This is a genomic window from Paenibacillus mendelii (genome assembly GCF_024498075.1).
In the GTDB taxonomy this organism is placed as follows: domain Bacteria; phylum Bacillota; class Bacilli; order Paenibacillales; family Paenibacillaceae; genus Paenibacillus_Z; species Paenibacillus_Z mendelii.
This window is the reverse complement of sequence record NZ_JANHOF010000004.1, coordinates 57,672-115,342: the sequence shown is the minus strand read 5'-3', so window position 1 is coordinate 115,342 and position 57,671 is coordinate 57,672. Positions and strand designations below refer to the sequence as shown.

Annotated in this window: 54 protein-coding genes and 4 pseudogenes (1 of these 58 only partly in view); 42 read left to right on the top strand and 16 right to left on the bottom strand. The window is 45.7% G+C overall.

Annotation, left to right across the window (positions count from 1 at the left end):
• From NNL21_RS14865 to NNL21_RS14855, 3 genes are all read left to right on the top strand, one after another.
• Positions 1–519, top strand: partial view of an ABC transporter ATP-binding protein gene (locus NNL21_RS14865; protein WP_256555260.1) — the 3' portion only. It extends 357 nt beyond the left edge of the window; 519 of the gene's 876 nt are visible here — the last part of the coding sequence; the start codon falls outside the window, past its left edge; its stop codon occupies positions 517–519.
• The gene (locus NNL21_RS14860; protein ID WP_204818062.1) at positions 516–1,232 is read left to right on the top strand and encodes a hypothetical protein; all 717 of its coding nucleotides are present in this window, start codon (positions 516–518) and stop codon (positions 1,230–1,232) included. Before NNL21_RS14865 ends, NNL21_RS14860 begins: the two co-directional genes overlap by 4 nt.
• 511 nt (positions 1,233–1,743) lie before the next feature.
• Positions 1,744–2,451: an FAD-dependent oxidoreductase gene (locus NNL21_RS14855; protein ID WP_204818061.1), complete on the top strand. Its 708-nt coding sequence runs from the start codon at positions 1,744–1,746 to the stop codon at positions 2,449–2,451.
• Between the two features lie 312 nt (positions 2,452–2,763).
• On the opposite strand, the gene NNL21_RS14850 is transcribed toward NNL21_RS14855, so the two are convergent.
• Positions 2,764–3,105 (bottom strand): hypothetical protein, encoded by a 342-nt coding sequence (locus tag NNL21_RS14850; protein ID WP_204818060.1) that lies wholly within the window; start codon positions 3,103–3,105, stop codon positions 2,764–2,766.
• A 281-nt stretch (positions 3,106–3,386) separates the two neighbouring features.
• On the opposite strand from NNL21_RS14850, the gene NNL21_RS14845 reads away from it, so the two are divergent.
• From NNL21_RS14845 to NNL21_RS14835, 3 genes are all read left to right on the top strand, one after another.
• Positions 3,387–3,974, top strand: a complete 588-nt coding sequence (locus NNL21_RS14845) for a VOC family protein (RefSeq protein ID WP_204818059.1) — start codon at positions 3,387–3,389, stop codon at positions 3,972–3,974.
• Between the two features lie 427 nt (positions 3,975–4,401).
• The gene (locus NNL21_RS14840; RefSeq protein WP_204818058.1) at positions 4,402–4,713 is read left to right on the top strand and encodes an ArsR/SmtB family transcription factor; all 312 of its coding nucleotides are present in this window, start codon (positions 4,402–4,404) and stop codon (positions 4,711–4,713) included.
• A 95-nt stretch (positions 4,714–4,808) separates the two neighbouring features.
• Positions 4,809–5,936 carry an NADH:flavin oxidoreductase gene (locus tag NNL21_RS14835; RefSeq protein WP_204818057.1) on the top strand — a complete coding sequence of 376 codons (1,128 nt, stop codon included), beginning with the start codon at positions 4,809–4,811 and terminating at the stop codon, positions 5,934–5,936.
• A 299-nt stretch (positions 5,937–6,235) separates the two neighbouring features.
• Here NNL21_RS14835 and NNL21_RS14830 read toward each other — a convergent pair whose 3' ends face one another.
• Positions 6,236–6,697 carry a VOC family protein gene (locus tag NNL21_RS14830; RefSeq protein ID WP_204818056.1) on the bottom strand — a complete coding sequence of 154 codons (462 nt, stop codon included), beginning with the start codon at positions 6,695–6,697 and terminating at the stop codon, positions 6,236–6,238.
• Between the two features lie 230 nt (positions 6,698–6,927).
• On the opposite strand from NNL21_RS14830, the pseudogene NNL21_RS14825 reads away from it, so the two are divergent.
• Positions 6,928–7,838, top strand: a pseudogene (locus tag NNL21_RS14825) (helix-turn-helix transcriptional regulator).
• Positions 7,839–8,142: 304 nt separating this feature from the next.
• Positions 8,143–8,718: a DoxX family membrane protein gene (locus NNL21_RS14820; protein ID WP_204818055.1), complete on the top strand. Its 576-nt coding sequence runs from the start codon at positions 8,143–8,145 to the stop codon at positions 8,716–8,718.
• 95 nt (positions 8,719–8,813) lie between these two features.
• On the opposite strand, the gene NNL21_RS14815 is transcribed toward NNL21_RS14820, so the two are convergent.
• The 3 genes from NNL21_RS14815 to NNL21_RS14805 all read right to left on the bottom strand — a co-directional run bounded on the left by NNL21_RS14815 (position 8,814) and on the right by NNL21_RS14805 (position 10,162).
• A complete protein-coding gene (locus NNL21_RS14815; protein ID WP_204818558.1) occupies positions 8,814–8,993 on the bottom strand; it encodes a hypothetical protein in 180 nt (59 codons plus the stop codon).
• 262 nt (positions 8,994–9,255) lie between these two features.
• Positions 9,256–9,774 carry a DUF3231 family protein gene (locus tag NNL21_RS14810; protein WP_204818054.1) on the bottom strand — a complete coding sequence of 173 codons (519 nt, stop codon included), beginning with the start codon at positions 9,772–9,774 and terminating at the stop codon, positions 9,256–9,258.
• Positions 9,775–9,943: 169 nt separating this feature from the next.
• Complete coding sequence (locus NNL21_RS14805) at positions 9,944–10,162, bottom strand: WGxxGxxG family protein (protein ID WP_204818053.1); 219 nt, start codon at positions 10,160–10,162, stop codon at positions 9,944–9,946.
• Between the two features lie 308 nt (positions 10,163–10,470).
• Here NNL21_RS14805 and NNL21_RS14800 point away from each other — a divergent pair, with 308 nt between their 5' ends.
• The 4 genes from NNL21_RS14800 (at position 10,471) to NNL21_RS14785 (ending at position 13,787) form a co-directional block, all read left to right on the top strand.
• On the top strand, positions 10,471–11,268 hold the full coding sequence (locus NNL21_RS14800) for a DUF2935 domain-containing protein (RefSeq protein WP_204818052.1): 798 nt from the start codon (positions 10,471–10,473) through the stop codon (positions 11,266–11,268).
• A 199-nt stretch (positions 11,269–11,467) separates the two neighbouring features.
• Positions 11,468–11,647, top strand: a complete 180-nt coding sequence (locus tag NNL21_RS14795; protein ID WP_204818051.1) for a hypothetical protein — start codon at positions 11,468–11,470, stop codon at positions 11,645–11,647.
• Positions 11,648–11,930: 283 nt separating this feature from the next.
• Positions 11,931–12,245 (top strand): DUF1801 domain-containing protein, encoded by a 315-nt coding sequence (locus tag NNL21_RS14790; protein WP_309145328.1) that lies wholly within the window; start codon positions 11,931–11,933, stop codon positions 12,243–12,245.
• Between the two features lie 117 nt (positions 12,246–12,362).
• Entirely contained in the window at positions 12,363–13,787 is a 1,425-nt protein-coding gene (locus NNL21_RS14785) for a PQQ-dependent sugar dehydrogenase (protein WP_204818050.1), read from the top strand.
• Positions 13,788–13,992: 205 nt separating this feature from the next.
• On the opposite strand, the gene NNL21_RS14780 is transcribed toward NNL21_RS14785, so the two are convergent.
• Together NNL21_RS14780 and NNL21_RS14775 are read right to left on the bottom strand one after the other, a co-directional pair.
• Positions 13,993–14,382 carry a YmaF family protein gene (locus NNL21_RS14780; protein ID WP_204818049.1) on the bottom strand — a complete coding sequence of 130 codons (390 nt, stop codon included), beginning with the start codon at positions 14,380–14,382 and terminating at the stop codon, positions 13,993–13,995.
• Between the two features lie 488 nt (positions 14,383–14,870).
• Positions 14,871–15,275 carry a CBS domain-containing protein gene (locus NNL21_RS14775; protein ID WP_204818048.1) on the bottom strand — a complete coding sequence of 135 codons (405 nt, stop codon included), beginning with the start codon at positions 15,273–15,275 and terminating at the stop codon, positions 14,871–14,873.
• Positions 15,276–15,983: 708 nt separating this feature from the next.
• On the opposite strand from NNL21_RS14775, the gene NNL21_RS14770 reads away from it, so the two are divergent.
• The 5 genes and pseudogenes from NNL21_RS14770 to NNL21_RS14750 all read left to right on the top strand — a co-directional run bounded on the left by NNL21_RS14770 (position 15,984) and on the right by NNL21_RS14750 (position 20,493).
• Positions 15,984–17,105 carry a phosphotransferase enzyme family protein gene (locus NNL21_RS14770; RefSeq protein WP_256555259.1) on the top strand — a complete coding sequence of 374 codons (1,122 nt, stop codon included), beginning with the start codon at positions 15,984–15,986 and terminating at the stop codon, positions 17,103–17,105.
• Positions 17,106–17,624: 519 nt separating this feature from the next.
• Entirely contained in the window at positions 17,625–18,176 is a 552-nt protein-coding gene (locus NNL21_RS14765; protein ID WP_204818047.1) for a cyclase family protein, read from the top strand.
• Positions 18,177–18,309: 133 nt separating this feature from the next.
• Positions 18,310–18,788 (top strand): annotated as a pseudogene (locus NNL21_RS14760) (NUDIX hydrolase).
• Between the two features lie 69 nt (positions 18,789–18,857).
• Positions 18,858–19,706: an imm11 family protein gene (locus NNL21_RS14755; protein ID WP_204818046.1), complete on the top strand. Its 849-nt coding sequence runs from the start codon at positions 18,858–18,860 to the stop codon at positions 19,704–19,706.
• Between the two features lie 214 nt (positions 19,707–19,920).
• A complete protein-coding gene (locus NNL21_RS14750) occupies positions 19,921–20,493 on the top strand; it encodes a hypothetical protein (RefSeq protein ID WP_204818045.1) in 573 nt (190 codons plus the stop codon).
• A gap of 427 nt (positions 20,494–20,920) precedes the next feature.
• Here NNL21_RS14750 and NNL21_RS14745 read toward each other — a convergent pair whose 3' ends face one another.
• Positions 20,921–21,091 (bottom strand): hypothetical protein, encoded by a 171-nt coding sequence (locus tag NNL21_RS14745; RefSeq protein ID WP_256555258.1) that lies wholly within the window; start codon positions 21,089–21,091, stop codon positions 20,921–20,923.
• Between the two features lie 219 nt (positions 21,092–21,310).
• Between NNL21_RS14745 and NNL21_RS14740 the strand changes: the two genes are divergently transcribed.
• Both NNL21_RS14740 and NNL21_RS14735 read left to right on the top strand, forming a co-directional pair.
• Positions 21,311–21,976: an MBL fold metallo-hydrolase gene (locus NNL21_RS14740; RefSeq protein WP_204818044.1), complete on the top strand. Its 666-nt coding sequence runs from the start codon at positions 21,311–21,313 to the stop codon at positions 21,974–21,976.
• Between the two features lie 489 nt (positions 21,977–22,465).
• Positions 22,466–24,541 carry an alkaline phosphatase family protein gene (locus tag NNL21_RS14735; protein ID WP_204818043.1) on the top strand — a complete coding sequence of 692 codons (2,076 nt, stop codon included), beginning with the start codon at positions 22,466–22,468 and terminating at the stop codon, positions 24,539–24,541.
• Positions 24,542–25,011: 470 nt separating this feature from the next.
• Here the strand turns inward: NNL21_RS14735 and NNL21_RS14730 are convergent, their stop codons facing one another.
• Positions 25,012–28,917 carry a DUF4855 domain-containing protein gene (locus NNL21_RS14730; RefSeq protein WP_204818042.1) on the bottom strand — a complete coding sequence of 1,302 codons (3,906 nt, stop codon included), beginning with the start codon at positions 28,915–28,917 and terminating at the stop codon, positions 25,012–25,014.
• A gap of 493 nt (positions 28,918–29,410) precedes the next feature.
• Here NNL21_RS14730 and NNL21_RS14725 point away from each other — a divergent pair, with 493 nt between their 5' ends.
• From NNL21_RS14725 to NNL21_RS14700, 6 genes are all read left to right on the top strand, one after another.
• Entirely contained in the window at positions 29,411–29,821 is a 411-nt protein-coding gene (locus tag NNL21_RS14725) for a DUF6157 family protein (protein WP_204818041.1), read from the top strand.
• Positions 29,822–30,146: 325 nt separating this feature from the next.
• Complete coding sequence (locus tag NNL21_RS14720; protein ID WP_204818040.1) at positions 30,147–31,040, top strand: Vgb family protein; 894 nt, start codon at positions 30,147–30,149, stop codon at positions 31,038–31,040.
• A 455-nt stretch (positions 31,041–31,495) separates the two neighbouring features.
• The gene (locus NNL21_RS14715) at positions 31,496–32,146 is read left to right on the top strand and encodes a GntR family transcriptional regulator (RefSeq protein ID WP_256555257.1); all 651 of its coding nucleotides are present in this window, start codon (positions 31,496–31,498) and stop codon (positions 32,144–32,146) included.
• Positions 32,147–32,264: 118 nt separating this feature from the next.
• Entirely contained in the window at positions 32,265–33,188 is a 924-nt protein-coding gene (locus NNL21_RS14710; RefSeq protein ID WP_256555256.1) for an ABC transporter permease, read from the top strand.
• A gap of 22 nt (positions 33,189–33,210) precedes the next feature.
• Positions 33,211–34,113: a carbohydrate ABC transporter permease gene (locus NNL21_RS14705; protein WP_204818039.1), complete on the top strand. Its 903-nt coding sequence runs from the start codon at positions 33,211–33,213 to the stop codon at positions 34,111–34,113.
• Between the two features lie 56 nt (positions 34,114–34,169).
• Entirely contained in the window at positions 34,170–35,831 is a 1,662-nt protein-coding gene (locus tag NNL21_RS14700; protein WP_204818038.1) for a type 2 periplasmic-binding domain-containing protein, read from the top strand.
• A 663-nt stretch (positions 35,832–36,494) separates the two neighbouring features.
• Here NNL21_RS14700 and NNL21_RS14695 read toward each other — a convergent pair.
• Positions 36,495–37,235: an EcsC family protein gene (locus NNL21_RS14695; RefSeq protein WP_204818037.1), complete on the bottom strand. Its 741-nt coding sequence runs from the start codon at positions 37,233–37,235 to the stop codon at positions 36,495–36,497.
• Between the two features lie 180 nt (positions 37,236–37,415).
• Here NNL21_RS14695 and NNL21_RS36800 point away from each other — a divergent pair, with 180 nt between their 5' ends.
• Entirely contained in the window at positions 37,416–37,652 is a 237-nt protein-coding gene (locus tag NNL21_RS36800; RefSeq protein WP_204818036.1) for an Imm7 family immunity protein, read from the top strand.
• A gap of 671 nt (positions 37,653–38,323) precedes the next feature.
• Positions 38,324–38,473 (top strand): ATP-binding cassette domain-containing protein, encoded by a 150-nt coding sequence (locus NNL21_RS14690; protein WP_204818035.1) that lies wholly within the window; start codon positions 38,324–38,326, stop codon positions 38,471–38,473.
• A 542-nt stretch (positions 38,474–39,015) separates the two neighbouring features.
• On the opposite strand, the gene NNL21_RS14685 is transcribed toward NNL21_RS14690, so the two are convergent.
• Positions 39,016–39,207 (bottom strand): hypothetical protein, encoded by a 192-nt coding sequence (locus NNL21_RS14685; RefSeq protein WP_204818034.1) that lies wholly within the window; start codon positions 39,205–39,207, stop codon positions 39,016–39,018.
• Positions 39,208–40,147: 940 nt separating this feature from the next.
• Here NNL21_RS14685 and NNL21_RS14680 point away from each other — a divergent pair.
• The 4 genes and pseudogenes from NNL21_RS14680 to NNL21_RS14670 all read left to right on the top strand — a co-directional run bounded on the left by NNL21_RS14680 (position 40,148) and on the right by NNL21_RS14670 (position 42,296).
• Positions 40,148–40,327: a hypothetical protein gene (locus NNL21_RS14680; protein WP_204818033.1), complete on the top strand. Its 180-nt coding sequence runs from the start codon at positions 40,148–40,150 to the stop codon at positions 40,325–40,327.
• Between the two features lie 200 nt (positions 40,328–40,527).
• Positions 40,528–40,758, top strand: a pseudogene (locus NNL21_RS36795) (FMN-binding negative transcriptional regulator); the annotation flags it as partial.
• 187 nt (positions 40,759–40,945) lie between these two features.
• Positions 40,946–41,710 (top strand): alpha/beta fold hydrolase, encoded by a 765-nt coding sequence (locus tag NNL21_RS14675; RefSeq protein ID WP_204818032.1) that lies wholly within the window; start codon positions 40,946–40,948, stop codon positions 41,708–41,710.
• Positions 41,711–41,717: 7 nt separating this feature from the next.
• A complete protein-coding gene (locus NNL21_RS14670) occupies positions 41,718–42,296 on the top strand; it encodes a TetR/AcrR family transcriptional regulator (protein WP_204818031.1) in 579 nt (192 codons plus the stop codon).
• A gap of 588 nt (positions 42,297–42,884) precedes the next feature.
• On the opposite strand, the gene NNL21_RS14665 is transcribed toward NNL21_RS14670, so the two are convergent.
• Complete coding sequence (locus NNL21_RS14665; protein ID WP_204818030.1) at positions 42,885–43,301, bottom strand: MerR family transcriptional regulator; 417 nt, start codon at positions 43,299–43,301, stop codon at positions 42,885–42,887.
• Positions 43,302–43,598: 297 nt separating this feature from the next.
• Here NNL21_RS14665 and NNL21_RS14660 point away from each other — a divergent pair, with 297 nt between their 5' ends.
• Positions 43,599–44,639 carry an NAD(P)-dependent alcohol dehydrogenase gene (locus NNL21_RS14660; protein WP_204818029.1) on the top strand — a complete coding sequence of 347 codons (1,041 nt, stop codon included), beginning with the start codon at positions 43,599–43,601 and terminating at the stop codon, positions 44,637–44,639.
• 474 nt (positions 44,640–45,113) lie between these two features.
• On the opposite strand, the gene NNL21_RS14655 is transcribed toward NNL21_RS14660, so the two are convergent.
• The 3 genes and pseudogenes from NNL21_RS14655 to NNL21_RS14645 form a co-directional block, all read right to left on the bottom strand.
• Entirely contained in the window at positions 45,114–45,674 is a 561-nt protein-coding gene (locus NNL21_RS14655; protein ID WP_204818028.1) for a dihydrofolate reductase family protein, read from the bottom strand.
• Between the two features lie 21 nt (positions 45,675–45,695).
• Complete coding sequence (locus NNL21_RS14650) at positions 45,696–45,899, bottom strand: dihydrofolate reductase family protein (protein ID WP_256555255.1); 204 nt, start codon at positions 45,897–45,899, stop codon at positions 45,696–45,698.
• Positions 45,900–46,036: 137 nt separating this feature from the next.
• A pseudogene (locus NNL21_RS14645) lies at positions 46,037–46,474 on the bottom strand (IS1595 family transposase); the annotation flags it as partial.
• A gap of 583 nt (positions 46,475–47,057) precedes the next feature.
• Between NNL21_RS14645 and NNL21_RS14640 the strand changes: the two are divergent.
• The 4 genes from NNL21_RS14640 (at position 47,058) to NNL21_RS14625 (ending at position 50,064) form a co-directional block, all read left to right on the top strand.
• On the top strand, positions 47,058–47,492 hold the full coding sequence (locus NNL21_RS14640; protein ID WP_204818027.1) for a hypothetical protein: 435 nt from the start codon (positions 47,058–47,060) through the stop codon (positions 47,490–47,492).
• 170 nt (positions 47,493–47,662) lie between these two features.
• On the top strand, positions 47,663–48,139 hold the full coding sequence (locus NNL21_RS14635; protein WP_204818026.1) for a DinB family protein: 477 nt from the start codon (positions 47,663–47,665) through the stop codon (positions 48,137–48,139).
• Positions 48,140–48,556: 417 nt separating this feature from the next.
• Positions 48,557–49,360, top strand: coding sequence for an extracellular solute-binding protein (locus NNL21_RS14630; RefSeq protein ID WP_204818025.1), 804 nt, complete (start codon positions 48,557–48,559; stop codon positions 49,358–49,360).
• A 332-nt stretch (positions 49,361–49,692) separates the two neighbouring features.
• Positions 49,693–50,064 carry a hypothetical protein gene (locus NNL21_RS14625; protein ID WP_204818024.1) on the top strand — a complete coding sequence of 124 codons (372 nt, stop codon included), beginning with the start codon at positions 49,693–49,695 and terminating at the stop codon, positions 50,062–50,064.
• Positions 50,065–50,205: 141 nt separating this feature from the next.
• On the opposite strand, the gene NNL21_RS14620 is transcribed toward NNL21_RS14625, so the two are convergent.
• Entirely contained in the window at positions 50,206–50,652 is a 447-nt protein-coding gene (locus tag NNL21_RS14620; RefSeq protein WP_204818023.1) for a histidine racemase CntK family protein, read from the bottom strand.
• A gap of 199 nt (positions 50,653–50,851) precedes the next feature.
• Here NNL21_RS14620 and cntA point away from each other — a divergent pair, with 199 nt between their 5' ends.
• The 6 genes from cntA to cntE are packed head-to-tail and all read left to right on the top strand — an operon-like array spanning position 50,852 to position 57,157.
• On the top strand, positions 50,852–52,465 hold the full coding sequence (cntA, locus tag NNL21_RS14615; protein WP_204818022.1) for a staphylopine-dependent metal ABC transporter substrate-binding lipoprotein: 1,614 nt from the start codon (positions 50,852–50,854) through the stop codon (positions 52,463–52,465).
• Positions 52,466–52,521: 56 nt separating this feature from the next.
• A complete protein-coding gene (gene opp1B / locus NNL21_RS14610) occupies positions 52,522–53,454 on the top strand; it encodes a nickel/cobalt ABC transporter permease (RefSeq protein ID WP_204818021.1) in 933 nt (310 codons plus the stop codon).
• Entirely contained in the window at positions 53,455–54,348 is an 894-nt protein-coding gene (cntC, locus tag NNL21_RS14605) for a staphylopine uptake ABC transporter permease subunit CntC (protein ID WP_204818020.1), read from the top strand.
• A gap of 5 nt (positions 54,349–54,353) precedes the next feature.
• On the top strand, positions 54,354–55,175 hold the full coding sequence (gene cntD, locus NNL21_RS14600) for a staphylopine uptake ABC transporter ATP-binding protein CntD (protein WP_204818019.1): 822 nt from the start codon (positions 54,354–54,356) through the stop codon (positions 55,173–55,175).
• Entirely contained in the window at positions 55,162–55,899 is a 738-nt protein-coding gene (locus NNL21_RS14595; protein WP_204818018.1) for an ABC transporter ATP-binding protein, read from the top strand. Before cntD ends, NNL21_RS14595 begins: the two co-directional genes overlap by 14 nt.
• A gap of 49 nt (positions 55,900–55,948) precedes the next feature.
• Positions 55,949–57,157, top strand: a complete 1,209-nt coding sequence (cntE, locus tag NNL21_RS14590) for a staphylopine family metallophore export MFS transporter CntE (protein WP_204818017.1) — start codon at positions 55,949–55,951, stop codon at positions 57,155–57,157.
• The last annotated feature ends 514 nt before the right edge of the window (positions 57,158–57,671 follow it).

The window sequence follows — 57,671 nt, the reverse complement described above, 5'->3', positions numbered from 1 at the left end:
GACCGCAAGAAGAAAGTATCCAAACTGTCCAAAGGGATGAAGTCTGCGCTTCAGTTTATTATCGGGTTATCTAGCCACGCCGACTTAACGATACTCGATGAGCCGACGAACGGCCTGGATGCCGGGATTCGGAGAAAGCTGTATGAGGCATTAAGGGAAAGCCATGAGGAATCGCCTCGTCTTATTCTGATTTCGACGCATCATATTGAAGAAGTCCAAACGCTCTGCGAATCGTTGATCGTTATGCACAAGGGCAAGCTGCTGTATCATCAACCGATCGACGAGTTCCGCGAGCAAGGCATATGGTTGGCTGGCGAACGGAGCGCGGTGACAAGCGTTATTGACGGTTATCATGTGCTGGAGCAAAGCGCGTTGGGATCGAAAATCAGGGTGATGCTCGACGCCCCATATTCGAAGCAATGGAAAGATCAAGCGCAAGCCTATGGACTTTCCATTGAGAAAGCAGACTTGCAAAATTATTTACTGAATATAACGGAAGATGCGGAGGTTAACGTATGAACGCACGGAGCGCGGTATTCCGATTGATATTCGAGGATGTGAGCTGGTATTTTGCCAAACTTATGCTGCTGTTCATTACCATTCCGTTGACAATCGTATGGATCATCGCCGGCTTGGTCTTTGACCTCGATCGGGAAACGCTTGCCGCGATATCCGGGCCTGCGTACTTCTTTTGCGCCGGTTTCGGGCTCTTCGGATTCAAGTCCCTCTTTTCGATATCGATCGGAATGGGAAGCACGCGCGAGCAATTCCTTAAAGCTTTCTACGGCTTGGGCATAGGGGGCGTTATTTTCAGCGTCTTGTGTCTGAACATCTGCCAATACGCGTTAGTCACGATCTATCAATGGAATTCGGTGCAAGCCGGCATTCTGCATGCTGCAAGGTTGTTTCTGGGAGAGTACCATTTCTTCGACTATTTGTGGATCGATCTGATGGTGGGCATGGCATGCTTCGGCCTTTCTTTTTTCGGCTATGCCATCGTGTATCGGGTAGGATTTATCCGCAGCGTCATCATGTTCATGATCATAACGGTCGCAGGCATATTTCTTTATTATGGAGGCACTATTTCCGCCTTGTTCGACTGGATGTCGAATTTCAAGATGAGTGGGATGGCGATCGCTTCATGCGTCGGGGCGGTGAGTCTGGCTGTGTTATTCGCCACGTATCCGATGCTGCGCCATGCGCCATTGCATCCGATGCCGAGAAAAGGATAACGAATAAATGGATGGACCGCTATCAATAACACATAGCGTCCGGATCGGGTGTGCGAGCGGCATTCGAGAAGCGCAAACGGCAGAGATGCCGTTTTTTGCTGTTTAGGCGGTCACAACACAGTTTTATTTTTAAATGAATACATCAAGATGTAAACGGCATGGTGTCGGATCGGGCTAGTTTATATGCCTGCCTGATCTTTATTTTTCTGGACTTACGCTTCCGTTGACAGTTTTCATGTGAAGTTAAAAATGTTGTTGACATGACACCAAATGGTGACCTAAAATTAAACCGTCACTAAATGGTGTCTAATTAAGAGCTAGTCATTTTGGAAAGTTTGGAACCTGGAGAAGTTTCACTTAAAGGATGAAAATGCGGTTGCTCATGACAAGAATGGGGACTCGCAAGTTATTACCGTTAACTTTAGCTTTTTACAGGGAGAAATCCACGTTCTTCAGAAGAATTCGTAATAGCAAAATACGGCTTGCAAATTTAAAAAAGGGAGATGGGGAAATGAGTTTTTTTCAAGATATATTCTCAATATTCAAAAAGAGAGAGCTATTATTTTTAGAAAGCCACAAAGAATCAGAAGATGTATATTCTTTTCTATTTGAAAAAGAGAAAGATTTAACCTGGAAAGCAGGGCAATATGGTTTGTTTAGTATTACTCATAAGACCATAAAAAACCCTACAAAACCATTCAGTGTGGCATCTGCTCCTACAGAGAATATTGTTAAAATAACAACGCGTATCAGTGATGACCCTAGTGATTATAAGAAAGCGATATTAGAATTAAAACAGGGAATGAAAGTTAAGATGAGTGGGCCTCTAGGGTCTTTTTATCTACAAGATAACAGTCCTTCGCTTCTGATTGCAGGTGGAATTGGAATTACACCATTTCGGTCGATCCTAAAACAAATAGAGGCAGAAGGGAATGGAGACGAGAAACAAAGAAAACTACTCTATTTGGATGGCAAAAAGTCATATATCTACAAAGATGAACTTGATGAAATTGCGAACAATGCTTCAATAAGTGTAACTTATCTTGATTCAAGGGATGACTTACATCAGGAAATTGATAAGTTTAACGCCTTATATAAAAACAGTGGTAAGTACTTTATTGCAGGACCGAAGTCAATGGTAGATTCTATTTCTAGCTATTTACAAAATAATAATATTTCAAAACGGAATATCAAAAAGGATGCCTTTTTTGGGTATTAGTTAAGAATGAATACGAATGGATTATTAAAGAAATGATTATTTACCTACGGCAAGTCCCTTGGTAATATTGACGTCACAGTTTCCAATGGGCCGTACAAAGTCGGCAGGAGTAACGTTCACGCCAGAGAAAAGCAGCTTAAGTTAAGAACTAGAGATCTAGAGGGTGAACCTCCAGGGATTTGTGGAGTATGCGTGCAGTAAAGACTCGAGACGTTAGTTGAACGAAACAAGGAGCAGTTTGCCGCGGCAACTGTTCCTTGTTCTTGTTAAGCTAAAGGGCAGAAATGTGGAATAAAACATTGGGTCGAAGTATCAATTCGATTCAGTCTTTATCAAGAAGCCAGAGCTTTTTTCGTCTGGTTGCCTGTAAAACGTTATTGTTGCATTCTTGTCTTCTATAGTCAGCATGAATGAGAAAGGTTCATCATCTGTCATCACATTAAATGTCCAACCTTCCTCTTTGGCTTTTTCCTCGTACCAAGCTATTGTTTCATTGTGTGATTTGGGAACCGAGTAACATTTTCCGCCCAAATGAAGTATTACTTCTGGACAAGCAGACTTGGATTCTTTTGCTTCGGGAGGAAGAGGAATCTCTGAGCCCGAACATGCAACTAAAGCAAGCATAAATGCAACTAACATGATGTGTTTCTTCACAATACCACCTCCGTTCAATTAGACGTATGTATATCACCAATATGTTCCATTTCAACTAAAGTTGAACGAAACAAGGAACAGTTTACAGCGGCAGTTGTTCCTCGTTTCTATTACGCTAAAGGGCAGGAATATGGAATTTTTTAACGAAATAAATTCAAGGAAAGCTGCAGTCTCAAATACTCGGAATTGATCTGAGAACCAGCAATGATCGATCATCGACAAAGAATTTGTCTAGTAATTCACAACGAATAATAGATATTTAAAAAAGGAGAATGTAAACGATGTTGAACAAAAAAACGAATGGTGCAGATGTGATCGGTTACTGCTGCTTGAGATTTCCAGTCACAAATTTGAAAAAATCGGTGGATTTTTATTGTGATGTGTTGGGCTATGAATTGATTTCAGCAGATTATTCATTTGGAGAGGCACAAGTTGCATTGAAAAATGGAAACGGTCCGGGTATTTTTTTGATGGAAACCAAACCGGAAGATGTCACACAATTGAAGTTTGTATTTCCTCGTTCATTCTTTATCACAAGCAGCACGGGGCACGTGACGATGGTTGAGATGTTAACGAATGATTTGCTTGCTTTGCATGAACGGATTAAACAAGCTGGAGCCCATATTGATAAAGAACCAGAATTTACAAATGATTTCGGTTATTTCACCTTTTATGATCCGGACGGGCACTATATTCGGGCAGTCGAAGAAAGAGGCGTGTATTTCGACTTGAAACAAAGAATGAGTTCAACACTCAAACGGGATCTGACTGAGCATGAGAGTCAATTGCTATGGGGGCTATGTGAAAAAGCTAGTTTTGAACAGCAAAAGTTTCTCAGCTCCATCATCTCGGAAATTCGAGGTTCTTGAGTAGGAGTCAAAAAGCATTAAGTTAACGGGAAACGATAGCGAAATACATAACTAAGACACGGCTGCTGGCCAGGGGATGAGATGGCTAGAAAAAGCCTTTTCTATGAAAGGATTTCGTTTCGCAGACGCCACTAATTTCTGTGCTCGTTCCAGCGCTCAGGCGGAATTCGTCCGCCCGGAAAGCGATTGAATCATCACGGCAATGTATGTAGAGACACAGTCATTAACGAAGAAGAGGGAGGAAGAAGATCCAGAAACTCCTTGATTGCCCTTAATACTAACGAATTGACGGATGCCAAGCTATCGGCATCCAAGTGAAATGGAAATGGTCGCATCTTCGCTTCGATCTCGATAATTGCAGGCATTATTATGTTAGCTCAGTAATCCAGGGTATTTACATTTCTATAAAAATAGATATAATCTGTTTATGGACATTTTATTGATTATCAAAGCACTCTCGAACGAGACGCGACTTAACATTCTGGAATGGCTGAAGGAACCCGATGTTCATTTCGGAGCCCAGAGCCAATTGCCGAGCGATTGCGACTTTCACGGCGGGATCTGCGTAGGGGCTATCGCGGATAAAGCAGGGCTAGCGCAGTCAGTGATCTCTGGATATTTGGTCAAAATGCAGAAGTCCGGTCTATTGGAGTCCAGGCGATATTGCCAATGGACCTATTACCGGCGCAACGAGAAAGGTATTCAACATTTCAAGGAACAGCTCCTCAAGGAGTTATAGCTTGGAATTAAATCCAGGCTGATTTTCATAAATAAGTATATCTATAATTATGTATATTAGGATATACACCAGATAAACCAATTGGAGGGAAAGACATGGAGAAATCAAACTCTGTAGTACAATCGCAAATCGAAGATACACTATTTAAACCATTCGAATCGGAGAAATTAAATTTACTTAACCGCATCGTCATGGCTCCGATGACCCGTAGTTTCTCACCTGGTGGAGTACCAGGGCCGGATGTAGCCGCCTATTACAAACGAAGGGCAGAGAACGGTGTCGGCCTCATCGTCACCGAAGGGACATTAATTAATCATCCCGCGGCAACCGGTGATCCTAATGTACCTAATTTTCATGGTGAGAAAGCTCTTGAAGGTTGGGCGCAAGTCGTGGCGGCCGTTCACGAAGCGGGAGGCCGAATCGTTCCTCAGCTATGGCATGTCGGAATGACGCGGACAAATGGATCGTTACCGAATCCAGAGGCGCCGTCCATTGGTCCTTCCGGGCTTGACCTCAACGGAGAACGCGTGAACGAGCCGATGACGAAAGAGGAGATCGACTATATCGTTCAAGCGTTCGCCCAAGCGGCTGCCGATGCGAAAAGAATCGGATTTGACGGAATTGAGCTCCATGGCGCTCACGGTTACTTGATCGACCAATTTCTCTGGGAAAGAACAAATCAACGTACGGATGAATATGGCGGGAGCATGATAGCGCGTACTCGCTTCGCAGCCGAGGTTGTCAGGGCTTGCCGACTTGCGGTTGGACCGGATTTCCCGATCATTCTGCGTTTATCGCAATGGAAGTCCTCCCAATACGATGCGAAGCTTGCGGGAACTCCAGAATTACTGGCTCAGCTTCTGCGACCTCTAGTCGATGCGGGAGTCGATATTTTCCACTGCTCGACTCGCCGCTTCTGGGAACCCGAATTCGAAGGCTCAACCCTTAACTTCGCGGGCTGGGTCAAGAGGTTGACTGGCAAACCGACGATTACGGTAGGCTCTGTTGGACTCGACAAGGAGTTCCTTGGCGCATTCATAGGGAAGAACGCTGGGGTAGCGGACCTAAATGAGCTGTTGACTCGCATTGGACAGGATGAATTCGATTTGGTCGCGATCGGTCGCGCCTTACTAATAGATCCGGCATGGGCTGAGAAAGTCCGCATGGGTAAATTCGAAGAGCTCGTACCATTTAACGCGGAGTCACTTAAGACGTTGTACTAAGAAGTAAGGGAGCCATCTTTGTGGCTCCTTTTTTCATGTTCTCAGATGATCAAAGGAAACCGGGAAAAGGGAAAATTAAATAATGGGTTGAATGGTATTAGAATGGTTTACGTTCATAATCCGCTCGGGACAAGAAAGCGTGGCAACATTGCCACGCTTCCAGTTAAATGTTCCATAAGTAATCGTTCATGGATGTTAAAAGCAATTTTTAGAGATCTGCGCCATCCATTTCGCTGCTTGATCGCACAAATCCCTGCTGTTCAGATGGCTTCAATCTCCCTATATCCGAAGCGAAACTGTTATTTGCTTGAAATCACACGATCAAGAAACTTGTCCGCATCACTATTGAGCTTCCAACCGATACCGAATTTATCAACCAACATACCGAAGCACGAAGACCAAGGCATGTTTGATAAAGGCATGATAACATGGCCGCCAACAGACAAATTATTGAAGTAATTTTCCAGCGCTTGTTTATCATCGATAACGATACTGATCAGCACATTATTTCCTTTAACCAACTCGCCTGTTACCCTCTTCATGGAAGGCAAAATATCCGACATAATTATTTTCCCGCCAGCGAATTCTAACGATGACTCCATAACCATATCCAACTCATTTTCTGGCAATGGATAGTTTGGATCTTGTGGGAAATCCTTGAATTTCACTTTTTTCACTTTACTCGAATTCAAAGCTTCCGAATAAAATTCAATGACTTGTTCTGTGTTTCCATCAAAGTTTAAATATACAATAACTGACATGAAAAACCCTCCTCCTTGTTATAAATGCAGTATATTATATAATAGGTGACAGCTTGTGTGTCACCTATTATATCTGGCTGTGAAAAAAGAGTTATTCAGTAATGAGTTATATTGAAGCTTTACTCGAATAAAGCGTCTTTTGTATTACAGGGGTTAGGTGACTCCATATGAGATTTTCGTGATTTTTGGAAAACGGGAAGCTGTATAACGATGTGAGCGGGAGGAGTAACATGGGGAAAATTGAGAGGTTAATAGCTATAGTAATGATATTGCTGCAAAAGGATGTTGTTTCATCAACAAAATTCTCACAATTATTTGACGTATCCAAAAGGACGATTCTTCGTGATATGGAAACACTGAGTTTGTCGAATATACCGATCTATTCAATTAATGGAGTTAACGGCGGTTTTGGTATTATGGATGAATACAAATTAGATAAACGACTTTTAAGCAGCAAAGACTTAGAAAATATCTTAACTGCGTTGAGCGGATTGGAACAAATTCTAATCAGCGAAGAAGTAGAGGTAACGGTTAAAAAATTGAGTCGATGGTAAGCTCAGCGTCTCTGAAAGTTCCCATTCATCTGTCATTTTATGATTGGGACGGTCGCGCTGAGATTCTCCTAATCTTAAGGACATGTCAGGAAGCAATAGTGCAAGGAAGGCTGCTTTCATTTGATTATATGGATATAAATGGTATCAAAACGAATAGAATGGTCGAGCCATACCAGCTGCATTTTAGCGAAATGAGTTGGTACTTGAAAGGATTCTGTTTAAATCGGATGGGGTATCGAACATTTAAATTGTCCAGAAGCGACAATCTCCATATGGATTTAAAGACATTTGTTCCTAGGGATTATTTGGTTGAACACGAAGCTGAAGAAAGTTTTCAACCGCAACTAGTTGCAATTAAAGCACTGATCTCGCCTAGCATAAGGGATCAATTTATTGAAAGGTACGGTCGGAAGAGTGTTGAAAACTATAGTTCTGAATTTCTATTAGCCACAATCCATGTGCCGCAAAACAACACTGGGTTTCAATTTTTGGCCAGTTTCGGAACGAATCTGAAAATCATAGAGCCTAAAACATATCTTGATGATTTTCGGAGGTTTTTAAATAAAATGATAGAGAAATATACTTAAAGCACAGCGGTAATATGTCAAGAGGATGATTCATGAAAATTGGAAGAATATCTGTTTCCGACATCAAACTATGGATCGCTTGGCCGTGCAGGAAGGCCGGGGTAACGGAGCGCAGCCATTCCTTGTGTTATTCCAGTTCCATATATACAACTCCCATTCCCAGAGAAGGAGACCAGTTGTAATCAGACTCATGGAAGAACGCCAGCTAAAGGGCCATCTTCAAGCGTTTATTTACAATAAGAACTTTACAATTCTCGAAACGGTGTAATATGATAGGTAAAATATTACATTGGAGCTGATACTAATGACCATCAAAGAAGAACTACAAGGGAAAAACATCATCATTCCCGATAACCCGGTATCGAATTTCTTTTTCAATAATACGAGATCCGGTCTCTTATGGTTAATTATTCGATTATACTTAGGCTATGCTTGGGTTAGTGCGGGCTGGCACAAAGTGACTGACGACAAGTGGGTCGGCAGCAACGCCGGCGCGGGGCTTACCGGATTTGTCAAGGGGGCGCTAGGGAAAGCGGAGAGTGGCCAGGACGTCTCGGGCTGGTATGCGACCTTTTTGGAAAATATGGTGCTGCCGAACGCGAGAGTATTCTCTTACGTTGTGGCATTCGGCGAATTGCTTGTCGGGCTTGGCCTGATTCTCGGCTTATTGACGGGCATCGCAGCCTTTTTCGGCGCATTTATGAACGCGAGCTTCCTGTTCGCAGGAACGCTGAGCAGCAACCCGCTGCTGTTTATTCTTGCGACTTGGATCGTACTGGGTTGGAAGGTGGCTGGATGGTACGGGCTAGACAGATGGGCGCTGCCGTTCCTTGGTACGCCTTGGAATTTCCGGCACCGCAACAAGTCGGTTTCTTTATAATTTTCAAACGAACCGGCCTCGGTGAGGGCCGGTTCTTTTTTTATTTTCATTCCTTGAGAATTTGATTTTCGTCTGAAAATGTAAAGGGGGCATGGTTAGTCTTCCGGAGTGCGATCTAAAAACAAGCTTGTAACTTCTGTATATTGGCCACGCTCGATCTCTTCGTCAGAAGCTTTCTCTTCTAACGGATCACTAGTGTTCATTCCGGGGGCAATAATTGGATCGTGTTCGTTATGGTTACGGTTAACCTTTTTCAAAATCTTCATTCCTTTCACGTAAATTAGAATTCCTTTTTATGTTGTTGTTTTAATGATGGTGCATATATAGCACTTGTGTTTTTTACCTTTTAATTGTTTTAAGTTGTCACAATAGACACATTTCATGGTGCAACTCTTCACCCCCGAGGGTATTATGCCCACTGGTTGATAATGTATATTCATGCCGCCAAGCAATGTGGAAAAGACAGGTTAAATACATGGGTTTGAAAATATGTGTAAAAAAATCCCGCCCAATTAGTGAGCAGGATTACAATGTGAATTACACTTTTACCGGCTCGGGGCGTTTCAACTGAAGAGGGGGAGGGATAAGCCATCCTTTTTCTTTGACCATCTCCAGGATCCGAACGCCTAAAGCTGTTTTAGTGAGATGATATTTAGCGAATAGAGCACCAATATCTTCCCTAATTGATTGGCCCATAGCTTGACTACAAGCAACCAAACCTACAGAAGTGTCACATGCAATTTTAGCAGCGATTTCAGGATCAGAAAACCTTGCGCCGGCAGGGATATCTTCAAGTTTTACTGGTGGCCTTTCAGGCATTACGGGTGCTGGAGCAATTCCGTTATTTGTCAGTAAAGTATCGAGCTCTTTAATCTCGAGCTTCGCTTGATCAATAAGAGCATCCAAAACTTTTTTTAGATCCTTGTCACCGGAGTGGTTTAAATATGCTTGGTAGCAGGATACAGCTCCTTTGGCCACAGTGGAAGCCTGCCATACATTAAAAACCTCACCATAATGCATTGGTTCGTCTTTTGGATTACCGCTCAAAATGCCCATTTAACATTGCTCCTCTACATTGTTTGATTTAAAACAGATTTAATTTGCTCAGCAACACAGAAATAATGCAATATGCAGAATTACCATTTGTAAACATATTGAAAGGTACGAAAGAATCGCAGCTAAAAAACCCCCTTATTGGAAAAAGGGGGTTCATCTAAAATTCGGCTCAAGTACGTTCCCGATCGCGGCTTCTTAATCCGAACAAGCCTGCTAAGCCAATTAAACCTAGCCAGCCCCAGTCAAAATCATTATCATTAGCCGTGGCATTTGTCCGGTAGTTGTTCGCATTCATATCCATGTTGTTATCTTGTTGTGCAGAGGCAGGGATTGATAATACGGACAACAGGATTGTAAAGGCGATTAGAGATGAGCATATTTTTTTCATGACCACTAAACCTCCTTAAGGTTTGAATTTTGTACGAGCATAAGATTCCCTTAAGGAAAATCAAATATTCTTCGCACTTGAGTTCTCCATTATTTGTTTGTGTGTTGAATTCATCCCCAAGCAAATTCGCGCGAAAAAGAGGGAGTGTTCTTGTCACAAGCCGGTTAAGGACATAAGTGGACAATTGCATTAAGGTCGTCTTGAAGCCTTAACCAGAAGGTATGGGTCAGCTTTTGTTTAGCGTAATAAATCAACGAACTGACTCATACCTTATATCGTTGAAATACGTCGAAAGGAGGAACACACGTATGTCCTTAACTGCGTTATTTGAACATCGTTTTTGGCTGCAAATTCTTGGAGATCACAGTCGTTTTATTTATAACGCGCTCTCGCCAAAGGAAGCTGAAGATATTCAAAGAGCACAACATTTTATCCAATCGTTCGATCGCCTGCTGGAATTATCCCGTGCCGCTACGAGTGATGCAACCATTAAAACACTGCCCCAAGAGGCACTTCCATTGACTAGCCAGTTGCGGTTATTCAAATTAAATCTATTGCAGAGGCTTCTCCTCGGTAAAGTTACGATCGGATTAACACCAACTTTTATCAACCATATGGTGAATGAACTGGAAGAATATTTGCGAATTTTACATGCGTTGGCTGCGGGAGAAGCGGTACCCCGTTTTGAGGCCCTTCACCACGATTTGCTTTGGTTATTAGATGCAGCGGGTCACGCTGCAGCAATTGCAAGCGACTTGGACTCAGTAGAAAAACGTTTGATAGAACAAAGTCAAAAGTTCGAGATCCATTTTCAACAATTCTACATGAAAAGTGTTGAAATGGCCGGCTATATGCGAACGCATTTACGAGACTTTCCGGCATTTCACAGGTTCCATAAGGATATCGATCTTGAAATGAAGCTCTTCGTCTCGTTTCTTCGTGAGCTTGAGGACATGGAATTGACAGCGGAGGTCCTTGACCGAATCACACCATTGATGCCTGACCACATGATGCGGGAAGAATGTTATTATTTAATGAAGCTCGCAAGTTTAGGAATGGTTCCCGATCCGAAATGCGACCCAGCAAAACCAAGAGTGAAAGTGTAAACAGACAGAGATCCCCAAGCGCCTTCGAGGACGAAGAGCAAGGGGATTTTTTAGAAATCGCTCGCTGTACTTGCATTCAAGTTGTAAATAATGTCACGATTCGTGTTTATAAACAGGATACGTGGACATAATGATTTTAGTTAGCTGCAGGAAAGAACATAGCTATCATTATAGAATAAGATGGAGAGGCGCTTAGTTAATGTCGAATAAAAAGAGCTATTATGCTTTCGAGGAACCATCCGGCACCACTATTGAATTTCAAGCCACCAGCTTACAGCAGGCCATGGTGATTAAGAAGAAGAAGGCCCTAGAACTGGGAATTCCTAAAGAGGCTTTTGAGTTAACAAGCATACGCAAAAAACCAAGCCAGAGCGCATAGTCTGAGGAGAAACAATCGATGAAAGATGAACCAAAAGTTACATGGGCTGCTGATGTTATAAATATGAAGGAAAAAGTGTTCCCGCGAGCAGCTTTTGTACTTAAAAAGGAAAATGATAGACCTGAATATGTAGATTGATATTTAGCCCAGTATGATATCTAATCTAAGATGCTGCTCGTTGGAGAAACTCCAAGAGTAGCTTTTTCGCGTTCTTTGAATCTAAAAATTGAAGCTGCAACAGGAAAGCTAATAAACCCATCACCATATGAGAGGACAGTTTGAAATGAATCCAGAAGTGACTTTATTATTCGAAAATCTCAATCCGCATTTGCAAGTTCAATTGTGCAGCCAGCTTCGGAAAATGGTCCATGAAACGATTCCCGGAGCTGAAGAGAAGATTCAATACAAGGAACAGCATTTTCTGAAAAACGGGCAATTCGCTGCTGTCATTTCGCCTTCGAAAGATACGATTGCTTTTATGTTCATGAATACAGAGGTATGGAGATTCCAAAAGGCTTTGAGGGACCGGCCCAAAGGAAGTGGCTCAAGATTCGTAACGGGGATAAGCCGGATTTGGGGCAATTGTCCGGCTTCCTGAAGAAAGCGTCCGAGTCGTTATAGACAAAGGACACTGTGAACCCTTATTTGGTACTAAATAGAACAGTTCTAAACATATTCTTATAAAAGAAAACAATATGAAGGAGGGTACAGTTATTTGATAAAAGTTAAGGTTAGTTTACGGCCCATTGTAAGTAAGATCAACTTACCCACTGTTTTGAAAACAACTATACTTCCGGGTGACTCCATTGAAAGATTATTTATTGCAACCCAGGTAGGAGAGATCTTTTACATAGGGAACGGGGTTATAAGGACTTTTTTAGATATTCGCCCACGAATCATAAATCTAGGTGATTCTAGTGGTGGATATGATGAACGGGGCTTGCTAGGGCTAGCATTTCATCCCGAATTTTATTGCAATGGACTGTTTTATCTCCATTATTCACTAGCTGGAACCCAAGGTCCAGGTGCTCTTCCAGGTGCTTTTGAATCTTTTAGGCCTAACCCGTGTGATTCTAGAACCTTAAACCTAAAGTGGATAAATAGAGAAATTCAATATGATCATATTGATACAGTTGAAGAATGGATTCTACTATCGAATGGTCAACCTCAAAAACGGCGGACATTACTTAGTATACGAAGACCATTTTTAAATCATAATGGTGTCAATAGCTTAAACTTTTCACCGGAAACAGGAAAACTTGTTTTAACAACCGGTGATGGCGGATCAGGCTATGATCCATTTAATTTAAGCCAAGATGATATGGAAATCGCAGGTAAAATAATTGAAATTGATGTCGTTAAGCATACATTTATCGATAATCCGCCAGTAGTTACACGTTTTGATGAGCTACCCGTACCTATTCAGGAAACACTTACGGTAATTGCCAAAGGAGTTCGCAATATACCAGGCATTTCATTTCAAAGGTTTTATAATCAATATATCAAATACGCAGGAAATGTCGGACAGGATCTCGTAGAGTCGATTTTCTCATTCATTCATTATAAACCAGTACCGGTTACTCAGCTTATTCAAGCTTATTCAATGAATTCTGAACCTGGCCAAGAAGGATTTATTAACTTTGGCTGGCGAGGGTGGGAAGGCGCTTTTCCTACTTCGATAATTACAGGCTGCTCTGAAAATCCGGCTTTGGATGAGAAAACCATTGCTTATTACGATGATGCAGTAAAAACTTCAGTGTGGCGTCTTCAGCCTCTAACTAGTTATTTTCATAAAGATCCCCGAACCGATAAGTTTGGAGCAACTGCACTTACAGGAGTCCAGCCCTATATGGGAAATGAAATCCCCGATTTAACGGGAAATGTTGTGTTTACCGATCTAGCTCGGGCTCAAGAATCTCAACTTCCGGTTAGAGGTGTTTTAGCTTATACCAGAGTAGGAATGGATTGTAGACGAAATGATTTTAGTGTTATTGAAACCGAATATAATTTTGGGTCTCAATCAGCTTATTATGTAAGTTTGGGGACGAATCTGAACCAATCCAGACTATATTTAGGGGTCTATGGCTCTATGAAAGTAAATGATTTTAACCAAGGTACTGTTTTTGAAATTGTTCCATAATTCGTTACGATAAAATTCGACTTAGTAATCCGCATTCGGCACTTGCCATGCCGGGGTACGCAGCTCCAGCGACAACGCCGTACACAGGAGGAATAAACTCCATGAATCCAGAACAATTAGCCACGCCTTGTAAAACAGTGGCGCAAATTATCATAGCCATGAAGGACGTACAGAAAAGTAAAGCGTACGTCCTTCACTTATTTCTTTACATACTACTAACTTCATTACCTGTCCGCCCGCTATAGGCATGTGAATGAGGATGAGTGCCGTTAACCGTCGTAAATCCCTCAAATAAGTGATAGTGCCCGCCGCCGGTAAGATTAATAGCTGGCCCGGTTGTTCCTTGTATGAGGTGGGTATGACCTTGATTAAACGAAGTGACAGTATGATATCCATGAACATGCGGAACACCGGTAGGGGCTGGGGCAGTCCAACTTGCATACTCATGAGAATGTCCATCATTAATGGACGTTATCCCTGATAATGCGTGAACATGGACAGGGGTACCATTCCAGGATGTAATATAAAGCTTGTGCGAATGATGGGTATCGTCGCCTCCAGAATTCATTACAAATCCGGTAACAGGAATTTTCATAATGGGCTCCTTTCTTTGAGATATATACACAGGATTAGTGTATGGAGAATAAAGTTTGTCAGGAAGCGGCTTATACCCAACTTTATTTGGTATGTAGTATGACTTCTTAGATAGGGCAAGACTTTTTCTCTAATCGAGCAACCCGAATTCCTCATTTACCCTTGTTGTGATGTACCGCATCTTGTTCAATTGCGTTGGGATTTCTCAGAAGAGGAACATACAAATAATAAAGTTGCATTTGAGGAATTTCACCAGATTTGTAGTGAATTCTTGGTTAAAGCGATCAAAAGCGGAGATTGGTACATATGGGTTGCAGAAATTGATGGAAGTCTTATCTCACATATGTATTTGCAATTAATACATAAAGTACCAAGGCCAGGGAAATCTCCAGATCCTTATTACGGCTACGTTACCAATGTCTATACTCTGAACAAAAATAAGGCTGCCGAACGGCAGCCTTCATGATCCGTAAGATCAGGTCTTTCCAACTAATCTACAATATTCCGGGTATAGTATGCGATTATATCTTTGCGACGAATAATACCGAGGAAGACGCGATCGGCGTCTACGACCGGAACGAAGTTCTGATCGGCCGCCAGCGCCAGCATATCGTCCAAATCGGCGCTGATTGCAACGCATTCGACTTTCATCCTTTTTTTGATGGAGATGACAGGAATTTCGTGCATCGTATCAAAGCCGAGACCGGGTGTGGCTTTTAGCTTCCATAACAAATCTCCCTCGGATAGCGTTCCGAAATATAAACCATTGTCGTCCAAGATCGGAATGGCTGTATAGTGGCTCGCCTCCAATTTATCCATGGCTTCCTTCATATTAGAGGATGTCATGAGGTAAGAAACCTCGTTCTTGGGATATAAAAACGATCTGATGTCCATTGAATCACGCTCCTTTGGTATATTAAATCATATTTCGTCGCGGGGCGCATGTGAAACATCCCAAACGAATCGTTGCAGGGGAGTATCTTGGCAGTCTGATTGCGCTTAGCATAACACCTATCGGAACATCCGATCATCATATTAAAAACTCATTGGATTCGGAGGAGTCGCGTTGCTCCTCCTGGGTAACGTACAAATATCAACGAAGGAGCTGCCGCGGCAAACTCCTTTTCGCATTTCTCGCCGATAGTCCCGACGATATGACAGCTTAAACAATCGTTAATGCTGACAATAATTCTCGAGGATAGCAACAAGTGAAGACGGAAGATCTATTTCTTCCTTAACAAAGCAGCCTCCGGGGACGTGAATACCTTTGGAGGACAATCCCTAAGCACTGCTTATAGTTCCACAACATCGCTTGTTATGCGGGATCTGTTCATCTCAACCAGCTTAAACCTGGTTTCTACAGTAGGGGGCGATCAGCTTTAGCGAAGGGTATAAACCCAGGGGAACGATCGATCTGCTGCGTTGCGCTAATTATAAAATTTATTATATAAAAAGTTTCCCTAGAATATAGTTGGCATTTTTAGGTAAAATATAAGGCGGAAAAAGCTGAAAGGAGTGACGTATCTATGTTAAACAAGGTGGTTATCATTTAAGTCCACAGAAGGATTTTTTCATTTTTGGGTTTCTTCTGTGGTAATTTCAGTGTGGGAAGTCGTTGCAAGAATTTTGACTGGAGGAGATATTATAAATTATAACGAGGTTGTTAAAATCAGTGATGCATATTTACTTCCATTAGTATCAGAGTTGTATGGATTAGAAGGCTATGAAATCAAGCTGATTCCGGCACATGACGGAGGGCGGAATGTCGTTTATACCTGTGAGAAAGAAGGCGAAGATGCAAAAATACTCAGAATCTCTTTCTTACCTGACAGGAGCCGGGAAGATTTTCTGGCCGAAGTTGAGTATATCAGGTATTTATTTGAGCATGGCGGAAGTGTCTCGGATGTAGTCAGCTCCCGGAAGGGGAATCTACTGGAAGAGATAACTCATCATAATCACACCATTTTTGTCTGCCTGTTTAAAAAGGCCAAGGGGAAAATGCTTGTGGAATATAATTATCGGTATCGGGAAGGTGCTCCAATTACCGAATATTATTATAATTGTGGTAAAGTCCTTGGGAAACTGCACCAAATATCGAAAGGGTATATTCCTGTCCATCGCCGGTATAGTTTTTTTGACAAATACAATGACGAATATATCAATAAACGGATACCCGGCTCGTTAACTTTGCTCAAGGAGAAGCTGGTACAACTCCTTAAAACCTTAGAAGAAATGGACAGGAACCGTGAGTCTTTCGGTATGATCCATTTTGATCTCAACGATGGGAATTATTCGATAGATTTTGATACCGGGCAAATAACCGTATATGATTTCGATAATTCATGTTTCTGTTGGTATATTTTTGACCTGGCAAGTCTTTGGACAAACGGAGTGGGCTGGATACAATTTGAACCAGACGCCGGCAAACGTAAAAAGTTTATGGATGATTATTTTAAAGCAGCCCTCGAGGGATACAGATCCGAGACCAGGATCGAAGATTCAATGTTAGAAAAATTGCCCTTATTTATCCAAGCAAACCTCATGGAAGGTATTATAGTTATAGATACATTCGAGGTAATGCGGAACAACGGCGAAGATCCAGAGTGTGACGAGGAGTTGTCGTATCGCATAAAATGTCTGGAAGACGATATCCCGTATAGGGGATTTTTCCATAAAATTTACTCGTGTGAAAAACCCTTTGAGTATGAGAAACGAAATATTTAGTCTTTTTGTATTGCCGCGGGATCTCCCTTCAACTGCTTCGTTGCGCTAACGGAGAACTATAGTTTAATACTGAAAGGGCTACCGAGTGGTAGCCCTTCACTACGTTAATGGGCAGGCAGGATAACGGGGAATCGCATTGATCCAACAATCTATTCATTCATGGTATAATATGGTTTATTTATCAAAATTGAAAAAAGTATATGACCCTAAAACAAGGGGGGGCAAAATTATTGTTCGCCAAAATTCGAAGTAAAGGCGGTAGAATATGATTACTTCTTCTTCAATGTTACCAATGTTTTTACCAATCATGGTTATTGTCTATGGACTGTTCATTTTGCTCGGATTATATACACTATATTTAATTATCAAGCTATTAATTAGATTAATAGCAGCACTAGACATTTATTTAGATGAAAAGAGAAATAGACGACTTTAGATTGAATTACTACGCTAACAGGGATAGTTCAAGTCAAACAGAAGAGAAATTTGGATAATAGCTTGCAGAAAGGAGGTGCCTGAGTGAGAGTGATCGATTTGTCGTTGCCGATTGCGGACGGCATGCCCGTTTATCCCGGCGATCCTGAGGTAAAAGTCAAGGTAGTGCACACATACGAGTGTCATACCTGGCAGCTGCGGCAGCTTTCGATGGGTAGCCATACCGGAACACACGTGGACGCGCCTTCACACATGCACCCCGGTGCCTCGACATTGGATGAGCTGCCATTGGAGCGATTTTTCGGAGCATCGCGCGTAGCACGGATCGAAGACCCGACTTGGCCGGAAGGCCGGGGGCTGTTTTTCGCCGATTCCGTCGGGCTAGAATGCTTTGACAGACTCGCTGCGCTACGACCACCGTTCGTCGGCGGCGAACTATCTGAAGAACTGGAGCGGGCGTTGTTGGGAATCGGAATTGTGACGTATACGGGGCTTCAGGGATTGGATCGTCTTCCCGACGGAACCGACTTTATGTTTTATGGATTTCCACTGCGCATCGTCTGTGGCGACGGGTCCCCGGTTCGGGCCGTTGCGGTGGTGGAGGCTGAAACAGCTGGGCTTGGAATAAACGCATAAAATGTCCTAGCGGAGAACGATAGTGTGGAGCTGCCGACAAGGGATAGCTCCTCTCTGATGGAAAGTTTGTTCTTTTTCTTAGAGGATGCCGAAAAGGCAACCTTATAGCACTATTACACGAGAGAGGATAAAGATGACTCAAAATGGGATTGTATTAGTTGTTAGTACATCTATTCTTAAGGCTGATAAGGTATTAATGATAAAAGAAAACAAACCTTCTGTAAGGAAGAAATGGAACTTTCCAGGAGGAAGAATAGAGACTGGTGAAGATATCCTTGATGCCGCACGTAGAGAAGTAAAAGAAGAGACGGGATACGATATAAAACTTACAGGGACAACAGGGATCTACAATTTTATGAGCAACATAAATACTCAAGTCATTATGGTCCATTTTATCGGCGAAATAATTGGAGGCTCTCTTGAATTACAAGATAATGAGATCAGTCCATGTGGATCAGGGTATCTGATCTGTTAATTCCTAATCTATACGATCTACGCGGAGAAAGTATAATTAAACAAATTGCGGAGAACCTTCTAAATGGAAAGAAACACTCACTAACTATATTTAACCCTTTAGTCGTCTCTAGACACAAAACTAACGGAGAACGATAGTTGAAATGATCCTGGGAGCAGAAATTTTCAATAAACGAAATAGTGCGATTGCAAAGGGGAGATTTTAGATTGAAAATTTGGTGGCTAGATTATCACCCAGCCTACAACACTGTAAATTTTGAAAATTATGAAGATGGAAAAAACTTGAGAGAAATACTTCAAGATGCGAGCCCGTTGTCACGAAATTGGGTAAGCCACAACGTGGTTTTAGATAATAAGGGAAAACCTTCCGATATCCTGAATGCAGTGGGTGGATCACTAATTGTAAGCGAACGAGCAAAGGAAATAATTACGCAGCTTCCTGACACAAATGTTGAATTCTTGCCATTAACAAGCTCTGAAGGTGAATTTTATGTACTGAATGTATTAACGGTTTTAAATTGTGTTGACCCCAATCAATCAAAAGAGAAGCGTCTGGGTAGCTCGAATAAATTAATTGATTATGAAGAGTTAGAGTTCTATAAGGATGTTGTACAAGACAAGGATCTCTTCAGAATCATGTTACATGAAGGAAATAGGGTATTACCAAATATATATGTCTCTGATCGTCTAAAGAATTTATTGGATAACCACCTAGAGGGGTATCAACTCGTTGAGATGTGGGACTCGGAGATGTCTTGGAAACAGAAGGAGGAAAAGTATGCTTCCATGTGTGAAGAAATCGACGGATCGCTAAAGCTAACGTTTAATTTTGAGAAAGCTATCAACTACGTACAAAAAAACAAGGGACAATTAATATATAGCGGAAAATGGGCATTAAAGGTTGACGAGGAAAATGAAATATTACTGGGGCAACTATTATTAGACGGTACTTATTCTTGGTTCAACCCTGTTTATTATCCTCCTGTGATATTGGGATTAACATGGGGAACTAAAGAAAAGAGAAAGTCATTATTTGACATATTGAATTTTAAATAAACGATAGCCCAATACTTTCACCACAAGTCTGCTACTGAGATTATCGGCTGCCCCGTTACGCTACCCTTGCAAAGGTTATTTCCAAAATTCAGGTGAAAAGTAGGTAGACTCAAGACAAACGATCACTATAATGGAAATAAGAGACATACATAGAACCAATCTATAGGATATGAACAAGAATCAGGCTGAGAAAGAGATTAGAGGAGGCCATCTCGTGGGAAGATCATTCGCAAATTTGCATATCAAGTCGAAACATCTTGAGAAGACTGTCGAAGCATTAAGAGAGCTAAGTGAAGGGCATGCCCAAGTATTAGGCAAGCCAAATAATGAGGCTCAAGAGATCAAAGTTGTCATGTACGTAAGCAAAAGCAACGAGAACTGGATCAGCGTACTCCACGATTATTTTGTATGGGGTACGGTGAAAGAGATCGGCAAAACGTTGTCCCGGCTTATCGAGGAGCCAGTGATGACCGCCGGATATATGAATGAGGAGATATTCGAGTTGTCGTTTTTCGAGAATGGAGACATTCAAGCCGAAAGAATCTTTTGTGAACAGTGGACGAGGGATGAATATGAACAACTCAAAGAAGAGCGCCTTAATGATGACTACCTGCGGGAAGCGTTGGATATCCGTAATCAGGATTTTGACGACTTCATTGGCATTACGAGTCCGGAACAAGCCGTAGATAAGCTGTCGGAACTCGTAAGAATGTCTTTATGGAGTGATTCAGAGTGGATACCGCACGAAGAAACTCTCAGAAAACGATTTGGGAAATATGAATTTTGAAAATACATGAGCTGTATAGTCACGCATCCTTGCTTTAGATAGAGATGATGAAGAGTGGTGGTGATCCAGGAATGGCTAAGGACGTCTGGGATAACATTTTAAAACATGTCCAAACGATATCACAACCGATTTTTTCTACGGTTAATCCTCCTGCCACAGAGGAAGAAATCAACCTCTTAATGCCCCTTCAATAGAAGTATTCAATTTGATCGTAGGGTAGGAACCACGCTGGTCAAGATAGGCAATCCAACTGGATTGCCACCAGCGGAATGTTGAGTAACCCGGAAGTGGAGAAAGTTTGACTAAAAACGTGAACCGAACAATTATAAACAGAGAAGTAGGCCCTTGTGGTTACCGATTTCCAAATTGGAATACGCGTTTACACGACAAAGAGGGTTCCCCAATAGTGATAAAATGTTAGCGTTTTTCATTCTAAATTATGTGCTTTCTCATTCTTCAAGCCAATCGACTTATAATACTCACGATTGACGTGCTCCAGCTCCTCCTCGGGTACAAATTCATGTCCACCATACATGTCTATTTCCTCGCCATACCTATTGTAGATCGCGATCAGATTGCCATCCCGATTCAACTCCATGTACACGTAACATTTTGTTTCAGGCGCTTCACCGTAAAAGAGCGTAAATCTGATTTGTCCACTCTATGCATGTAGTTCTCCTTTTCTCTCATTCGTATTGGCTTTGAATTTATTCCATTGAAACCCCCGTATCTTTTTACGGTCATGGTTCGTTTACAAGGAGAAATCAACTGAAAACTTATTATTTGTATAAATTTCATTTTACGGAGGCCCGATATTATGGAAATTTCAAAGGGAGTAGAAATGCTTCATCTAGATTTTCATGGGGAAATTATTCACCCCATTCTTTTGTGGGATCGAGAAGCGGCTGTTTTAATAGACACAGGATTCCAAGGGCAAATTGAAGATTTACGCGTGGCAATGGAAAAGGCAGGAGTGTCGTTCGACAAACTAAAAGTTGTGATTTTGACGCATCAGGATGTGGATCATATAGGCAGTCTTCCTGAGATTTTGCAGGAGCGTGGCAGTAATGTTAAAGTATATGCACATGAACTGGATAAGCCGTATATTCAGGGGGAGATCCCTCTTTTAAAAGATGGTCACCTTGAGAATCCCCCGAAGGGCAAAGTGGACGATACCTTAATAGATGGACAGGAACTGCCGTTTTGCGGTGGGATTCGCATCATCCATACTCCTGGGCATACTCCTGGTCATATCAGCCTTTATTTAAGGCAAAGTAAGACTCTCATTGCCGGGGACTCGATGTATAGTGTAAACGGGATTCTCGGGGGAATTCATGTCCCGACCACACCGGATATGAATGAAGCTCGTCTCTCATTGAAAAAGTATTTAGATCTCGACATTGCATCCGTGGTTTGTTATCACGGGGGATTAAGTAATGTAAATGTTAAAGATCAGATATTAAGACTTAGCCAGGGATTATAAAGTTAAAGTTTCAGCAAATTATCTTTTGGTGTAACGATGTTGTTCTGCTAACGAATAACGTTAGTTGAACTTCACTCTAGCTGCGATTCGAAACCGGTTTCCCTTGTAGATAGTAAAGGGTCCGGTTTTTTTATGTTACAAATTGCTTAGCATACAATTTTTCCGTTTCGTGAGGTGCCCCCTAATAGATTGAGAAAATAAAGTCGTAGAATAGGAAAATAAAACCTTAGACCAACGGTGCGCCATGAAGCTAACGGCGAACGATAGCGAATAAATAGAAGAGAGAGGCGCTAAATGCCTCTCTCTTCTATTTTCTTTTGCAAGGGGCGAACTATGACGGAAAGCATCTTAATAATATATTTAATTAATTCGGGATCTGATTTTACAATCCAACTGTAAATTTATATTAACCCCACTTAAAAGCAATAAACATCAATTTAATTTATTGTATTTCATTGGGTAAAATCCATCTGACCAGGAGGAATATTAATGAACCGCCATTTGAAACGATTAGCCGTCTCTTCGATCGCTGCCACTGTTTTACTCGCATCAGCACAGGCTTCTGTGCTGCCCGTCTATGCCCAAAGCATTTCTTCGGGAGAAGATCAAACCGCTGCGTTCTCGCAGGCGATCAGCCTTTCCCCATCCGTTCTCGACCTGAAATTCGACAACGACGCGGCCGATAGCTCGGCAAGCGCGGTCTCCGCGACCGTTTACGGGAATCCGGAATATGTCCAGGGACGGCTCGGACAAGCGATCCAATTTCAAACGCGGGGCCAATACGTGGATCTCGGGAATCGCGACGAGTTCCGCTTCGGCGATGCCGCGGATTTCTCCGTCGCCTTCTGGTTCAAATCGTCGGGAATTACGGGCGATCCTTCCATCATCTCCAACAAAGACTGGAATTCCGGAAGCAACACGGGGTGGATTCTGGCCGTAAACGGATCGGGTAATCTCGTGTGGAATTACAAGACGTCCCAGAGCGCCCGAATGGACACGACCGTATCGGGGGTTGCCGACAACAACTGGCATCATATCGCCGTCTCGCATGATCGCGTTAACGGGATCGCGCGCTTCTATAAAGACGGGGCGCTGGTGAAAACCGTCGATATCTCCGGCATGAAAGGCACGCTCGATTCCTCGTACACGACCAAAATCGGTCAGGACGGCACGGGCAAATACGGCTCTACGCTGACAGCGCGGGTGGACGACCTGCAGATTTACCGGAACGCGTTGACTGATGCGGAGGTTAGCGCCATGTTCGATAGCGCGCCTCCGCTTCCGCCCACCCCGGTCGCGTCCGTATCACTGGATCGGTCGGAGCTCGACTTGAAAGCGGGAGCGCCGATGCCGCTTACTGCAACCGTTTATCCGGACGACGCAACGATTAAAGAAGTGGAATGGTTGTCGAGCGACGATACGGTCGCCAAAGTGGAAACGATCAACGGCCGCCCAACGGTCGTAGCCGGGAAGGCCGGCAATGCAACCTTAACGGTCAAAACGGTCGATGGCGGCAAAACGGCGACAGCGGTTGTCCGCGTATCGAATTCCATTGATGTGTCGGGAGATGGGCTGCTCACGAAAGAGGATCTGAATCTCGTCCTGAAAAACCAGAACAGCCGGGAGGGCGATAATCGCTGGGCGCGGGCGCAAACCGCGGATATAAACGGCGATCGAAAAGTCGATCACGACGATGTGCAGATAGTCAGGGACAGGCTGGTTCCGTACAAGGATACATTTCTCTACAAACGCGTCGTGTTCATCGGGATCGACGGCGCCGGGAACGGGGTAAAGGATCCGCAAGCCAATGCTCAAAATATTCAGAAGCTCATGAGCGAAGGTGCAGGTACGTACGAAGCGAAAGCGATGCTGCCGACGATCAGCGCGCAAAACTGGGGCTCCATCTTGCATGGCGTCATCCCGGCCAAGCATGGGCTGACCAACGACGTTGCGGCAGGCAAGCCTTATCCGGAGAACAATCTCTACCCGTCCTATATGAAAATGCTGAAGCAGGAGCGACCTATGCTCAAGCAAGCATCGTTCGCCACCTGGTCGCCGATCAATAAAGGCATCATCGAGGATTCCGCAGGTGCTTATAAAGTAAACGGCGGGAACGATGAAACGACGACGCAAAAAACGGTAGACTATATTAAAGCGGAAGGCCATAACGCGCGCAACATATTTGTCCATCTGGACGAGGTGGATGGCGCCGGACACAATTACGGCTACTACACCCCGAAATTTTACGAGAAATTGCAAAATGCGGACCAGTATGTCGGTCGAATCGTTCAAGCTTTGGAAGATGCAGGTCTGATGGAGGATACGCTCATCATTCTTACCGCGGACCATGGCGGGAAAGGGACTGGCCATGGCGGCAATTCACTGGAGGAGCAGACGGTATTCTGGGCAGCGAAAGGAAAATCGATCGCGGCCGGCACCGTATTGTCGGACGACGTAAGCGTGGTCGACACGGCCGCCGTTGTCGCTCATGCGCTGCGCCTGGAAATTCCGGAAGACTGGGATGCGAAAATCCCGGCAGGACTGTTTCAAGACAAAAAACAATAAAGAAACGACAGGCGCCGTTTTTCTCTTTGGAGAAAAGCGACGCCTGTTTTTCTCCAACGGTGCTCGCCGTGCGTTATCAATCAGGGTTCGCAGCTCGGCTGCCGTGTGTGCGGGGTTTTGGCTTGCGCACCCTTCGACTTGTTGAAATACCCCATGTGCAGCGTACAGACGGTCTTTTGCCCCAGTTTGACGCCGACCGCCTCGATATAACATTATTCCAAAAAATCAATGGTAGATTAAATAACACTTGGCTTCCGATGGTGTGCAGCAACAGCAAATAGTCAGGCTGAGGAAAGACAATGGAAAAGATTCTCATCTTGAGCTTTACCTCAAGATTCGGATAATTGTTTTATTGTCCCGTTCGATTCATAATCGGTTTTACAATCGAGTTAGGCTTCGTCTGATCGAATGAAACAACCGCCCCAGCGCATCCGGGATGCGTAAGGGCGGTTGCTTCTGCGAGTAGAGGCTTACGGATCCGGTGTGAGCACGACGGCGCCGTCAAGCCGGCCGTTCTCGCCACGCACTTCGATTTCGTCGATAAATGCCCATACGTTCAGCGTAATATGAATCTTGACATAGCGGGCATAGACGTATTCGCCTTGCGGCTGGTGTGCCGGCAGCCCGTTTTTCGAAGCGTCCCACCGATACATTTGCGAGTATGGTTCGGCTTGAGTCGGAGCCGGTTTGGCCACGTCGGCAAGCTTCGCCCAGTTTTGCCCGTCAGTCGATACAGAAATCTCCACGACGGCCGGCGCATGGATGCCGGTGCTGGTTTCCTGGAGGAAGTTCGCCTTGATGGCGGCGATCGATTTCTGTTCGCCCAGATCGATCACGAAATCACGCACCGTATTATGCGCGTGGCCTTGCCAGCCGTCGTCCAAGAACGCCGGGCTCGCATAGATACCATCAGTCAGCTCAGTGCCGTTCGTATCCGGATATTGCGGCTCCGGCGGCAGGGATACCGTGTAGGCAGCGTTCAAAGCGAGATTCGGATGCGCTTCGGGATCCACCGGTCCCGTGCCGGGACCCGGGTCCGTAAAGTCGATCGGATTGCCGCGGATGAAATCATATGTCCAATCGTAAATTTGCCGATTACGCGGAAAATCGCTGTACGCCGCTTTTTGCAGAGTATGGGTAGATTGGTAATAAGCACGAAATACGCTGCTGTCAAAGCCGTAATCGATGCCGCCCTGCAAATAATCGATATATTTTTGGCGGAACGCTGTATTGCCGAAGACGCGGTCGTCCACTTCGATTTCTACGCCGGAGCCGATCTTCCTGGCGTTTTCGGCGGCTACTCTGATGCGGTCCGCCGTAGTGCCGTCGGTGAAAAAGTGATTCGGCTGATAGGCCATGGCATCAAAGCCGAAATCCTGCCATTTCCAATAGCCCGATGCGCCGTAGTAAGGAATCCAGAAAAACTTGAATCCATGCTTGTGTACGGCATCGGCGGTGTAACGGATAACCGCCTGATCTTCCGCGCTGGCCGCTTCGTGCATCCAATAAAATCCGGTCAGCTCCAGATTGGAATACCCAGCCGCGGTCCAGCGCGACAGCACCTCGTTGATGTACCAATCGACGGCTTTTTCCTTGTTTGCCTGCCCCGCGGCGGGATCGCCGAAGTTTTCACTGACGCCGTCACCGTCCACATCGCCGAAATCGGTTTGCTTCGTCGAAGGCAGCGGCACCATGAGCACCACCTTCATCTTGTGGTTCGGATCGTTCAGCTGCGCGCCTACCTGGCTAACGGCCTGATTCAGCTGCAAGGCATCGCCGTTGAACGTCTTGTTCAGGTACCATTCCCAGTCCTCCTTCTTCGAGGACTCCTCCCAGTTCGTCTCTACGAAGGTGCGGCCGCTGGCCGCCGTAAGGCCCAGAAACAAGCCGCCGTCAAAAAACCATTCCGTAGGCTGTCCGTCCTCATCCACATAGGCCACGTAGGGAACGAATTGCGAAGCGTTCCAATCGCCGATGTTATTGTTATATTGCCCGTTATAGAACAACACCAGGTCGTTAATTCCGCCGGTCGCCTCGCCGGCTTCCAGGTAACGTCCGTCTTGCGGCGGTTCGTCCGGGGTCAATTCGACGGCGCCGTCCAGTCTGCCGTCTTCGCCCCAAACTTCGATCTCGTCTATAAACGCCCAAACGTTGAGCACGAGATTGATTTTGACATACCTGGCATAAACCATGTCGCCCTGCGGCTGCTGGCTCGGCAGCCCATCGACTGCGCCGTCCCATACATACTGCAGCGTGTGGGGACCGGTGTCCGAAGACGCCGGTTTGTCCACTACGGCTGCCCTGGCCCAGTTCTGCCCATCCATCGAGACGGAGATGCGGATATCGTCAGGCGCGTTAATGCCCGGGTCGCGATCATTCAAGAAGTTGGCTTTGATCGCGCCGATCGACTTGGGTTCCCCCAAATCGACGATAAAATTGCGGTCGAAATCGCCCGCATGGCCCTGCCATGCTGCGTTGTAGAAGCTGGTCGTACCGTGGATGCCGTCCGTCAGCTCCGTACCGCCCGTATCCGGGTAACTGGAAGAAGGAGGCAAGGATACCGTGTAGCTCTTATTCAATGCCAGGTTTTGCGGTCCCGGTACGGTGAAATCGAGCGGCTGTCCGTGGATGAACGCATAAATCCAATCGTATATTTGCCGGTTTTCGGGCTTCTCATCGTATGCGGCTTTATACAGCGTGCGCAAATCTTGATAATAAGCGCGGAACGTATCGCCGTCATAGCCGTACTCCGCTGCGCCCTGCAAATAGTCGATCAGCTTATGCCGGCCCGGACCGAGGTTAAAGACGCCGTCGTCGAACTCAATCTCGATGCCGGAGCCGATTTTTTTGGCGCGGGCGGCGGCATCGGCAATGCGCTGGGCCGCCGTGCCGGCAAAATAATGGTTCGGCTGGTAGGCCATCGCGTCGAAGCCGAACATTTGCCATTTCCAGTATAGGGAAGCTTCATAATAAGGAATCCAGTAAAATTTCAGTTTGTTCCGGTGCACCAGGTCGGCAGTGTACTGCAGAGCGTTCAGTTCGGTCACCGTTTCGCTCATCCAGTAAAAACCGGTCAATTCCAGGTTGTTGTAGCGAGATTTTTTCCACTTCTGAGTGACTTCGCGGACATACCAGCGCAGCACCTTCTCCTGATCCGCTTTGTTGCTCAGGTTTTCCGAGACGCCATCGCCGTCGACGTCGCCGAAGTCGGTTTGCCGCGAGTCCGGCATCGGCACCATGATGGCGACTTTCATCTTATGATTCGGTTCTCCCAATTGCTGCGCCGTCTGCCGTACAGCCACGTTCAGCTGTGCCGCATCGGAGGCTGGCTCCGAGAGCGTTTTGGCGATGTACCAATCCCAATCTTCCTTGTTCGAAGGAGAAGTGCCTTCTGCGAAGGAACGTCCGGACGGGGCTGTTATGCCCAGGAATAGTCCGCTGTCGAACATCCAATCGAGCGGCTGCCCGTTCTCGTCAACATACGCGACGTAGGGAACGAATTGCTCGGCATTCCAGTTGCCGGCATCCTCCGCATATTGCCCGTTATAGAACAGGACGAGATCGTTCATGTAGCCGGTTTGCTCGCCGGCCTGCAAATATTCGGGTTCGATCGCGGGATCCGGCGTGAGCTCGACAGCTTTGTTCTGCTTGCCGTCATAGCCCAGCACCTCGATCTCATCGATGAACATCCAATAATCGACGATCGTGTGCATTTTGACGTAACGGGCGTAAGCCATTTGGCCATTTGGCTGATGTTTCGGGAAACCGTCCCGGTTGCCGTTCCATTCATAGAGGGCCGTGGAAACGGATTGATTGGAGCGCGGCCGGATGACATTTTTCACTTTCGACCATTGCACGCCGTCTTGCGAAACGAAGAAGGTGACGAGCTCCGGCGCGGTAATGCCTACGCCGTTGTCGCTGAGAAAATTGGCTTTGATGGCCGAAATCGATTTGGCTTCCTGAAGGTCGATGACGATTTCACGGTCGATATTGGCGTTATGTCCCACCCAAGCCGGGTTCGAAAAGTCCGTACCGCCGTACGCGCCGTCCGTCAGTTTTGTACCGTTCGGGTCAGCGTAAGAGTCATTGGCAGGAATAGATACCGTATAGCTTTTATGTAGAGCCATATTAGCAGGGGAGGGCAATGCTTCAGCAGTTTCTGTCCTTTCGCCGGCATCTATGGCGCCGATGCTCTCGTTCTCGGCTGACTCGATGGTTTCGATGGCCTCCTTGAGCACGTGCTGTGGCGTCGGGCCGGCTTCAGGGGCTGTCGACGCAAGCAGGTTGTTAGCATCCGAGAAGAGCAGCAGCAAGCAAAGAACAACGAAGGTGAGTATTCTGACGCCTTTTGCAGTCGGTTGCTTCGAAAAGATCATTTGCGTACCTCCATTTGTACTATATTTGGTCTTATCGGTCATACCGAAGAACAGAGACGAGCCATCATCCCTCCTTCCAACCCATATATAGAATAGATTCAGCAAGCAGCCCAAGGTAATTGTAAATAAAGCCATATCTGATTACAATGCAATCATTATGCCAGGATTCATCAGAAATCGACGTTAATCTTCGATTTACGTTGAAACTAGACAATATTCTCGCTTCTGCATGGCGGATGCACTATCCTTTAGCCGGAAATTTCGAACATTAGTAGGATAAGACGAATCGTTCTGTAACGATTAATTCGAACGTGGATGCTTCGGAGGGCAGACGCATGGTGTTTGAATGAAACCATACATTTTCCTTTCCATAAAATGTCTTGTAATATTAGATTCAAGGCATGCAGACTGTCCCCAAATCAACTACAAGTTGTTTATACTGTAGATGTTGGCAAGGTGCCGCTGCGCTAGATTCGTCAAGAGGAGAGATAATATGAAAGATAATAATTATTATGCAACCTTCATTGAAGTAGCGGAAGATTGTCCCGTAACGGTTGCTGAGATTCCTGTTCCAAAAGGCAAAACAAAGACGGTTCCTGTTATGCAGTTCGAAATGATAGCGAATCATCCTTATCGCTCCACCCAAGAGGATGTACTGTTTGAGGTTTATGCGATCCGGAATCAAATCCCTGAAGAGCAGAGACCGGCCGAGCGTGAGAAGTTTTTCTCGAAAGGTCAACCTTGTCTTCGTACATCCTCATTAGGAAAGCGCTACGGTTGGGGAATCCACCATAATTCTGAAGGGAAATTGGCGCTCTATGCCATGGAATCGGAAGAATACCAAAAGTTGCTCAACGATACAAGTATAAAGCGTGTTAAAGCCATGCGGTCCAGCCGTGGGTAGGATTCGGACATGCCGTTGTCGATGTGTCGATGCGCCAGGGGCCAAACGGAGCTTCAGGCTCCAGCCAAACAAAGCCAAACCGTAATAACAAGACTTGTTAAAGAGATTCTAGTCTACAGCACACTCACCAATACTTCGGGAATAAAGGTGTATTTACTGCCGCATAATTTGCACGCGAAAGTTCGTATTATTATAGGTTACTGTCGGTAACTCAATAATACGAACTTCATCGTTTTATAACATCTAATTGCAAACTTTTGCGAGTTATGGATATGCTGAGAAAAATGAAACAGATATCTTAATACTTTTTACGGAGGTAGATATTATGAGGACCACGATAAACGAATATGCGATCGCTAGATCGGATGCGGGGCCTTATGGAATAACCGTTGGAAAAGATGGAGCCCTATGGTATACGGAACAGAAAGGGAATCGAATTGGACGAATAACAGCCAAAGGTGAAATGAATTCATTTCCTATCCCAACATCGGATGCAGGTGCTATGTCAATCGTTTCGGATCAATCTGGCGACTTATGGTTTACAGAATATAAAGCAAATAAGATCGGGAGAATGTCGATGAACGGTCTTTTTACAGAATATGAACTTCCTTCGGCGAACTCTTCACCTTTTGGCATTACGGAAGGTCCTGATGGCACAATATGGTTTACTGAGATGAATAGCGGCAGGATCGGAAGGTTAACAAAATCAGGTGAAATCACGGAGTTTGACTTACCGATTCAAAAAGCCTTTCCTTCTTTTATCACTCTAGGGTCAGATGGAGCATTGTGGTTTACCGAGAATCAGAGCAATAGAATCGGACGAATAACCACGAAAGGTGAAATTACGGCATATCCAATTCCAAATCCTAACTCGGGACCTGTCGGCATTACAAGCGGACCTGATGGTGCTTTATGGTTTGTTCAGATTAACGGCAATAAAGTTGGTAGAATTACCATATCAGGGGAGATGAATGAATTTGTAATACCGACGCCTGGCGCTCGTCCTCATGCCATCATATCCGGGAAGAAAGGAGATCTCTGGTTCACGGAATGGGGAGCTAATCAAATCGGTCGTATTACAACACAAGGAGTTACTAGTGAGTATGAGATACCTACAAAGAATGCAGAACCTCATGGCATTGCGGTTTGTCCTGAAGGTAATGTTTGGTTCGCTGAAGAGTGTAATCAGATTGCGCGTTTGATGATCGTTTCGGAATAGTATGAAAAACTTTCGGTGGTGTGTGATGTTTGGGCCATTCGGTTTTGTTTGATACTGGACAACTGTTGGGTGACAAGAACAACCTTCCTTAATAATCGCGTAACGTCCATAACTGCATGATCGATTTCGACCGAAAAGAAATATTGAGCTTCTTCTTTCATCATTTGATACAAGTGGGGCAGATCAAAGGGCTGAAAAGTAGGAATTGAAAAGTAATCTGACGATTGTGCAAAAAAGAGACCATCGGATAAATACTTCTTTGGGCGATTCGGATATAGTAAATTTGAAAAACAGGTCCAGCCAAGGCGAGGAGGCTATTTTTTACTTTTCAGCTGTAAGCGCTTCATGCGTAGTTGGCGGCAAATTTGTACAAAACAGGGAGACTGCCGGTTCTTCTAAATCCGTATGAATATGCTATAATCTTGGAAAAGTCATATGGATGGAGCTGAACGGAATTGAGGGACAAACAACTAAACCGCTATGTATTAACCGACGAACTGTACGCGTTGTTAAAGCAGCAAATTATGTCTCACAAGATTCCGGCAGGCGACAAGATCAACATAGACAAACTGGCGAGAGATTTGGGGGTCAGCAATATCCCTATTCGGGAATCGCTGTTCCGGCTGGCGTCGGAAGGACTGGTCACTGTTGTTCCGTTCAAGGGCATGTTCGTGGCGGAGATGAATTTGACCGACATTAATGAGATTTTTGAAATTCGTCTGCAACTGGAGGAACTGTCAATTCGAAAGGCGGCTCCGCATATTCCGCGTGCGCGGCTGGAGCAAATTTTGCACCGGTTGAGTTTGGTGCCTGAGGAAGGGGACGGTACCGACGGAGGCCAAGCTGTGCTGGAGATGAATCGCGAATTGCACGGCACTATTCTGGACTATGCTGGCAACGAAAATTTGAAGCAAATGGTAACCTCGCTAATAGAACGCATCCATCGCTATTTGAGTCTCATTCATTACAAAATTGTGCTCGATGTGGAGAAGGCTGAGCATGAACAAATCATACGCGCGCTGCTTGTCGACGATATCGAACAGGCGGTTGAAGCTATGAGAACGCATGTGAACAATTCCGTACAGCGTTTAAGGGAAAGATTGTAGTAAAAAGTAGGGAATTGGATAATCGAATCAACATAAATTTTTTCACTCAATAAATCGTGTATGATAAATTTTAATCATACACGATTTATTGAGCGATTACAGTTAAGGGGGATGGCTCTTGACCATTCGAATGACTGCTTACTGGAAGAAATATATTTTGAGGCATTGGCAATTGTATTTGATTGTCGCCGTACCTGTTGCTTTCCTCATTACGTTCAACTACGTTCCGCTTGTTGGAATCCAGCTTGCCTTCAAGGAATTCAACCCGATTCAAGGCATCTGGGGAAGTCCTTGGGTTGGCGGCAAACAGTTCACCATGTTCTTTGAATCTCCTTTCTTCTGGCCGGTTATCAAAAATACGCTGCTGCTCAGCGTTTACTCGCTCCTCGTCAGTACACCGGCTGCCATTTTACTCGCCCTTGCTCTCAATGAGGTGAAGAATCAACGGTTCAAGAAAGTGGTTCAGATGTTCACGTACGCCCCTTATTTTATTTCTACTGTTGTACTGGTCGGTATGATTAACATCATTTTGTCGCCGACGATCGGCATATACGGCCAACTGACAGAGCTGCTTGGCGTTGCGGATTCTATTGATATTTTGGGCGATCCGAAAGCGTTTTCTTCCCTTTATGTCTGGTCAGGAGTCTGGCAAGAGACCGGGTATGGCGCAATTATTTATTTGGCAGCGCTATCAGGCGTCAACCCGGAGCTCTACGAAGCGGCAAAAATTGACGGGGCCTCCCGAGTACAAAAGATGGTTCATATCGATCTGCCAACCATTCGGCCGACAATTATTATTTTGCTCATTATGTCAATTGGCGGTCTGCTCAGCGTTGGATTCGAGAAAGTGTTCCTGCTGCAAAATATGTTGAACCTGAGCACATCGGAAGTCATTTCAACCTATGTGTACAAAATCGGACTTGTGCATATGAATTACAGCTTTGCGGTTGCGGTAGGTCTGTTCAATTCCATCATCGGATTTATTCTCATCTTCTCGGCCAATTTGCTTGCACGCAGATTTTCCGAATCGAGTTTGTTCTAAATAGAAGGGGGCGGGAATGTAAATGAGATCGCATACGCTCATCAAGGAGACGACGGGAGACCGCATCATGATGGCCGTCATTTACACGGTCCTTACCGTTGTGCTGATTGCTGTCGCCTATCCGCTTATATATATCGTCAGTTCGTCGTTCAGTTCCTCGTCGGCGGTCATGTCCGGACGTGTCTGGCTGTTTCCGGTGGAACCGACCTTATACGGATACAAGGCCGTCTTCCAATATCCGCAAATCTGGAGCGGCTATCTGAACTCGATCATTTACACGGGATTGGCTTCTGTGATCAGCGTTACGCTCACGGTTATGATGGCTTACCCAATATCCCATACGACGTTCGTCGGTCGCAAAATTCTGGTTTGGGCATTACTGTTCGCCATGCTGTTCAGCGGAGGTTTGATTCCGTTCTATCTCGTTGTTCGCTCACTGCATATGCTGGACACGATCTGGGCGATGGTACTGCCCGGAGCGCTCAGTGTATTCTCGGTTATTGTGGCGAAGACGTTCTTTCAGACGACGATTCCCGGCGATTTGTACGAGGCGGCCCAACTTGACGGCTGCAGCGACGGCCGCTTTTTGGTCAGCGTTGTCGTGCCGCTATCCAAGCCTGTTCTGGCCGTGCTGTTTCTTTGGGCGGCGGTGGGCCAATGGAACTCTTACTTCAATGCGCTTATTTTCCTGAACGGCGAGGAGAAGTATCCGCTGCAGCTGGTTCTGCGTGAAATTTTGGTGCTCAATTCGGTTACGACCACTTCAATGTCGCTGTCCGCAGAGCAGCTGAAGCAATTCGAGGATATGAAAAACTTGCTGAAGTATTCCGTCATCGTTATTGCCAGCCTGCCGATTCTGATGCTTTATCCATTCATCCAAAAGTATTTCGTAAAGGGGGTGATGGTCGGTTCGATCAAAGCTTAAACCGGATTGCCTTGTTTCATTAGCTTCCATCTAATCGATTTCGGAGGGGTATAAACATGGTAAAGAGAACAAAAACAGCCGTTGCGGCAGCACTAATTTGTATGTTATTGATTTTATCCGCCTGTTCGGACAACAGTGGAGAGGAAGCTGCACCCGCTGAGCCGTCAGGACAGGTGGATGAAACGAGCGTTGTGGACGTTTCGTTCTATGCTGTGCCGCCCGGCGATGTCGTCGATTTGAATACGAACTGGTTTACCAATTATGTCAAAGATACGTTCAGGCTGAATATTGAATGGATCATGGCGCCCTCGAGCGACGCGGCCACCAAGCAATCGCTGCTGCTGTCAGGAGGTAACTACCCCGATGTATTCTGGTCGGGCAGCTTCTCTCTGTCGGAAGTTTTGCGGCTGTCCAAACAGGGCATTCTCGTGCCATTAAACAGCTACATTGACAAATATGCCCCCAATTTGAAGAAGACCATCGATACGGCACCAGGACTGAAGCAAGCGGTTACGGCGCCCGATGGCAATATCTACGGGTTGACAATGTACAATTCCTGTCTGCATTGCTATTGGGGTCAGAAGTACTGGATTAACAAGTCCTATCTGGAGAAGTTTAACCTGACGATGCCTACAACGACTGATGAGTTCGAGAAGGTGCTGCAGGTATTCAAGGACAACGGGCTGATTCCGTTATCCGGCACTTCCGACAGCTTCGACCCGACAGTGTTTTTAATGAATGCTTTCACGTATGACAATGCCAACGATCTGTTCGATCTGAAGGATGGTAAGGTAGTCTTTGCTCCTGCGCAGGGAGGTTGGAAGAACGGCCTGGCATACATGAACAGGCTATTCAGTAAAGGTTTGATCGACAAGCAAGCGTTCAGCCAAAAGTCCGAGGTGCTGAAACCTCTCATTGCCCAAGATAAAGTAGCCGTCGTTCCTTCCTTGACTAGTTCCGGATTCCTTGATCCTGGTCATCAGAGCTATTCGAACTGGGTAACGATGGCTCCGCTTACGGGGCCGGATGGAATGCAGTATGCAGCCTTTAGCGGCAACACGCCTCGTTCATTATCGTTTGCAGTCACAAATAAGGCGACAGAAGAGCAGATTGTGCGCATTATGAAACTGCTGGATTTCATCTATACGCCAGAGGGGACGCAGACGATGAACTACGGCGCCGAAGGCAAATATTGGACAAAAGCCGCTCCTGGTATAAAAGGACTGAACGGTGAGCAAGCGCTGTTCATTACCCAGTCCGACAAGTTCTATTCCGCTGGCGCCAAGCAAAATGAAGGCTGGAATCAGATGGGGCCGACACTTCAGGATATGACTTGGCGCAACGGATTCGTCGAGGCCAAACCGCCATTCTCTGCTGACGGGCTTGAGTCGCTGCTGCTTTTGGAGACGATGCGCAATTATACCGGTCATCAGCCGGATCAGGTTTACCCTGGCGCAATCTGGATGGAACCGGAGGAATACCAGAAATACGCGCTGCTCAAAACGAACATTGAGCAATACGTGAAACAGTGGAAAGCACAGTTCATCCTCGGATCCAAGTCGGTGGAGAAAGATTGGGAAGCGTATTTGAAAGGGCTGGATAAGCTGGGGCTGGCCGAATATTTGGACATGGCGCAAAAAGCGATGAAAGAGCCATTCGACACGACCAGCTATAAGCCGGATCAAAAGACGATCGATTTCTTGTCTAGTTTGAAATAAGCCCGCTTATGTTTAGTTTAGTAAGCAAACAGATTGTAAGCGGGTTAAAAAGAAAGTGGGAGGGGGCCCTGTGCTGCGAGCCAATAAAATTCGAATCGTAACCGGAGGGGGCTCCGGCATCGACGAAGTAACGGCCGCGAAATTTGCGGCCTAAGGCGCCATTATCGCCATCGCCGACCGGAATAAAAGAGGAAGGGGAGCGTGTTGCCGCCTGATTAATGAACGCCTCGGTTAGGACTCGGCGATTGCTTTTCAGGCTGATGTTTCAGCAGATCAGGGCGTATGGTTGCTGGTAGAGCAAATTGTGCCGCGTCGTGAGAATGAATGCTCAGTTCAACATTACTGCTACGATCTACTGAAAGGCTGGAGGGCATTTCGGTGCCGGTATAGAATCGGGTCATCGATGTAAATTTGAAAAGCGTTTATCTGATGACCAAACCCGCAGGTGGCATCACGCCGCTGGGTCGTTCGGCGGAGGAGCGAGAGCAAAAGAATAGATATGTATATCTTGGAAGATGGAATCGATATGATAGGTCCAAACTCAACGGAGTATCCATTACACGGTGGTACATGAATCTATTGCTCCGAAGTTAGATTTATGATGGATGGAGGTAACCACACAAGATTCCTGGGCTGTATATGGCGACAGAGAGAGAATTAACCCTAAACCTCGAAATCATCGTGCAATCTGCGCAGGCGGTAAGCGTTCATGGCAAACTCGCGCAGCTCCTCAAGAATGGTGTAATTCGCCCATGCGCCTGCGATAGCGCCGATCCCAGGCACCATCTGCAGCATTTTCCTGAAGTCAATGGCGTCGCGATACTCGATCTGAAATGTCTCCCAGTCCATATTCCGGGAGTATTCGGCGTCGGAGAGCCATTGTTCCTTTTCAATATGCCATTGCTTGATGGAATTCAACAACCTGGCACGGTTATCCGGCCCCGAAAACGTCATTTGAAATACCTTGAGAATGAATACCCGCTCGGAGAAGTGTTTGGTGTCATAACCGTAAACATGCGCCAGCTCGAACAAAAATTTCATCTTGATCGCAATTAAAGCTGGAAAGTCTACTATGCTCAGCATAATGCCGCCAGCTCCCGTTCCAGCGCCTTCGGCAACCGCGATTTTTTGGTACAGAGCAAACAACTCACTCGTTTCTTGATCGGCAGACTCCAGTTCCAGAGCACGCTGCACTGGACGGCTAGGCGTATATTCCGCACCGAACAGTGCCGTGCGCACGATCGATCGTATGGTGGTCGTAATGATGCTGTGCACCTTCGGGGGAATCAAATGATTTATTCGATTGCCGATTGTTTTAGAAGTTTTTTCCAGCCATCCCGGCGGTTTGAACATTTTCCGTTCCCAGCTGGCAACTTCCCTCTGTACTTTATGTTCGTAATTCATGATCAATCGCTCCTTCAAAAGACTTGGGTATATTGTAACGAATATTTCCGTGATTCGGAACAGACCGCGGCAGGTAGCGATCCTCGACTAAAGTCCAGCATCGCATAGAGGATAATAGGATGGAAATGTTCAACTTAAAGACCCCCAAATAATTGGTCTTAATTATAAAATAAGGGGGAAATGCGGCCGACACGTAGTACAGTTTGGTATTGCAAAATAACAGGAACTATTTCGAATTATGTTCTGGAAATATATAAGTGGGTATCTAAGAACTTGCCAGGATCATATGGGTTATTATATATTCATGACGATGAAGATGTGAAGATTACAACAAGTTTGTTGTCTGGAAGCTGGCTCGTGGGATTGATCGCCCTTCTCCTGGCCCAAAGAAGGTCAAGTAAAGGCCCGATAGAGTGATACGTAGAACCGTATCAAATTCATTGCGCTAAACATTCCTGTAGAGCTTAAGAAATGAGCTTTGTAAAAAAGGGAGCGCCTCAGTATGATGGGTTTGTCCACAACACATCAACAAGGAGGTGCTCTTACTATGAAGTTTTAGCAATCAGACGCCCAAAATCAACGGATCGAACGAATAACCGACATCGAAGCTCTGCTTTCTGAGATTCCAATGGCGCAACAATAAGACAGTGGAAGTCTAGGACTTTATTTTCTTGTCCACGGCTGCCGCTGTTTCTATTATTGGGGTCAGACTAATACTCATTTTACGGAATCTGACGGTTTTGTAATTCGAAAAGCCGCGTGGCACACAACATAACTATTTCTTTAATAATAGGATGGCATCTGATGCCGCGGCATTGGATGAAAATCACGTCAATATAGGGTGGAACTAAGCGGTACGGATCCTTTGGTTTAATTGATCAGGTACTCCATGCTTTCATTGAAATCCCGTGAATGGAAATCGACGGAATAAGAAGAAAGCGGTGAATTATTCTACATATGGAAGATAATCGACAACAATGAGCTCATAGAAATTTCGACATCTTTATACTTTCTTTATATTTGCTAATCTTTTTCTTAGCTTTTTCGATTTATTCTATGCTCATACTCAATTTGAAAGGAGCAGCTGTATGAGTGAATATGTATTGCGCACCAGAGACACCAGCAAGAAATATGGCAACACCTATGCCATACAAAACGTGAGCGTGGAAATCAAGCGGGGCCAGATTTACGGGCTGATCGGCTTGAATGGCGCGGGAAAGACAACCTTTACATCGTAGATATAACTGAGGAAAATAAGCGTTAAGCTCTAGAAGTTTCAAAAGCAGCAGATGTCAAAATGTTGTCCATCACTTTTACCTTTTGAAATATCCAGACCGATGACTGGATTAATGAAACACTATCCCTCTCATCAATTTTAGCGACGGGTTACAGACCCAGGGGAACGACCGATCTGCCGTGGCCGGATACACACCGGGCTTCCTTCGACTTTACATGGAAGATGGTAATGCTGCGTTCAAGCAAGCTTTACAAGCGGGGGCGACTGCGGTCACTCAAATGACGAATCTTGCCTTCGGCGAACGAGTTGGGCGTGTACGAGATGCTCTCGGTAATATATGGTGGATACATCTACGGATAGAAGAACTTGGTTATGAAGAAATATCGAAGCCATGAAATATGTTCAAGAATCCCTTAAGTTACGTTAACGGAGAACTATATTCCAAGTTAAAAGCACAATGTTATTGGCATCCAGGTGGGGAAGTGTGTATTCGTCAGCAGATTGTATAACCAGGCTGCCGAAAGATCGGCAGCCTGCAGTTCACTAAACCCCTCGATCTTTACTATCGATAATCTTATCTAACGAGGTTTGTGCATCACGGTTTGCCACTTTAGCAATTTCACGATCCGTTTCACTTACACCTTGGATGGTATCCATTGCATTTGCCTGCTGCTTCAATTGCTCTTCAACTTGTCCTATCCCATGCGCCCCTTGATGATTTCGGCTTGTAGCCATAATTATCACCTCCGTTAACATTTTTGGAAATTCCCCAACTTATTTTTTGTTGGTTGAACCCGGGACTGCAGAATCGTGATTGTTTCCGGGATTTTTTTTGCCCTTGTTATTTTTTGTTTGGCGAGACATGTTGTGCGCTCCCTTCTGTATATTCCAAGCCTTTGCAGCCAATAGCTACCATAAAAAGTATGTCCCGTTGGTTAATCAGTAATCCGAGAACGTAGGAACAGATTCATCCAGACGTACTTCTCGTTCTAGTGACATCAACTATCGGATAGGATCATTCATTATCATGAGGGCTGCCAGTCATGCAGCCTTCGTTACGCTAACAGGCAGATAAAGAAATTACCTATTTTTATAAACCCCTTTGCTCTGGAGTGCTTAGTTGATACTTTTCCCAAAAAAGAACCCGGTCATGTAGACCAGGTTTGGTGATGCTTTTATAAAATTCAACTGGGCATGTTCAGCTTTACTTCGAATTATTTTGTATTCTAGATCTTCCTTGATCGTTTGGGTCGTTAGATCGTGATGGGCTATGCTTTGGGTTGTTTTTATCGGGTTTGGCTTTAGTGCTCATTTTATAGTTCACCTCCTCTGTAATCCATAAAGAGTATTTCTCCAAACCTTTATCCTTATTAGAATATTAGGTGCTAAACTAACGGGCGGGTGACTATAGCTCAAAAATAAACAACAGGCTGCTGCGGCAGCTTGCGCTAACGGCAGGATATTCCAATCATTTAGTGAATTAAACTGGATATTGCAATCAAACACAAGTGGAATGTACAAGCATCACCAGATTTTGTTGCTAAGGACTTCCTAGATGCTGTCGAAATGGCAGTTGCCCGATTCATGTTTATAATCAGGATACGTGGACATAATGATTTTAATTAGCTGCAGGAAAGAACATAGCTATCATTTAAGATGGAGAGGCGCTTAGTTAATGTCGAATAAAAAGAGCTACTATGCATTCGAGGATCCATCCGGCACCACAATTGAATTTCAAGCCACCAGCTTACAGCAGGCCATGGTCATAAAGAAGACGAAGGCTCTAGAACTGGGAATCCCTAAAGAGGCTTTTGAGCTAACAAGCATACGTAAAAAACCAAGCCAGAGCGCATAGTCTGCATTTAGAAGGATGGAAATATGTTTTTAAGAAATCACAAATGTGGATTATCGCGCTCATTAGAATGAAATATTCCCGCCCTGAAAGATGAACCAAAAGTTGCATGGGCTGATCAGAAATATGTTGATTTTTTTGTAGCCCAGTACGATAAAATATGCTGCTCGATGGAGAAACTCCAAGAGTAGCTTTTTTTGTATGAAATGGTATTGAAGTATGAAGCCCCCGATAGTTCATATAAATTGCAAGAGGTAGACGCAGACTTTATCGCTGGGCTTAATAATGGGAATCAAGGATTCAAAATTAGAACCAATAAGATAGAGGGAAAAGCAAAGTTAGGTCAAAACCATTCAGTACAAAGGCAAGAACTTGTCATTAATCAACTGGAACGGATTCTGAATGGAGACGAGGGTGGAGGCCGGTCTTGCTAATGGTACGGGGCGGTGCCCTTTTGTTGTAAACATCCGGTACTCCGATGTCCATGACGTATCAAGACCCATACATAATGGGAAGCCAGTCGGGAGGAAAGACTTCGACCGATTTACAGTTGACTGATCGTTCAGTCATAAATATAATAAAGCTGACACATTTTAATTTCTGTTGAGAGGGGCTTATGATATGGACTTGTATTATGATATTCAGGGAAATGGGCCGGACATCGTTTTGATTCACAGTCCGGGGGTTGACTCCAGGGAATGGAAAGAGCTTGTACCTCTGCTCGCGAAGTCCAATCGAGTCGTCACCTACGATAGCAGGGGGATGGGACAATCGCCCGCTCCGCAGGAGCCGACGGATCTCGTCCGTGATCTGCTCGGGCTGCTAAATCACTTGCAGCTGAATAAGATTACACTGATCGGCCACTCCATGGGCGGGGAGCTGGCCTTGAATTTCACGATTGCTCATCCGGAGATGGTCGAACAGTTGATTGTCATCGCGCCTTCCCTGTCCGGTTATCCGTATTCAGAAGCGTTTCTCGAGTGGATGGGTGCTGTAAATGCGCTTGCTCCTGACATTGGCAGAATGGTAGAGTTTTCATTGGAAGGTCCCAATTACGCAACTGTCATGGCGAGCGAACACCGTGATTTCCTGATTGACCTGCATACCCGATACATGATCCGCGTCTTTACGGAATGGCGAAGCTTCGAGTTTATTTGGCCACAGCCTCCGGCGTTCGAGCGGCTGGAGCAAGTAGCTGCGCCGACGCTTTTTATTCACGGGACCATAGAATGGAACGATATACTTGGCGTCGCCAAGGAATTCGAACGTGTGCCATCAGTGCAATTTGCCAAAGTAGAAGGTGCGGATCATATGATTACAATGACTCATGCCTCGAAGCTCGCCTCTATCATGCAGCGCTTTCTGGATTCAAATCGAGAGGAGTGAACGATACATGCCGCGCAGCCGGGAAGAAATTGAGAGGATCCGCCGATTAGCCATGGACAATATCGGGAACGCAGCTATGGAGTGCTTCCTCGAACGGGGGTATCATGCCTCATCCATCGATGATATCGCTAAGAGAGCGGGCGTATCCAAAGGGCTGCTGTACAATTACTATCAAGGAAAGGAAGGCCTTCTGGGCGAAATCGTTCAGGCCCGGGTGGACGAGATTGTCGGCTTAATGGAGGAGGCTTACGCGCTCGACTCGCCGAGAGATCAACTGCTACGAATTATCGAAGGGGTGCTGGGTCATATCGCATATAATCCGAAGGCGTACCGTTTCATTCTGCATCTCCAGACACAGCCCGAGGATGACGCGGTGCTGTCCAAGTACAGCCAGCTGCTGAATCAGGAGATGTCGAAGCAATATCAACTTCAAAACGATATCTTCGAGCGCATGCAGGTTCAGGAACCGAAGCTGCGATCCCTGTACTTCTCTTCGGCACTGCATGGCGTAATGCTTCTCATGACGGTCTATCCGGGTTTTCCCGTTGAGGCAATGAAGGAGCAAATGATCCGGGATTTTTGTTAGACTTCGTTTAGCAAGCTTGGAGATGGACATGTCGTTATCACTTCAATAAATGACTACGAAGTTGCCAGCAAAAATGGTAAATGGAAATCTCTTTCTACATGGCAGCAATTCCGTAGCTTTAACCTAAAATTGGTCCAGGGATCAGAATTCCCTTGAGGAATATCCGTGAGGATGTTCCTCTTTGAAACGGAGGCGCGGTGCAGAGCCACCGGCCCGCCGTGCGTTTATTGTGTCACACCCTGTGCACAAGCTTGGTACAAAAGGGATACACAGTGATTAGGCGCACTTATATAAAATAAAATATTTAATGGTGTTTGCCGCGGCAGCTGTTAGAGGACAAGAACATAAATCGTACCGGATCCGCGTTTATCCCGGATTTTTCGTTATAACGATACATGTTATTGTCCAAAGTTTTGGACAAAATCATGTATCATTTGCCGAAAAGGACAAGAACATATATCGTTAACCGTGGCCAACTGCACAGGCCATGCTATTAAACTATTCTAGCTAATAGCTTGTCAATATTTAAAACTTAATGGATTCGCTTCTTAATGCGCTGTGCAGGCCTTGCCATTAAGCAAACATATTTTATTTATTTGTAATAAAATCCTCTATATTATCGTTTTTGTGAATATCTTCCGTACCGGCTTCCAATGCAGTCTTATAATACATACATTTATGCTCGATGACTTTCATTGTCTTTTTTAGTTCTTCCATCTGTGCTTCTACACTAGCTTTTCGTTCTATAAACATGTCATATCTTTGCTGCAAGGTGGAATCGCCGTCGGAACACCATTCAATGAATTCTTTGATATCCTTGATAGGCATACCGGTAGTTTTCAGACATTGAATGATCTTTAAAAAATCGATATCAGATTCTTTGAACAATCGTATTCCGCTAGGGGTACGTTCTACAAAAGGAATGAGTCCTTCCTTATCGTAATAACGCAAGGTATATGAAGTGAGATTCAATTTTTTTGCAACTTCGCTGATAGAATATGTCATCCATTTTCTCCTTCGTATTTAGTTAGACTTCGAGTTAACTCTAGGAATTATGCGGAATTTTATCATACTGTATTGTATAATGTCAAAGTCACAAAATGGATTGTAGAAAATTAATTTAAATGATGAAAGATTCAGATTGTATAATAATTCCATTTGACTTAGAGTTAACTATAAGGATTATCATTGTTTTGCAAGAGAAAAAAGTAGGGATAAAATAAAGATAGAAAATAAACTCGAATGATGCATTTTCCCTATTAGAAATTCTTTTGGAAAGTATAAATTTAGGAGGTTGCTATAATGATAACTGCTAAAGCAAGAGCTGTCGACGGTCCAGACAAACCGTTCCGAGAGGCTGAAATTATACGACGGGATCTTGATTCGCATGATGTCCTGATTGAAATTAAATATGCAGGTATATGCCATTCTGACATCCACACAGCTCACGGCGAATGGGGGCCGGTGAACTACCCTCTCGTACCGGGTCATGAGATTGCAGGAATTGTCACGGATGTAGGAGCTGCAGTTACAAAGTACAGGGTTGGTGACAGGGTAGGGGTTGGCTGTATGGTTGATTCCTGTGGAGAATGTGAGAATTGCCTTAAAGGGGAAGAACAATACTGTCTCAACGGAAATATCCCTACCTACGCTGGTGTTGACAAATATGGCGAATCTACTCAAGGTGGATATTCATCTCACATTGTCGTAACTGAGGACTTCGTGGTGAGGATTCCTGATAGCATTGAGCTCGACGTCGCTGCACCATTACTTTGCGCAGGTATTACGACTTATTCGCCACTAAACCATTGGGGAGCTGGACCAGGTAAGAAAGTAGCGATTGTGGGAATGGGCGGTCTTGGTCATATGGCTGTCAAGATTGCACATGCCATGGGTGCAGAGGTAACCGTTCTGTCACAAACATTGAATAAAAAGGACGATGGCTTGCAATTCGGCGCAGACAACTATTATTCCACTAGTGAACCAGCAACCTTCGAAAAACTTGCTAAGCGCTTTGATTTGATTATTAACACGGTGAGTGCCAATATTAACTTGGATGCTTATTTCGCATTACTTACTCTTGACGGAACTTTGGTGAATGTCGGTGCTCCAGGAGAGCCGTTGTCACTAAATGTGATGTCCCTCATCGGTCATCGCCGTTCATTTGCAGGTTCAATGATAGGAGGCATCCGTGAGACACAGGAAATGTTGGCGTTCTGTGCGAAACACAATATTGTTCCTAAGATTGAAGTGATTTCGGCAGACCACATTGACGAAGCCTACAAGCGTGTATTAGCTTCAGATGTAAAGTATAGATTTGTGATTGACGTTAGCACAATGTGAGTTGTGTAAATGATAAATTTATTCACTGATTGTTATGATACCTAAGAGCAAAGCGTTTGGGACATCTTCACTTTATTTTTGTATTTTACGATCATAATGAAACGCTGATGCACTTTTGATTAGCTAGAAGGCGACATCTTCATTAAGCTAACGAGAGACAATTTAAAAAAAGACGAGTAGGGCAGTCGGTCAATAACGATCGGCTGCTTTTTGTGTCGATCCAACACTGTCAGTCAATAAGAACATATAGACTTTGAATGCCGCATAGAGCGGCTATTATTATTTTAGGCTATGTTAAATCCTGATGTTGATCTTTACGATAAGAAAACCGCCTCGTTATAGAGGCGGCTTATTTGAGTTATCGTACTTCGTTAGTTCAAAAATGGAAGCCGCTCATAACTTCCAGCATCGTAATTTCACTTGATTATAGTAAGTCCGAAAGCATATCTCCCGAATTTCACTCTAGCGTCGCGGTCAGACGATCACGCGGTAGTGAAGATGAACAACGCCGCCTTGGAAGCGGCGCTCACCGAGCAGCTCGAGCCGCATGCTGAGGTTGTCCGGCAATGCTCGCTTCCCTCCACCCAAGACAATCGGATTAAGAAGCAGATGACACTCGTCGATCAGTCCCGCGCTCATCGCCTGCCCGGCAAGCTCGGGGCCGCCAATCGTAATGTCGGCTACAGAAGACTCCTTAAGACTTCGGATCGCATCAGCATCGAATTCGCGCTCTATCCTGGTGCTGGCGCTTGACACTGCCTGAAGCGTCCGGGAATATACAATCTTCTCAGCCGCTCGCCAGGTCTGCGCGAATTCCTGCTTTATCTCCGGTTGATCGCCGCCGGCGTCAGCCGTCTCCCAGTACACCATGTTCTCGTAGAGTCGACGCCCGTATAGGTAGGTGCCGATCGGCCGCTGGAAGCCAGTCCAGAACGCATACGTCTCGTCATTGGATATCCCCCAATCGAAATTGCCGCGCTCGTCCTCAATGTACCCGTCCAAAGATATGTTATTAGCGTAGATCAGTTTAGCCATTTCAATAACGCCCTCCAATTATTAGATTCCAACGCCTGCCTGCTGCTTGAGGTTCTTGATCTCTTCCTTGACATTTTCTTCCACCAATCTGGAATTGTTCCATTCGACTTTCTCCAGTGTCGTGGAAAAAACGATTTTGGCTGTCTTTTCGATCCACTCGGCATGATTCCGTTCATGTTGCGAAGCTGATGGGTTCAAAGGCACAGATGGCCAATAACTGTGCATTCCCTGATAAGTCCCACGTCCCCAAATGACAGTGTCGGCAGTACTCAGAATTTCTATTGCGTGTTTCTCCAAATCAGCTTAGCACATTTCAGCTTGGGTTGTTTCTTATGGATTGCTAATTTAAACTGCCAGTTAGTTTAACAAGTATAAGCAGAAAGCCGAAGTTTGTCATTCGTGGCGGTCACAGAAAACAGGCATGATTTCACCAACATATTTTTCTTATTCGATGCTGTATTCTCATATTCCTTGCTGTCTAAGTAACGAAACCAAGCCAAATAATGTTGCAAATATTTAGTTGCAACGCCGTTAAAGCGATCCATCCACTTTTTTAAGCGGCTGTGGTAGCTGTTTACGTTTTGGATATGGTACACGCCCTTTACACGTTGCTTTCCGTCGGACTTAAATCGGTAATGAGCCAAGCCCTTTGAATTCACATAGGAACTGAATGCTCTCCACGAATCAGTGCAAAGCACGTTTGAGTCAGATATATGACCACCAATCGCTTCATCCAATTTTGTAGTCCGAATACGTCCACGCCCAAGTACGCCAGAGTAAGTCATTTTCTGACGGTCACGATTATATCGGCAGGAGCGGTGGTGACAAAAGATGTACCTGCCAACACGATTGTTGCTGGTGTACCTGCAAAAGTGATAAAAACAATAGAAGAATAAATACAACAAGACAACCGAACTAAAGATCGGTTGGTAAAATTATTGTAAGAGGACACGAACATAGATGTATTTCAAGCCGCGTTTTGTGCGGTTTTTTTATTTTATAGATACAACATCTTGTCCTTTCCAAAAGAAAAGAAGTTGTACTGTTTTCCATAAATGGACATAAAAATGTTGTGTTTGCCGCAACAATAACTGAACGATACAAATTGATTTTTCGGGCGTGGTCAACAGTAGAATGTCGAGTGACAAGAACTTGCGTCCTTAGCCGACTTGTGACAACAACATACCTCCTTAACCGCGGCAGCTTATTTTCTCAACTAACTGTATGCGTTAACGGTAGCACAAACGAAATTGAATATAGCCGTTAGAGCCAGCAGTTGTTTGGTAATAAGGTAGTCTAATCACTCATGGTCGCTCAACTAACGGGGAGGTTATTGCAACATATCCCTATTTTTATCGTCTTAAAAACATAGGGGGAAATCGTATGCGGAAGCCATTATTAGCAATCGTTATTTTAGTTCTTATGGTTGGAATTCTGGTACTGTATAAGTTCCAAAAACAGTCAGGCACGCTTAGTTTTAATGAAATTGCCTCAGCAGGAGATATTGTAAAGATAGAATATCGACACGGGGGAAACGGCTTGCTCTACGAGACAGAGAACATAACTGAAATTAATCATTTTATCCAGTCGATGAGAGCAACCACATATCGTAAGATAACACCAAATCCATATACTGGTAGCGGAAGTCTTCAACTGTACGATAATGAAAACAAAAAGATAATGGGTATATCATTTGGACCGAATCAAGATATCCAAATCAATGGAGTATATTATCATATGGCTAATGATATTGATAACCAACTGAAGCCTTTTTTTGATAAATTGTTAACTGATAAAAATGTCATCAATGATAAATGAGATTAAACTGAGGGACGGGTACGTTAGTTCAACAATAAAAACAGGCTGCCGCGGCGGCCTATTGTTACGCTAGCGGGCAGCATAGTTCAAAAATCGCACCTTCACTAACGAACATATATTCGGTAATATTAGAATGGGTTATTGTTCCAATATCAAATGGAGGTTCCAATATGATTAGCTTGGGAAAAAGTACGATTCATCGGTATAAAGAATTTACAGAGTGGACGGATACCTTACATGATGTACACGAGAGCATTTGGTTACAACCTATTGCTGAAGGAAAAGCATCAATAGGAGAAATAATTTCGCATCTTAAAAATTGGGATACTTACCTCATCACAACAATTGTCCCAGCGATTAAAAATGGCGAAGGAATGGTATTTCCAGATTTCGATTCATTTAACAAGATAGCATATGAATATGCCAGATCGGGAATTTCTAAAGATCGTCTGCTCGACGAATTTATGCAAACCCGCCTTCATCTGGTTGAAATACTGTTAGCCGATCCTGATGTTGTTGCTAAACATGTTACCGCGAACGGAGTAGAAACTTGCCCGCACACCGGCACACCCTATTCTCTGCTTTACATTATTCACGAATTTAACGATCACGACACTCATCATAAAAATCAAATTTTAACGGTATAACTCGTCCCACTAACGGAGAACGATATTGCAGTAGCAAACGTGAAGCAGCCGGCCAGAGATCGGCCGCCTTAGTTGAACTAAAGGGCAGCATTCCTATTATGAAGAAATACGAGGTTTGAGAAACAAAAAGATTCCTTGGTATGATGTTGATGGGTCCATGATGCTGGCCAGCGACCGGGTCCAAAAACAAACCAAGGAGATTACAAGATGTATTCTACTCAAAACGAATTAATCAAATCACTTCCTCAACAAGCTGGGTCCCTACGAAAGTACCTTTATTTATTTTTCACCAGACTAATTTTCAATAGTTTATGATACTTTCTAACTATTTTGCAATTATAATCAAACCGTTTACAGCCTCCCTCCGTTTACTTTAATAGTACCGGTAAAAATCACGTGTGAAATGGAGGAAGAATCATGAAGAAGACCGTATTCCTATCAGCTCTACTGCTCTTTGTCATTACGGCTGCCGGATTGTCAGCCTATGCAAAAATGGACGGTCAGCCGGCGTCCCAGGCGACACTAAATTCTAACCAAAATGATCATGTCATCCGGGTGTACGGACCGGGCGGACCACTTGGACCGATCAAGGAAGCGGCTGAACATTTTTCGTCTGAAACGGGAATCAAGGTGGAAGTAACAGCCGGACCAGAGGGCAATTGGATCGGCCAGGCAAAGCAAGATGCAGATATTATTTTCGGTGGCTCCGAGTATATGCTGCAGGACTTCATCTTTAACCACCCCGAAATGATCGACACTAAATCACGAATGGAGCTTTACCCTCGTGCTGCAGGAATATTGGTGAGGAAAGGAAATCCGAAGAAGATTGAAAGCCTGGAGGATTTAACGAAAAAGGGAGTAAAAATAATCGATGTGAATGGGGCTGGCCAGCTTGGCCTGTGGGAAGACCTGGCAGGCAGAAAAGGGCTGATCGAAGGCATTTCCCAAAATATTAATCTTTCTGTAAAGTCGAGTGCCGAAGTCATTGAACGATGGAAATCGAATTCCAGCCTGGACGCCTGGATTACCTATGAATCGTGGCATTACCGGCTTCAGGATGTGACCGACCTGGTCGAACTGCCCGAAGAAGAAAAGCTCTATCGTGGAACGCCGATTGCCCTGACTAAAATCACCGATCAGAAAAAAGAGGCACAGCAATTTATTGATTATTTAAGAACGGAAGAATCTCACCAAATCTTTAAAAAATGGGGCTGGAAGTAGGACGAGCCTTAAATCTAAAAAAGACTGAAGAATCCATTTTGATCGATCTATTTTCAAAATGGATTCTTTGAATTTGCCGCAAAAAAATGACACTAATAATTTATTATTTATGGGTGTTTGGGGGACGACAAGAACATTAGCCGATAAAACCTGCGTATATGGGACTGTTAACAAATGCGCGGGTTTTTATTTTTAGCGGACAAGTTCATGTCGCAGTTGAACGAGAAGAGCTTGATCCCCTTGTCGGATTAAAGTGGAGGCCGCTCAGCTAACGGGCAGCGCAACAATTTATACTCAATTATCGTTCAACTTATTATGGGGGGTGGATTTTCATGGTTCGTGTGGTAGCGGTGCTTTTATTTCTTAGTGTATTTTTAGTTGGCTGTGGAAATCCAGTTAGTTCATTTGAAGGTGAGATCGATAAAATACAGGATAACGAATTTCGTATCAGCTGCTCTGACGCGGCGAACAAAGGAAAAAAAGGCGATATAATTGATATCGGGTACTTATGTAATGTTCAGTATACTAATCAAACGCTATTCAGAGATATAAAAGGTGAGTCTATAAAGGCTGCTGACATTTCGCTGGGTTCAACTGTTAATGTTATCTTAGAGAAACCAGTGGACATCAGAAAGAACTTTAGGAAGAATAAGCCTTTTGTTCTTACTGCAAAAGAAATTGTACTGTTAACAAAAGGAGAATGACGTTCAACTAACGGAGAACGTTAGTTGAACGAAACAGGCTGCAATTTGGTATATTTATTACTCATACAGAGAACTCTCCAGACATGGAGGGTTCTTTCATTTTTATCAATGTGTTTGCGAATGCTGTCAGCTACGCTGGTATTACCCCGTATCGGACGATGCCATCAGTAAACAGGCTGCCCTCGAAAGGATCACGCGCTCCACCCTCTTCGGAACGGGCATGTCGGCTTCGCAGCGGTAATCGCGATCGAGCTTCTCCACCAGGCAATGCACGGGGAGTTCGGCGCTAGAGCATTCCAGGGCGAGCTCCATATTCTCGCCGGACCGTATACTGCTCTGATCGGCGAGACAAGCAGCCAGCGCCAGACAGGCATTGCCGCAGAACTCACCTCCCGCCATACGTAGCTTCGCGGTACAGCCGGGAAGGGTGGGGCTCTCAACAAACCCGACCTGTTCGGCATAGAGATGACCGTAAACCATCATTTGCGCTGCGATGCGGGCATGCTGATTGGCGGGGAACTCGTTCATGACAAGAATCGCCATGTTGTTGGCGGGATTGCATATGACGAAATCAATCTCCTGGTTCAATGAACAACCCTCCGATGAGGAACAGAATGTGGAAATTACTCTTGAAATGTCATAGTAAGACATTGGCAGATCGTCAATGGTTATTGTAAAGGTGGAAAGAACAAGAAAAAAAACGTTGACAACTTGTAATAGTAATCATTACTATTAAGAGGCTGGTTAATCGTAATTATTACTTATTATGAAGAGGAGCGTTCTACATATGAGAACAAAGAAGGCAGTCATACTGCTGGCATCTATTCTGACGATCGTGATACTGGCGGGATGCAACGGGGACAAAGTGAATAACGGAGGTGCCGGCACGGAGGCGGAGGTTCGCGAGCTGGTCTACGCCACGGCGAAGGACATCAACGACATGAATCCTCACCTGTATCCGGGATCCATGGCGGCGCAGGGAATCCTCTACGAATCGCTCGTAGAGAACACGCCGGAAGGCATCAAACCGCTCTTGGCGGAGTCGTGGGAGATCTCGGAAGATGGCAAGACGTATACCTTCCACCTTCGTAAGGATGTGAAATTCCATGATGGAGAGCCGTTTAATGCCGAGGCCGTGAAACTAAATATCGACGCGGTTCAGCGTAACGCAAGCAAACACGCCTGGATCAAGCTGTCTACAAAGCTTGCCGAGGTGAGCGTTGTGGATGAGTTTACCGTCAAGCTGACGTTGACGGAGACTTATTATCCGACGTTGCTGGAATTATCCATGACACGGCCGTATGTGTTCATCTCGCCTAAGGACTTCCAGAATGGAGAAACAAAGGATGGCGTAACGGCTTACCACGGTACGGGTCCCTACATTCTTGAAGAGCATGTGACAGAGCAGTTTGCTACCTTCGTGGCGAATGAGGCCTATTGGGGCGGAGCGCCTACCGTGAAGAAGATCACGGCTAAGGTGTTGCCGGCTGGCGAGACAACGCTTCTGGCGCTTCAGAAGGGCGAGGTGAACTTCGTGTTCACCGACGATCGCGGTACGGACAGCATTGATGTAGACGCTATGCAGCGGCTGGCGGAGACAGGCGATTACCAGATCGTCCGGAGCGAGCCTATGAATACGAAAATGATTGTAGCCAATAGCAGCCAAGCCTCAAGTCCCGTCAGCGAGAAGGCTGTTAGGGAAGCCATCTGGCAATCTATCGACCGCGAGACGATCAGCCGCACCATCTTCAGCGGCACGGAAACGCCGGCGGAGACCTTGTTCTCGTCTAACGTCAACTATGCCGACGCGGGGCTGCAGAAGAGGGAGTACAATCCCGAAGTGGCTGCGAAACTGCTGGAGGAAGCCGGCTGGACGAATGCGGATGGAACCGAAATACGGTCGAAGGATGGCCGTCAGCTCGCAATCAAGCTTTATTACGATGTGAATTCATCCTCGCAGAAGACGCAGGCAGAGCTGCTACAGAGCGAGACGCTCAAAATCGGAATGAAGCTGGAGCTTGTCGGTGAGGAATCCTCCGCGATTGCGAACCGGAGATCGATCGGCGATTACGATCTGTTATTTAACCAGACATGGGGACTTGCCTACGATCCGCAAAGCACGATTACGGCATTTACGTCCGAAACAGCTTATCTCCACACGACGAGCGGTCTACCGCAAGCGCAGGAGCTCTACGGGAAGATAGAGGAAGTGATGGTATCCACGGACGAAGAGACGAGGAAGGGCTTGTACAAGAATATTCTGACGATCGCACATGAAGAAGCCGTGTTTATTCCGCTTACGAACGGCAGCGTGACGGTCGTCGCTCCTGCGGATCTGCAGGGAATCTCCTTCAAGCAGACGCAATTCGAGCTGCCGTTCGAACGAATGAGCTTTGAATAGGACAGGGGCGGTTGAAGCTGCAAGAGACTAGTTAGGCTGGTAGGAGAGGTGAAGCTATGGCTCTGTACACGTTGAAACGGGTAGGCGCCCTTACGCCGCTACTTGTCGTGATCTCATTTTTGACTTTTGTATTGAATGGGCTGTCGCCAATGGACCCGGCTGAAGTCGTGCTGCACGCGCAAGGCGTGCCGACCATCACCGACGAGCTGATCGCGGCTACAAGAGCGGAGCTCGGCATGGACCGTCCGCTGCTCATTCGATACGGCGATTGGCTGCTAGCCAGCCTCCAGCTTGACTTCGGAGATTCCTTTATAACGGGCAAGCCGGTATGGTCCCTGCTTGGTCCTGCCCTGCTGAACACGATGAAGTTGACATTAGTCTCCTCGCTGTTCATCGTCGTACTCTCCATTGCACTCGGCGTTGTCTGTGCCTTGAAGGAGGGAAAGTGGCTGGATCTCTCGGTCAGGGGCGTCTCCTTCCTGCTTACTTCCATGCCGGCTTATTGGCTGGCGGCGCTGATGGTATGGTATTTCGCCGTTAAGCTAGATTTGCTTCCGACTAGCGGGATGGACACCGCGGGCAGCTACGTGCTGCCGGTTGCTGTTATCGTAATCGGTTATGCGGGCATCTACTTCCGGGTCATTCGAAGCTCCATGCTGAGCAATCTGAACGAAGATTACGTCCTGTACGGCAGAGCCTGCGGAATGTCGGAGAGGAAGCTCACGCTGTACGTGCTTCGCAATTCCTTGCAGGTCGCAGTCTCGGTATTCGGACTTGCCATTCCAATCATACTGGGCAGTACGGTTGTCGTGGAAAATATTTTCGCCTGGCCGGGTCTCGGCACGCTCACCGTCAACTCCATTCTGGGCCGGGACTTCCCCGTCATCCAAGCCTATGTTCTCGTGCTTGCGGTCGCGTTCGTCTTGTTCAATACGGTATCCGACGTCATGAATGCGGCCATGAACCCTCGGCTAAGGAAGGAGCTCTAGATGAAGCTGCTTGAAAAATTAATGAAGGACAGATTGGCAGCGGCAAGTCTCGCCGTGGTGGCGGCAACGCTGTTGATCGGGTTATGCGCCCCTCTGGTCGCCCCGCATCCTCCGAACGAAGCCAATATGGAGCTCCGGTTCGCTGGTGCTTCCTGGACCTACTGGCTTGGCAATGATCATCTTGGCCGCTGCATTCTGTCCCGGCTGATCTACGGCATTCGCCCTAGCGTACTTTGGGTGCTTGCCGCTCTTGGGGCTGCCGCATGCTTCGGTGCAGCACTCGGCTTCATAGCCGGATACTTCCGCGGGAGAATCGATGCTGTACTGATGCGAATTTGCGACGTCATGTTATCGTTCCCCGGTTACGTGATGACGCTGGCCATCGTGGGTATGCTGGGAGCGGGGCTGACTAATATTTTATTGGCGTTCGTCGTCATGAAATGGGCATGGTTCGCGCGAGTGATTCGGACAACGGTGATGCAATATGCGGATGCCGACTATGTGAAATTTGCCAAGGTGCTTGGTATAGGGCATTTGGGAATTATGAAGCGGCATATCGCCCTGGCAGCATTGCCGGAGATTTCCGTCATAGCGAGCAGTTCTTTCGGCTCGATGATTCTTCAGATATCCGGTCTGTCTTTCCTGGGGCTCGGCATCGAAGCGCCGCATGCGGAATGGGGGATGATGATGAACGAAGCGCGCTCGGTCATGTTCACGCGTCCCGAACTAATGCTTGCTCCCGGACTGGCTATCATTGTAGTCGTATCGGCCGTCAACTTCTTGTCGGACGCGCTGCAGAAGGTGCTGGATCCTAAGCTTGCGGTGTCCGGCAAACGAGCTTCTGTCCGTATTGGCGGAATGCTGCGCGGTCTGCGCAAGAAGGAGGCAGCCTGAAGCCGATGAGCTTGCTTGAAGTGGAGCATCTGAGAATATGGGACGGGCGGACAGGCGTTGTGCTGGTACCGGACAGCTCGTTCCGACTGTCACAAGGCGAGTGCTTGGCAATTGTGGGCGAAAGCGGCAGCGGCAAGTCGCTGACATGCAGAGCGCTCATGCGGCTGAATCGTTCAGGTATCCGTCAGTCGGGACGCATTATACTAAACGGTGTCGATCTGGCGAAGCTTTCCGACAAGGAGCTGCGCCCCTATCGGGGCAGGCGAATGTGCATGATTATGCAGAACGGCATGCGAGCGTTCGATCCATCGCGTCCGGTCGGAGCTTACCTGCTGGAGGTGCTGTCCATTCATTATGACTGGAGCCGCAGCGAGATGAACACCAAGCTGTCGGCTGCAATGACAAGCGTAGGACTACAGGATCCCTCCGCCGTTATGGGACGTTATCCGCATGAATTGTCCGGGGGCATGCTGCAGCGGGTCATGATTGCGCTAGCCATCGTACTGGAGCCCGACGTTATTATTGCGGATGAACCGACGACTGCGCTGGATGCCGTTACGCAATATGAAGTGGTAGAGCAGTTCGTACAGCTGCGAGGACGTATCGGCAGCGCCATCGTATTCGTGTCGCATGATCTGGGCGTGGTACGACGAATCGCGGATGAGGTGCTGGTCATGAAGGAGGGGGTTATCGTGGAGCGAGGGAAGACAAGTCAGCTCTTCACTGACGGGAGCCATCCCTATACCCGTTATTTGGTGTCCTCCAAGGAGGCGATTAGAAGCCATTACTTACAATTGATGGGGGGAACGGACGTTGCTGAAGGTTGAGGGCGTAAGCAAATCATACCGAAGGAACGGGTGGTTGGGCGGCGAGCGGCAACAAGTGCTGCGCCAGGTTCATCTGGAATGGAACAGGGGCGAATCCCTCGGCATCATCGGAGAGAGCGGCAGCGGCAAGTCGACGCTGGGCCGATTGCTGCTCGGCATCGAGAAGCCGGATCAAGGTAGCGTTACATGGAACGGGCGTCCAGTCACGGACCGTCGTGTGCGCCGCGGGACGATTAGCGCCGTCTTCCAGGATTATACCTCGTCGATCCATCCGTTCTACACCGTTCGTCAAGCCCTGCTGGAACCCTTGAAGCTTGTTGGCGGCCAACCGGATACGAAGGATATGGGCAAGCTGCTGCGCCAGGTTGGACTGGACGAATCCTATATGGATAAATATCCGCATGAGCTGTCCGGGGGTGAGGCGCAGCGGGTATGTATTGCAAGGGCCGTATCCTCGGCCCCGCAATGTATTCTGCTCGATGAAGCCATAAGCTCGCTTGACGGCTCTGTCCAGATGCAAGTGCTGGAATTACTGAAGCAATTAAAGGAGTCTTCTGGTATGGGTTATATTTTCATCACCCACGATATTCAGGCAGCGGCCTTTCTATGCGATCGGATAATGATCGTGTGCAGCGGAGAAATCGTGGAAACCGTCGCGACGCCGCAGCTGAGGCATGTTCAGTCCGAATATGCGAAGGAATTGCTGCGCAAGGTTATTTCTTAAAGATGTCCAAGCGGACTGTCCGAGGTCTATTAGAGAGGAGATCGTGTCGGTGAAAGGTGCGTTGTCTTGGCCGTTTATTAGGCTATATGTGCTTACACTGCTCTACTTCAGCGCCAACTCCATCTTGAATGTCATCATCCCCTTGCAAGGGGAAGCGCTGGGAGTCACGAATACGACAATCGGCATCGTTATGGGCGCTTACTTGCTGACAACGATGGTCTTCCGTCCTTGGGCAGGACAAGTCATTCATCGGCACGGACCGATTCGAGTGCTGCGGATTATACTGATGGTCAACGGACTAGCGCTTCTGATCTACTCGTTCATGGGTCTCGGCGGTTACTTGATCGCTCGCGTGCTGCAAGGAGTATGCACCGCCTTTTTCTCAATGGCGCTGCAGCTAGGCATAATCGACGCCCTGCCGGATAAGGATCGTTCGCAAGGGATCTCCATATATTCCTTGTGCTCCTATATGCCGGGAATATTCGGTCCACTGCTTGCCATCGGTATGTGGCAGACGGGAGAGATGAGCGTATTCGCGCTGTCGATGGTCGTGATAGCGGTACTAACAGGCTTTGTTGGTTTCACGGTACGGATCGAACGGCAGCCGGAGGAGAGGGGCGGCGACACCACGACAGGCAATCCCGTCAAAATGATGCTGCATGCTATGGGACAGCTTGTCCGCAATCCCTATCTTCGGCGCTGCGGCATGCTCATGCTGATCGCCTCGCTGGTATTCGGAGCGGTGACGGCGTTCGTACCGTTGTATGCTCCTCAGATTCAAGGCGGCAGCGCAGCCGTCTATCTGATGATTCAGGCGGCAGTGGTCGTAGCCGCACGTTTCCTGCTCCGATCCCATATTCCGTCGGATGGTCAATGGAACACGCCTTTCATCGGAGGAACGATGTTCATGCTGATCTCTGGATCGACTGCCGTCGGACTGGCGGCGAATGTGGGATCGGCGCTGTTCTATAGCGGCGCCCTGCTGATTGGCATTGCGCAGGCATTGCTGTATCCCACACTAACCACCTACTTGAGTTTTGTTCTGCCGAAGGCAGAGCGCAACGTGTTAATCGGACTATTCGTCGCGACGGCCGATCTTGGTGTATCCCTTGGTGGTATTGTCATGGGGCCTGTCTCGGATATCACGTCGTATTCTTTCATGTATCTGATATGCGCCATACTCGGCATTCTTGCTGCCTCGGTTGCCTTGCAGAGACGTATGGGCAGAGGCAAAGTAACAGGAACGGATGGGGGCTAGTTTATTGCTCTCCTGAAGTTTTGTCATCTGATTGCAATATGTGTTCAGTGTTCAGTCAAAGTTAGAGCTAGAGTGGTCGGAATATCCGCCAACTCTTTTTTTAAATAACCGTGAGTACAAGCAGTAAATACGTTAACGATTCCGGTGATTTTAAAGTATTAAAACTGAACGAGGGTGGTCGCTGCTACCAGTACCATTGATGGTCGATTTCAAATATCATCTACTGTAAGAAGGGAGGAGTTCCTTCATGTAGGAATTATCTTTTCCAGAGTACATGATATCAAAATATAAAATCATAGAGTAGCAACATATAAATGATTTGAAAAGCTTGATATATCAGGCTTTTCATTTTTTTGTAGGCACTTTTGTGTCATATGATAATGCACAAATGTGCCTACATTGTCGTCAAGAGACACAATAGTATCTACATTGTCGAGAAAAACACCCTTTTGTTAAGAAAGTCCAATATTCTAACGGGATATATTTCTCAACGGCGTGTCGGAGGTCAAGAACT

What these genes read in the sequence shown, in the direction of transcription:
- NNL21_RS14860 (WP_204818062.1), top strand. Translation starts at nt 516, where the DNA reads ATGAACGCACGGAGCGCGGTATTCCGATTGATATTCGAGGATGTGAGC.
- NNL21_RS14680 (WP_204818033.1), top strand. Translation starts at nt 40,148, where the DNA reads ATGTCGAATAAAAAGAGCTACTATGCATTCGAGGATCCATCCGGCACC.
- NNL21_RS14780 (WP_204818049.1), bottom strand. Translation starts at nt 14,382, where the DNA reads ATGAAAATTCCTGTTACCGGATTTGTAATGAATTCTGGAGGCGACGAT.
- NNL21_RS14690 (WP_204818035.1), top strand. Translation starts at nt 38,324, where the DNA reads ATGAGTGAATATGTATTGCGCACCAGAGACACCAGCAAGAAATATGGC.
- NNL21_RS14660 (WP_204818029.1), top strand. Translation starts at nt 43,599, where the DNA reads ATGATAACTGCTAAAGCAAGAGCTGTCGACGGTCCAGACAAACCGTTC.
- cntA (WP_204818022.1), top strand. Translation starts at nt 50,852, where the DNA reads ATGAGAACAAAGAAGGCAGTCATACTGCTGGCATCTATTCTGACGATC.
- NNL21_RS14830 (WP_204818056.1), bottom strand. Translation starts at nt 6,697, where the DNA reads ATGTCAGTTATTGTATATTTAAACTTTGATGGAAACACAGAACAAGTC.
- opp1B (WP_204818021.1), top strand. Translation starts at nt 52,522, where the DNA reads ATGGCTCTGTACACGTTGAAACGGGTAGGCGCCCTTACGCCGCTACTT.
- NNL21_RS14705 (WP_204818039.1), top strand. Translation starts at nt 33,211, where the DNA reads ATGAGATCGCATACGCTCATCAAGGAGACGACGGGAGACCGCATCATG.
- NNL21_RS14820 (WP_204818055.1), top strand. Translation starts at nt 8,143, where the DNA reads ATGACCATCAAAGAAGAACTACAAGGGAAAAACATCATCATTCCCGAT.
- NNL21_RS14675 (WP_204818032.1), top strand. Translation starts at nt 40,946, where the DNA reads ATGGACTTGTATTATGATATTCAGGGAAATGGGCCGGACATCGTTTTG.
- NNL21_RS14700 (WP_204818038.1), top strand. Translation starts at nt 34,170, where the DNA reads ATGGTAAAGAGAACAAAAACAGCCGTTGCGGCAGCACTAATTTGTATG.
- NNL21_RS14725 (WP_204818041.1), top strand. Translation starts at nt 29,411, where the DNA reads ATGAAAGATAATAATTATTATGCAACCTTCATTGAAGTAGCGGAAGAT.
- NNL21_RS14740 (WP_204818044.1), top strand. Translation starts at nt 21,311, where the DNA reads ATGGAAATTTCAAAGGGAGTAGAAATGCTTCATCTAGATTTTCATGGG.
- NNL21_RS14730 (WP_204818042.1), bottom strand. Translation starts at nt 28,917, where the DNA reads ATGATCTTTTCGAAGCAACCGACTGCAAAAGGCGTCAGAATACTCACC.
- NNL21_RS14635 (WP_204818026.1), top strand. Translation starts at nt 47,663, where the DNA reads ATGATTAGCTTGGGAAAAAGTACGATTCATCGGTATAAAGAATTTACA.
- NNL21_RS14800 (WP_204818052.1), top strand. Translation starts at nt 10,471, where the DNA reads ATGTCCTTAACTGCGTTATTTGAACATCGTTTTTGGCTGCAAATTCTT.
- NNL21_RS14775 (WP_204818048.1), bottom strand. Translation starts at nt 15,275, where the DNA reads ATGGACATCAGATCGTTTTTATATCCCAAGAACGAGGTTTCTTACCTC.
- NNL21_RS36800 (WP_204818036.1), top strand. Translation starts at nt 37,416, where the DNA reads ATGCGGCCGACACGTAGTACAGTTTGGTATTGCAAAATAACAGGAACT.
- NNL21_RS14670 (WP_204818031.1), top strand. Translation starts at nt 41,718, where the DNA reads ATGCCGCGCAGCCGGGAAGAAATTGAGAGGATCCGCCGATTAGCCATG.
- NNL21_RS14735 (WP_204818043.1), top strand. Translation starts at nt 22,466, where the DNA reads ATGAACCGCCATTTGAAACGATTAGCCGTCTCTTCGATCGCTGCCACT.
- NNL21_RS14835 (WP_204818057.1), top strand. Translation starts at nt 4,809, where the DNA reads ATGGAGAAATCAAACTCTGTAGTACAATCGCAAATCGAAGATACACTA.
- NNL21_RS14720 (WP_204818040.1), top strand. Translation starts at nt 30,147, where the DNA reads ATGAGGACCACGATAAACGAATATGCGATCGCTAGATCGGATGCGGGG.
- NNL21_RS14745 (WP_256555258.1), bottom strand. Translation starts at nt 21,091, where the DNA reads ATGGAGTTGAATCGGGATGGCAATCTGATCGCGATCTACAATAGGTAT.
- NNL21_RS14640 (WP_204818027.1), top strand. Translation starts at nt 47,058, where the DNA reads ATGCGGAAGCCATTATTAGCAATCGTTATTTTAGTTCTTATGGTTGGA.
- NNL21_RS14650 (WP_256555255.1), bottom strand. Translation starts at nt 45,899, where the DNA reads ATGCACAGTTATTGGCCATCTGTGCCTTTGAACCCATCAGCTTCGCAA.
- cntC (WP_204818020.1), top strand. Translation starts at nt 53,455, where the DNA reads ATGAAGCTGCTTGAAAAATTAATGAAGGACAGATTGGCAGCGGCAAGT.
- NNL21_RS14655 (WP_204818028.1), bottom strand. Translation starts at nt 45,674, where the DNA reads ATGGCTAAACTGATCTACGCTAATAACATATCTTTGGACGGGTACATT.
- NNL21_RS14845 (WP_204818059.1), top strand. Translation starts at nt 3,387, where the DNA reads ATGTTGAACAAAAAAACGAATGGTGCAGATGTGATCGGTTACTGCTGC.
- NNL21_RS14625 (WP_204818024.1), top strand. Translation starts at nt 49,693, where the DNA reads ATGGTTCGTGTGGTAGCGGTGCTTTTATTTCTTAGTGTATTTTTAGTT.
- NNL21_RS14855 (WP_204818061.1), top strand. Translation starts at nt 1,744, where the DNA reads ATGAGTTTTTTTCAAGATATATTCTCAATATTCAAAAAGAGAGAGCTA.
- NNL21_RS14665 (WP_204818030.1), bottom strand. Translation starts at nt 43,301, where the DNA reads ATGACATATTCTATCAGCGAAGTTGCAAAAAAATTGAATCTCACTTCA.
- cntD (WP_204818019.1), top strand. Translation starts at nt 54,354, where the DNA reads ATGAGCTTGCTTGAAGTGGAGCATCTGAGAATATGGGACGGGCGGACA.
- NNL21_RS14795 (WP_204818051.1), top strand. Translation starts at nt 11,468, where the DNA reads ATGTCGAATAAAAAGAGCTATTATGCTTTCGAGGAACCATCCGGCACC.
- NNL21_RS14695 (WP_204818037.1), bottom strand. Translation starts at nt 37,235, where the DNA reads ATGAATTACGAACATAAAGTACAGAGGGAAGTTGCCAGCTGGGAACGG.
- NNL21_RS14840 (WP_204818058.1), top strand. Translation starts at nt 4,402, where the DNA reads ATGGACATTTTATTGATTATCAAAGCACTCTCGAACGAGACGCGACTT.
- NNL21_RS14810 (WP_204818054.1), bottom strand. Translation starts at nt 9,774, where the DNA reads ATGGGCATTTTGAGCGGTAATCCAAAAGACGAACCAATGCATTATGGT.
- NNL21_RS14685 (WP_204818034.1), bottom strand. Translation starts at nt 39,207, where the DNA reads ATGGCTACAAGCCGAAATCATCAAGGGGCGCATGGGATAGGACAAGTT.
- NNL21_RS14630 (WP_204818025.1), top strand. Translation starts at nt 48,557, where the DNA reads ATGAAGAAGACCGTATTCCTATCAGCTCTACTGCTCTTTGTCATTACG.
- NNL21_RS14790 (WP_309145328.1), top strand. Translation starts at nt 11,931, where the DNA reads ATGAATCCAGAAGTGACTTTATTATTCGAAAATCTCAATCCGCATTTG.
- NNL21_RS14805 (WP_204818053.1), bottom strand. Translation starts at nt 10,162, where the DNA reads ATGAAAAAAATATGCTCATCTCTAATCGCCTTTACAATCCTGTTGTCC.